General features: G+C 70.1%; 58 protein-coding genes and 4 pseudogenes. 28 read left to right on the top strand and 34 right to left on the bottom strand.

Annotation, left to right across the window (positions count from 1 at the left end):
- The 5 genes and pseudogenes from MKK55_RS26885 to MKK55_RS26905 all read right to left on the bottom strand — a co-directional run.
- Positions 1–139, bottom strand: a pseudogene (locus MKK55_RS26885) (IS5/IS1182 family transposase); the annotation flags it as partial.
- Positions 131–1,543 (bottom strand): annotated as a pseudogene (locus tag MKK55_RS26890) (sodium:solute symporter family transporter); the annotation flags it as partial. The pseudogenes MKK55_RS26890 and MKK55_RS26885, both read right to left, overlap by 9 nt.
- A gap of 12 nt (positions 1,544–1,555) precedes the next feature.
- A complete protein-coding gene (locus MKK55_RS26895) occupies positions 1,556–1,852 on the bottom strand; it encodes a DUF485 domain-containing protein (protein WP_243947495.1) in 297 nt (98 codons plus the stop codon).
- 106 nt (positions 1,853–1,958) lie between these two features.
- Positions 1,959–3,074 carry a carbon-nitrogen hydrolase family protein gene (locus MKK55_RS26900; protein WP_243938673.1) on the bottom strand — a complete coding sequence of 372 codons (1,116 nt, stop codon included), beginning with the start codon at positions 3,072–3,074 and terminating at the stop codon, positions 1,959–1,961.
- Positions 3,075–3,177: 103 nt separating this feature from the next.
- Positions 3,178–4,080, bottom strand: coding sequence for a LysR family transcriptional regulator (locus tag MKK55_RS26905; RefSeq protein ID WP_243938675.1), 903 nt, complete (start codon positions 4,078–4,080; stop codon positions 3,178–3,180).
- Between the two features lie 119 nt (positions 4,081–4,199).
- Between MKK55_RS26905 and MKK55_RS29160 the strand changes: the two are divergent.
- Positions 4,200–4,543 (top strand): annotated as a pseudogene (locus MKK55_RS29160) (zincin-like metallopeptidase domain-containing protein).
- Positions 4,544–5,047: 504 nt separating this feature from the next.
- On the opposite strand, the gene MKK55_RS26915 reads toward MKK55_RS29160, so the two are convergent.
- Positions 5,048–5,656 carry a helix-turn-helix domain-containing protein gene (locus tag MKK55_RS26915; RefSeq protein ID WP_243947489.1) on the bottom strand — a complete coding sequence of 203 codons (609 nt, stop codon included), beginning with the start codon at positions 5,654–5,656 and terminating at the stop codon, positions 5,048–5,050.
- A 258-nt stretch (positions 5,657–5,914) separates the two neighbouring features.
- Between MKK55_RS26915 and MKK55_RS26920 the strand changes: the two genes are divergently transcribed.
- The 15 genes from MKK55_RS26920 to MKK55_RS26990 all read left to right on the top strand — a co-directional run bounded on the left by MKK55_RS26920 (position 5,915) and on the right by MKK55_RS26990 (position 19,169).
- A complete protein-coding gene (locus MKK55_RS26920; RefSeq protein ID WP_243938679.1) occupies positions 5,915–7,243 on the top strand; it encodes an MFS transporter in 1,329 nt (442 codons plus the stop codon).
- 129 nt (positions 7,244–7,372) lie between these two features.
- Entirely contained in the window at positions 7,373–7,756 is a 384-nt protein-coding gene (locus MKK55_RS26925) for a Rid family detoxifying hydrolase (protein ID WP_243938681.1), read from the top strand.
- A gap of 11 nt (positions 7,757–7,767) precedes the next feature.
- Entirely contained in the window at positions 7,768–8,337 is a 570-nt protein-coding gene (locus MKK55_RS26930) for an MOSC domain-containing protein (protein ID WP_409566130.1), read from the top strand.
- 3 nt (positions 8,338–8,340) lie between these two features.
- Positions 8,341–9,288, top strand: a complete 948-nt coding sequence (locus MKK55_RS26935) for a PDR/VanB family oxidoreductase (protein ID WP_243936809.1) — start codon at positions 8,341–8,343, stop codon at positions 9,286–9,288.
- Positions 9,289–9,508: 220 nt separating this feature from the next.
- Positions 9,509–10,273, top strand: a complete 765-nt coding sequence (locus tag MKK55_RS26940; RefSeq protein ID WP_279596382.1) for a GntR family transcriptional regulator — start codon at positions 9,509–9,511, stop codon at positions 10,271–10,273.
- On the top strand, positions 10,270–11,040 hold the full coding sequence (locus MKK55_RS26945; RefSeq protein ID WP_243938686.1) for an ABC transporter ATP-binding protein: 771 nt from the start codon (positions 10,270–10,272) through the stop codon (positions 11,038–11,040). Before MKK55_RS26940 ends, MKK55_RS26945 begins: the two co-directional genes overlap by 4 nt.
- Positions 11,041–11,057: 17 nt before the next feature.
- Positions 11,058–11,867, top strand: coding sequence for an ABC transporter permease (locus MKK55_RS26950; protein WP_243938688.1), 810 nt, complete (start codon positions 11,058–11,060; stop codon positions 11,865–11,867).
- A complete protein-coding gene (locus MKK55_RS26955) occupies positions 11,864–12,928 on the top strand; it encodes an ABC transporter substrate-binding protein (RefSeq protein WP_243938690.1) in 1,065 nt (354 codons plus the stop codon). The genes MKK55_RS26950 and MKK55_RS26955 overlap by 4 nt, the downstream gene beginning before the upstream one ends.
- A gap of 38 nt (positions 12,929–12,966) precedes the next feature.
- Complete coding sequence (locus MKK55_RS26960; RefSeq protein ID WP_243936802.1) at positions 12,967–13,983, top strand: zinc-binding dehydrogenase; 1,017 nt, start codon at positions 12,967–12,969, stop codon at positions 13,981–13,983.
- A 15-nt stretch (positions 13,984–13,998) separates the two neighbouring features.
- Entirely contained in the window at positions 13,999–14,418 is a 420-nt protein-coding gene (locus MKK55_RS26965) for a PaaI family thioesterase (RefSeq protein WP_147726782.1), read from the top strand.
- Between the two features lie 52 nt (positions 14,419–14,470).
- A complete protein-coding gene (locus MKK55_RS26970) occupies positions 14,471–15,277 on the top strand; it encodes a VOC family protein (RefSeq protein ID WP_243938692.1) in 807 nt (268 codons plus the stop codon).
- The gene (locus MKK55_RS26975; RefSeq protein ID WP_147843120.1) at positions 15,277–16,818 is read left to right on the top strand and encodes a class I adenylate-forming enzyme family protein; all 1,542 of its coding nucleotides are present in this window, start codon (positions 15,277–15,279) and stop codon (positions 16,816–16,818) included. Before MKK55_RS26970 ends, MKK55_RS26975 begins: the two co-directional genes overlap by 1 nt.
- Positions 16,815–17,885, top strand: coding sequence for a PLP-dependent cysteine synthase family protein (locus MKK55_RS26980; protein WP_147726778.1), 1,071 nt, complete (start codon positions 16,815–16,817; stop codon positions 17,883–17,885). The genes MKK55_RS26975 and MKK55_RS26980 overlap by 4 nt, the downstream gene beginning before the upstream one ends.
- Positions 17,886–17,988: 103 nt before the next feature.
- Positions 17,989–18,789, top strand: a complete 801-nt coding sequence (locus MKK55_RS26985) for an aldolase (protein WP_147843111.1) — start codon at positions 17,989–17,991, stop codon at positions 18,787–18,789.
- A 95-nt stretch (positions 18,790–18,884) separates the two neighbouring features.
- Complete coding sequence (locus MKK55_RS26990; protein ID WP_279596387.1) at positions 18,885–19,169, top strand: Rieske (2Fe-2S) protein; 285 nt, start codon at positions 18,885–18,887, stop codon at positions 19,167–19,169.
- A 93-nt stretch (positions 19,170–19,262) separates the two neighbouring features.
- On the opposite strand, the gene MKK55_RS26995 is transcribed toward MKK55_RS26990, so the two are convergent.
- Positions 19,263–20,252: a GlxA family transcriptional regulator gene (locus MKK55_RS26995; RefSeq protein WP_243938694.1), complete on the bottom strand. Its 990-nt coding sequence runs from the start codon at positions 20,250–20,252 to the stop codon at positions 19,263–19,265.
- 180 nt (positions 20,253–20,432) lie between these two features.
- On the opposite strand from MKK55_RS26995, the gene solA reads away from it, so the two are divergent.
- The 6 genes and pseudogenes from solA to MKK55_RS27025 form a co-directional block, all read left to right on the top strand.
- Complete coding sequence (solA, locus tag MKK55_RS27000) at positions 20,433–21,602, top strand: N-methyl-L-tryptophan oxidase (protein WP_243936793.1); 1,170 nt, start codon at positions 20,433–20,435, stop codon at positions 21,600–21,602.
- A 65-nt stretch (positions 21,603–21,667) separates the two neighbouring features.
- Positions 21,668–22,501 (top strand): transporter substrate-binding domain-containing protein, encoded by an 834-nt coding sequence (locus tag MKK55_RS27005; RefSeq protein ID WP_243936792.1) that lies wholly within the window; start codon positions 21,668–21,670, stop codon positions 22,499–22,501.
- 37 nt (positions 22,502–22,538) lie between these two features.
- A complete protein-coding gene (locus tag MKK55_RS27010; RefSeq protein ID WP_243938697.1) occupies positions 22,539–23,288 on the top strand; it encodes an amino acid ABC transporter permease in 750 nt (249 codons plus the stop codon).
- A complete protein-coding gene (locus MKK55_RS27015; protein ID WP_243938699.1) occupies positions 23,285–24,154 on the top strand; it encodes an amino acid ABC transporter permease in 870 nt (289 codons plus the stop codon). Before MKK55_RS27010 ends, MKK55_RS27015 begins: the two co-directional genes overlap by 4 nt.
- 18 nt (positions 24,155–24,172) lie before the next feature.
- On the top strand, positions 24,173–24,937 hold the full coding sequence (locus tag MKK55_RS27020) for an amino acid ABC transporter ATP-binding protein (RefSeq protein ID WP_279596383.1): 765 nt from the start codon (positions 24,173–24,175) through the stop codon (positions 24,935–24,937).
- A 129-nt stretch (positions 24,938–25,066) separates the two neighbouring features.
- A pseudogene (locus MKK55_RS27025) lies at positions 25,067–25,381 on the top strand (amidase); the annotation flags it as partial.
- A 66-nt stretch (positions 25,382–25,447) separates the two neighbouring features.
- On the opposite strand, the gene MKK55_RS27030 reads toward MKK55_RS27025, so the two are convergent.
- Genes MKK55_RS27030 through MKK55_RS27075 form a run of 10 tightly spaced genes read right to left on the bottom strand, consistent with a single transcriptional unit; the run spans position 25,448 to position 35,670 of the window.
- On the bottom strand, positions 25,448–26,383 hold the full coding sequence (locus tag MKK55_RS27030) for a choline kinase family protein (RefSeq protein ID WP_147726775.1): 936 nt from the start codon (positions 26,381–26,383) through the stop codon (positions 25,448–25,450).
- A gap of 26 nt (positions 26,384–26,409) precedes the next feature.
- Positions 26,410–27,360 (bottom strand): phosphotransferase family protein, encoded by a 951-nt coding sequence (locus tag MKK55_RS27035; protein ID WP_243938701.1) that lies wholly within the window; start codon positions 27,358–27,360, stop codon positions 26,410–26,412.
- A complete protein-coding gene (locus tag MKK55_RS27040; RefSeq protein WP_147726771.1) occupies positions 27,357–28,640 on the bottom strand; it encodes a Zn-dependent hydrolase in 1,284 nt (427 codons plus the stop codon). Before MKK55_RS27040 ends, MKK55_RS27035 begins: the two co-directional genes overlap by 4 nt.
- Positions 28,615–29,367: a DeoR/GlpR family DNA-binding transcription regulator gene (locus MKK55_RS27045; protein ID WP_147726769.1), complete on the bottom strand. Its 753-nt coding sequence runs from the start codon at positions 29,365–29,367 to the stop codon at positions 28,615–28,617. The genes MKK55_RS27040 and MKK55_RS27045 overlap by 26 nt, the downstream gene beginning before the upstream one ends.
- A 46-nt stretch (positions 29,368–29,413) precedes the next feature.
- Complete coding sequence (locus MKK55_RS27050) at positions 29,414–30,967, bottom strand: amidase (protein WP_243938703.1); 1,554 nt, start codon at positions 30,965–30,967, stop codon at positions 29,414–29,416.
- A gap of 35 nt (positions 30,968–31,002) precedes the next feature.
- On the bottom strand, positions 31,003–31,737 hold the full coding sequence (locus MKK55_RS27055) for an ABC transporter ATP-binding protein (RefSeq protein ID WP_147726766.1): 735 nt from the start codon (positions 31,735–31,737) through the stop codon (positions 31,003–31,005).
- On the bottom strand, positions 31,734–32,471 hold the full coding sequence (locus MKK55_RS27060) for an ATP-binding cassette domain-containing protein (RefSeq protein ID WP_243938705.1): 738 nt from the start codon (positions 32,469–32,471) through the stop codon (positions 31,734–31,736). Before MKK55_RS27060 ends, MKK55_RS27055 begins: the two co-directional genes overlap by 4 nt.
- Positions 32,468–33,544 (bottom strand): branched-chain amino acid ABC transporter permease, encoded by a 1,077-nt coding sequence (locus MKK55_RS27065; protein WP_243938707.1) that lies wholly within the window; start codon positions 33,542–33,544, stop codon positions 32,468–32,470. The genes MKK55_RS27060 and MKK55_RS27065 overlap by 4 nt, the downstream gene beginning before the upstream one ends.
- A 5-nt stretch (positions 33,545–33,549) precedes the next feature.
- Positions 33,550–34,416 (bottom strand): branched-chain amino acid ABC transporter permease, encoded by an 867-nt coding sequence (locus MKK55_RS27070; RefSeq protein ID WP_147728981.1) that lies wholly within the window; start codon positions 34,414–34,416, stop codon positions 33,550–33,552.
- A gap of 6 nt (positions 34,417–34,422) precedes the next feature.
- A complete protein-coding gene (locus MKK55_RS27075) occupies positions 34,423–35,670 on the bottom strand; it encodes an ABC transporter substrate-binding protein (protein WP_147728980.1) in 1,248 nt (415 codons plus the stop codon).
- Between the two features lie 128 nt (positions 35,671–35,798).
- On the opposite strand from MKK55_RS27075, the gene MKK55_RS27080 reads away from it, so the two are divergent.
- The gene (locus MKK55_RS27080) at positions 35,799–36,605 is read left to right on the top strand and encodes an SDR family oxidoreductase (RefSeq protein ID WP_243938709.1); all 807 of its coding nucleotides are present in this window, start codon (positions 35,799–35,801) and stop codon (positions 36,603–36,605) included.
- 9 nt (positions 36,606–36,614) lie between these two features.
- Here the strand turns inward: MKK55_RS27080 and MKK55_RS27085 are convergent, their stop codons facing one another.
- The 4 genes from MKK55_RS27085 to MKK55_RS27100 all read right to left on the bottom strand — a co-directional run bounded on the left by MKK55_RS27085 (position 36,615) and on the right by MKK55_RS27100 (position 41,906).
- Positions 36,615–37,499 (bottom strand): MBL fold metallo-hydrolase, encoded by an 885-nt coding sequence (locus MKK55_RS27085; RefSeq protein WP_243938711.1) that lies wholly within the window; start codon positions 37,497–37,499, stop codon positions 36,615–36,617.
- A 96-nt stretch (positions 37,500–37,595) separates the two neighbouring features.
- Complete coding sequence (locus MKK55_RS27090; protein WP_243938713.1) at positions 37,596–38,201, bottom strand: cyclase dehydrase; 606 nt, start codon at positions 38,199–38,201, stop codon at positions 37,596–37,598.
- Complete coding sequence (locus MKK55_RS27095; RefSeq protein ID WP_243938715.1) at positions 38,198–39,370, bottom strand: zinc-dependent alcohol dehydrogenase; 1,173 nt, start codon at positions 39,368–39,370, stop codon at positions 38,198–38,200. The genes MKK55_RS27090 and MKK55_RS27095 overlap by 4 nt, the downstream gene beginning before the upstream one ends.
- A gap of 439 nt (positions 39,371–39,809) precedes the next feature.
- Entirely contained in the window at positions 39,810–41,906 is a 2,097-nt protein-coding gene (locus MKK55_RS27100) for an OPT family oligopeptide transporter (RefSeq protein WP_243938717.1), read from the bottom strand.
- A 394-nt stretch (positions 41,907–42,300) separates the two neighbouring features.
- On the opposite strand from MKK55_RS27100, the gene MKK55_RS27105 reads away from it, so the two are divergent.
- The 3 genes from MKK55_RS27105 to MKK55_RS27115 are packed head-to-tail and all read left to right on the top strand — an operon-like array spanning position 42,301 to position 44,443.
- Positions 42,301–42,561, top strand: coding sequence for a hypothetical protein (locus tag MKK55_RS27105; RefSeq protein WP_243938719.1), 261 nt, complete (start codon positions 42,301–42,303; stop codon positions 42,559–42,561).
- Entirely contained in the window at positions 42,558–43,508 is a 951-nt protein-coding gene (locus tag MKK55_RS27110; protein ID WP_243938721.1) for a methyltransferase, read from the top strand. Before MKK55_RS27105 ends, MKK55_RS27110 begins: the two co-directional genes overlap by 4 nt.
- The gene (locus tag MKK55_RS27115; RefSeq protein ID WP_243938723.1) at positions 43,505–44,443 is read left to right on the top strand and encodes an L-histidine N(alpha)-methyltransferase; all 939 of its coding nucleotides are present in this window, start codon (positions 43,505–43,507) and stop codon (positions 44,441–44,443) included. The genes MKK55_RS27110 and MKK55_RS27115 overlap by 4 nt, the downstream gene beginning before the upstream one ends.
- Here MKK55_RS27115 and MKK55_RS27120 read toward each other — a convergent pair.
- Positions 44,418–44,693 carry a hypothetical protein gene (locus MKK55_RS27120; RefSeq protein ID WP_147843613.1) on the bottom strand — a complete coding sequence of 92 codons (276 nt, stop codon included), beginning with the start codon at positions 44,691–44,693 and terminating at the stop codon, positions 44,418–44,420. The two genes, MKK55_RS27115 and MKK55_RS27120, sit on opposite strands and share 26 nt — an antisense overlap.
- A 63-nt stretch (positions 44,694–44,756) precedes the next feature.
- Entirely contained in the window at positions 44,757–44,939 is a 183-nt protein-coding gene (locus MKK55_RS27125) for a hypothetical protein (RefSeq protein WP_243938725.1), read from the bottom strand.
- Positions 44,940–45,100: 161 nt separating this feature from the next.
- On the opposite strand from MKK55_RS27125, the gene MKK55_RS27130 reads away from it, so the two are divergent.
- Complete coding sequence (locus tag MKK55_RS27130) at positions 45,101–45,274, top strand: hypothetical protein (protein ID WP_243938727.1); 174 nt, start codon at positions 45,101–45,103, stop codon at positions 45,272–45,274.
- A 374-nt stretch (positions 45,275–45,648) separates the two neighbouring features.
- On the opposite strand, the gene MKK55_RS27135 is transcribed toward MKK55_RS27130, so the two are convergent.
- Positions 45,649–46,143, bottom strand: a complete 495-nt coding sequence (locus MKK55_RS27135; protein WP_243938729.1) for an Hsp20 family protein — start codon at positions 46,141–46,143, stop codon at positions 45,649–45,651.
- Positions 46,144–46,292: 149 nt separating this feature from the next.
- Here MKK55_RS27135 and MKK55_RS27140 point away from each other — a divergent pair, with 149 nt between their 5' ends.
- Positions 46,293–47,297: an alpha/beta fold hydrolase gene (locus tag MKK55_RS27140; protein WP_147860009.1), complete on the top strand. Its 1,005-nt coding sequence runs from the start codon at positions 46,293–46,295 to the stop codon at positions 47,295–47,297.
- A 200-nt stretch (positions 47,298–47,497) separates the two neighbouring features.
- Here MKK55_RS27140 and MKK55_RS27145 read toward each other — a convergent pair whose 3' ends face one another.
- From MKK55_RS27145 to MKK55_RS27190, 10 genes are all read right to left on the bottom strand, one after another.
- Positions 47,498–47,926 (bottom strand): hypothetical protein, encoded by a 429-nt coding sequence (locus MKK55_RS27145; protein ID WP_147729250.1) that lies wholly within the window; start codon positions 47,924–47,926, stop codon positions 47,498–47,500.
- Between the two features lie 205 nt (positions 47,927–48,131).
- A complete protein-coding gene (locus MKK55_RS27150; protein ID WP_187275608.1) occupies positions 48,132–48,392 on the bottom strand; it encodes a hypothetical protein in 261 nt (86 codons plus the stop codon).
- Between the two features lie 111 nt (positions 48,393–48,503).
- Positions 48,504–48,830 (bottom strand): DMT family transporter, encoded by a 327-nt coding sequence (locus MKK55_RS27155; RefSeq protein ID WP_147729248.1) that lies wholly within the window; start codon positions 48,828–48,830, stop codon positions 48,504–48,506.
- Positions 48,827–49,981 (bottom strand): SDR family oxidoreductase, encoded by a 1,155-nt coding sequence (locus tag MKK55_RS27160; protein ID WP_147844242.1) that lies wholly within the window; start codon positions 49,979–49,981, stop codon positions 48,827–48,829. The genes MKK55_RS27155 and MKK55_RS27160 overlap by 4 nt, the downstream gene beginning before the upstream one ends.
- A 181-nt stretch (positions 49,982–50,162) precedes the next feature.
- Positions 50,163–51,062, bottom strand: a complete 900-nt coding sequence (locus MKK55_RS27165) for a MipA/OmpV family protein (RefSeq protein ID WP_187274916.1) — start codon at positions 51,060–51,062, stop codon at positions 50,163–50,165.
- 426 nt (positions 51,063–51,488) lie between these two features.
- Positions 51,489–52,643: an endo-1,4-beta-xylanase gene (locus MKK55_RS27170; RefSeq protein ID WP_243938731.1), complete on the bottom strand. Its 1,155-nt coding sequence runs from the start codon at positions 52,641–52,643 to the stop codon at positions 51,489–51,491.
- Between the two features lie 62 nt (positions 52,644–52,705).
- Positions 52,706–53,026 carry a nitrile hydratase accessory protein gene (locus MKK55_RS27175; protein WP_243938733.1) on the bottom strand — a complete coding sequence of 107 codons (321 nt, stop codon included), beginning with the start codon at positions 53,024–53,026 and terminating at the stop codon, positions 52,706–52,708.
- A complete protein-coding gene (nthB, locus tag MKK55_RS27180; protein WP_243938735.1) occupies positions 53,023–53,688 on the bottom strand; it encodes a nitrile hydratase subunit beta in 666 nt (221 codons plus the stop codon). Before nthB ends, MKK55_RS27175 begins: the two co-directional genes overlap by 4 nt.
- The gene (nthA, locus tag MKK55_RS27185) at positions 53,685–54,326 is read right to left on the bottom strand and encodes a nitrile hydratase subunit alpha (RefSeq protein ID WP_243938737.1); all 642 of its coding nucleotides are present in this window, start codon (positions 54,324–54,326) and stop codon (positions 53,685–53,687) included. Before nthA ends, nthB begins: the two co-directional genes overlap by 4 nt.
- A 17-nt stretch (positions 54,327–54,343) precedes the next feature.
- Positions 54,344–54,529, bottom strand: coding sequence for a hypothetical protein (locus tag MKK55_RS27190; RefSeq protein ID WP_147729728.1), 186 nt, complete (start codon positions 54,527–54,529; stop codon positions 54,344–54,346).
- Positions 54,530–54,859: the final 330 nt, after the last annotated feature.

Genomic DNA, 54,859 nt, shown 5'->3' on the forward strand with positions numbered 1-54,859 from the left:
CCCATCTGCGCGGGCGCACGGCAAAGCCGACCTGATCCTTGGGTTTGCGCACGATGTCGACGGTGATGATCGTTGCGGTCGCGGGCCTGTCGCCGGCATAGCCTGCATCGGCGAAGGCCTTGGCGATGAACGGGAAGGTCCACCACGCGCGCGAGACGTCAAACAAGGTCTTTTCGAGCACGTCCACTTGAACCGTGGGCGACAGCCAGATCATCAGGAGGGAAGAGAATGTCCCGACCAGGATGCTGGCAACAGCTGCAGGGGTCGTGAACCGCTTCCAAGTGATGGACAGAAGCAGCGCGGGGAAGTTCGCTGAGGCCGCGACGGCGAAGGCGAGCCCGGCCATGAACGCGACGTTCTGGCCCTCGAAGACGATGCCCAGGAACACCGCCAGCGCGGCGATGGCCACCGTCGCGATCCGAGCGACCTTGAGTTGCTCGCGCTCGGAGGAATGCCCCTGGCGAACCACGTTGACCCAGAGGTCGTGGCAGACCGTCGCCACCCCGGACAGGGTCAGTCCGGCGACGACGGCGAGCATCGTCGCGAAGGCCACGGCACAGATGAAACCGAAGAAGCCGGGGCCGCCGACCGTCAGGGCCAGGAGAGGCGCGGCCATGTTGCCGCCGCCCCCCGCCTTGGACACGACTTCGGGACCGACAAGGACCATCGCCCCGAAGCCGATCACGAAAACGAGGAGGTGGAACGAACCGATGATGCCGGTGGCATAGAGGATCGACATCCGGGCCTCTTTCACGTCCGGCACTGTGAACGCTCGCATCAGGACGTGGGGCAGTGCGGCGGTTCCGAACATCAGTCCGACGCCCAGCGAGATCGCGTCCCAGCCGCTGCCGGCGACCTTGGTGCCCGGCTGGAGCACGCGGTCGCCGTACTTCTCGGCTGCGGCCGCGAAGAGGTGCAGCGGGTTCATGTCAAAGTGCGCCAGCACCAGAAGCGCCAGGATCAGGCCGCCGATGGACAGCAGCACGGCCTTGATGACCTGCACCCAGGTCGTCGCCAGCATGCCGCCGAACAGCACGTAGACGAGCATCGCCGTCCCAACCACGACGACCGAGGCGTTGTAGGGAAGCCCGAACAGGAGTTTGATCAGCGAGCCCGTCGCGACCATCTGGGCGATCAGGTAGAGCAGGATGACGGTCAGCGTTCCGATGGCCGCGGCCGTCCGCACCGGCCGCTGACGCAGGCGGTAGGCGACCACGTCGGCGAAGGTGAACTTGCCGAGATTGCGCAGGGGCTCGATGATGAGGAACGAGATGATCGGCCAGCCGACCAGAAAGCCGATGGAGTAGATCAGCCCGTCGAAGCCGTTCGAGGTGATGATGCCGGCGATGCCCAGCAGAGCCGCGGCACTCAGGAAGTCGCCGGCCAGCGCCCAGCCGTTCTGCCAGGCCGTGATCTGCCCGTCGGCGGCGAAGAACTGCTCGGTCGTCCGCGTCCGCCTTGCGGCCCAGTAGGTGATGCCGAGCGTCAGCGCCATGAAGACGAAGAAGAAGGTGACGGCGAGTGGATTGTTCACGGCTTGCATCGGACCCGCCCCTCAGTTCGTGATGCGGCGCACGGCCGGGTCATAGAAGCGGTTCGCCCAGACGACGTAGGCGAGGCAGAGCGCGAAGGAGCCGACGATGACGCCGGCCCCGAGCAGGATGCAGAGGGAGAGACCTGGGACGAGGATCGTGCCGAGCGTCGGCTTCGCGAAGGCGAACATCCCCATGAACGCGAAGTACATCACGATCATCACGACGCTCAGCGCCGTGGCGACCCGCGCTCTCCTTCTCGAGAGATCTAGAATTCTGTGATCGTGCTGGGAGATGGGATCGCTATCGCGCGAAAGCATGCTGAATTTCCGTCCGCTGGCGTTTGGTTCGAGAGGAAGAGCTTCTGAACTCAGGTCTTCGGAAATCACGCAGCCTTGCCGTGGGAGCCGGCCGCGTCGAGACGCCTCAATTGCCGTGGCGCCGCAGCGGAGGCGCCGCGGCTTGGTCGCCGCCTTCATGCCCCGACCATGCGAGCACCGGACCGAAGGTGCCCGGGTCGCCGCCTCCGCGGTCGGCACCTTGCGCCGCCGGAGGTGCGGCTGCGGCCTCGAAGCTGATTGGCTCGCGCGGCGTCCGATCGACCTTGACCTGGAAGATGTCGAAACGGTTGTAGTAGCCGACCACGTCGTGGAACTGCTTGGGCTCCACGCAGGCCGCGACGTCGATGTCGGCATAGACGATGGTCTCGGCCCCCTGATGCGGCTCGACGACATGCGATCCCGTCGGGTCCAGGACCATGGAGACCCCCGCAGGCGTCCGCTCGACGATGTCGGCCAGGGCGGCGTCGCCGTCACACAGGACCGATGTCGCAGCCTCGTCGAGGACGGCGGAGCAGACGATATTGAAGACTTTGGCTTCGAAGGCGTGGGCCCCGGCGCGGATCTCGATGGCCCGCTTCAGATCGTAGGCCGCGCTCTCGCCCGGCCGGCGGGTCGGCCACGCCGGCGGGTAGGTCGAGATGTGGACCTGCTCGCCCTGGGCCATCAGGGCGTAGCGGGCCAAGGAGTTCGTGTTCTCGCCGCAGATCAGCATGCCCACCCGTCCGATCTCGGTCTGAGTCACGCGCAAGCCGCGGGCGTCGCCGTTCGCCCAGACGAGCTTCTCGTAGAATGTCGGGACCAGCTTGCGGTGATGGTTGAGGATGGCGCCGTCGCGCCCGATCAACACGTTCGAATTCCAGAGGCAGCCGACGCTGGCCTCGGTGCTCTCGCTGAACCCGAGGGAGACGACGACGCCGTGTCGCCGGGCGGCGGCACGCACCGCGCCGATCTCCACCCCGTCGAGACGGACGGATTGGGCGGCCAGTCGCTTGAAAAGGTCATGGTTGTGGATCGGCGCGCGCAGGGCGACCCAGAGGGGAAAGCCCGGCATGTACCCCTCGGGGAAGACGATGAGGTCCGCACCCGCGCGAGCCGCTTCGCCGATCAGCGCCACGGCCTTCTCGGCCGAGCCGGCGCTGTCGAGGTAGACCGGCGCGACGTGACAGGCGGCGGCCTTTAACTGCGGGTATTCGGCGGGCATTCGTGCGGCTCCAATTCCAGGGATACCGCCGTTTCAACAGAGACCCGCCGTCCGGCGAAGGCCGGAAATACGCAACGCGCGGTGCGGTGATGCCGCCCTATGCTCAAAATTCGTTCAGATAGGCTGCCTCATCGGTGAACAGGTCGGTGAGGAAGCGGGTGACCGCACGAACCCGGCCGACGCATTCGATGTCTTCGTGCACACCGAGGTAGAGGTCGCGGCGCACCACCACCTCGTCCGGAAGCACGGGCACCAGCGCCGGGTTGGTCTTGGCCGAGAACAGCGGCAGCAGGCAGATGCCCGCGCCTGCCGCGACGGCCGTCTGCTGGGCGGCCATGCTGGTGGAGCGGAAGACGACGTTCGAGGGTGTCAGGACTTCCAACAGCCAGTGGACCGGGCTGATGGCGACCAGATCGTCGACGTAGTCGACGAAGTCGTGGTCCTGGAGCTCTGCGCGCGTCGCCGGGCGGCCGCGGCCGCGGCCGAGCAGGTAACGCTCCGATGAGAACAGGGCCAGGCGGAATTCGCCGACTTTCTTGATACGGAGTCGCTGACCTTGTGGCGGCACGAACGACACCGAGATGTCGGCCTCCCGCTTGGTCAGGTTGATGAGGTGCCGCTCGGTTACGAGCTCGACGACGACGTCCGGTACCGCTGCTGCGAGCTCGATGAACTTGGCCGCGAGATAGAACGCGGCGATGCCCTCCATGCTCGCGACACGGACACGTCCGATCGGCTGGGCGATGTCCTGTAGCCCGAGCGCTTCCGGGACCGAGACCATCTTCTGCTCGATGGCCTCGGCGATCACGAACAGCTTGTGGCCGGCCTCGGTCAACGCGAAGCCGTCCGAATTACGGTTGAACAGGCGAGAATCCAGGTTGCGCTCCAACTCGGCGATGCGGCGGCTCACCGTCGTATGGTCGACCTTGAGGCGGCGCGCAGCTGGCATGAGCCGGCCGTGTCGGGCGAGTTCCAGGAAGAAGGTTAAGTCATTCCAATCGAACATGCCGTTCCCTTAGCCGGTCGGAGCGTAGCTCGTTCCCTTAAGCCGCGGAAGGCGCTGGCTCAGGGCCGTGCCCGACCACGTTGGGTCGGGTCGACGCCTTTGTTGCCACCACCGGCGCGGTGATCCACGAGGGCGGTACCCGGGCCTGCTACGTGCCGGTCACTGACACGATCCACCTGCCGCCCCACGCCGCCTTCTTGACGCCCACCGGCTACGCCGGCACTCTGGCCCATGACTCGTGCACTGGACCGGCGCCCCGCACCGCCTCGACCGCGACCTCACCGGTCGGTTCGGCGGCCGCGCCTACGCTGCCGAGGAGCTGGTGGCCGAGCTCGGCGCCGCCTTCGTCCTGGCCGACCTCGGGCTTGCGCGCACGCCCCACCCGGACCACGCAGCCTATCGTGCCTTCTGGGCGCCGCTGCTGCGCGCCGACCATCGGGCGCTGGCCACGGCCGCCGCCTAGGGCTCGCGCGCCGCGGACTACCTCGCCGCGCTGCAGCTGGTCGGTCGGGAGGCACCGGCGATACAGGATGAGGGGAGTACCATGACAGCCCCTTACCAGAGGCCGCACCGCCCCGGACGCGCATGCGCATGACCACCGCGGGCATCGAGCAGGCGCGCGGAGCATGAGCCCGACGCCTCCTTTTCCTGCCGCGTCCTTGATGCGCTCCACCCCGCCCCCACCGGCAAAGACCCGGCCGGCGGCGGCACGACGCCGGTCACGTGCATGGCGAGGCCGGCTCGATGCGTACGTGACCGCGCTCATCGCGCTCGACCGGATGGACGATGCGGCGGCGATAGGGCGTTTCAGGCCTCTGTAAGGTGTGGTTGGCCTGTACAAGTTAGGCGCCTCGGCGGCGCTCGGTTCGAATCCATGAATTCGGGCAGTCACGGCGCCGGCGTCGAAACATTAGGGGCGTAGAACCGATTCAGACGAGCGCCGAAAGTCTAACCGTTCCGGTCAACCCTATCGGACACGGGAAGGATCGATCACCAGAATATACTCGCAGGCTTCGGTTCCAACATTGCTGAACGCGTGTCCGGCATCGGCCTCAAAGTACAGGCTGTCGCCGGCCTCGGCAATGACGGTGCGGGTGCCGATCACCGCGCGGAGGCGGCCCCGGAGGACGTAGATGTATTCCGAGACGCCGCGGCGGTGAGCGGTGAACTCGCCTGTGCCGGCACCGGGCGGAAGCGTGTTGAGCACCAAATCGATGCCCCGCCCCGGCAGGACCGGCGACAGGCAGCGCCGCAGGAAGCCGGATTCCTCGTCCCGCAGGACCGGCTGACGGCGCGCGGGGATGAGCAGCACCTCGAGATCGGTCGCAGGCGCCATCAGGCGCGAGAAGGTGACGCCCAGCGCTTCGGCCAGACGCGAGAGCACCACGGTGGACGGCACCGCCTCGGCGCGCTCGATCTTGGAGATCATTGAGCGGCTGACGCCCGATCGCGCCGCGAGCGCCTCCAGCGACAGGTCGAGTTCCCGGCGGCGGCGGCGGATCTCCTCCGAGACGTGCATTTGAGAACCCGTCTCCGCCGCGATCTGCGCCGGGGCGACCGTCTCCCTCACCGACATGCCGTCTCCTGCTCCCCATCAGCCCGATAACCTCGACGGACCGGACGTACGGACACCTTTTGACCGCTGACTAGATCATCGCCTCGACTTTTGCACTCGACCGCACCCGTAGGAAGCTGCCGCTGTCGAGCGGCGAGATTTGAGGGGCACCGATGTCCGGGGCCGCATGGTTCCGTCGACCGATCGGCGCTGCAACATCTGGCACGTCGCTTGCCTCCACTAGACTGGAAATATCTCCAATACGATGGAGGCTTTGCGATGGCCAGTGCGGCGACAGCGACGGAGGCCAGCCTCGGCCCCGACCGGAGCGACGTGTCCCTCGCGGACCGACGACAGATCGTCTGGTCGAGCGTGATCGGCACCACGGTCGAGTGGTACGACTTCCTGATCTACGGCACAGCGAGCGCGCTGGTGTTCAACAAGCTCTTCTTCCCGAGCGTCGACCCAGTGGTCGGCACGATCGCCGCTTTCGGATCCTACGCGGTGGGCTTCCTCGCCCGCCCCCTCGGCGGGATCGTCTTCGGCCATTTCGGCGACAAGATCGGCCGCAAGGCCATGCTGTCCCTAACGATCATCATCATGGGGCTCGGCACGTTCCTGATCGGCTGCCTGCCAACCTATGCGCAGATCGGACTCTGGGCTCCGATCCTCCTCGTCACGCTTCGCCTCGTCCAGGGCATCGGCATCGGCGGCGAATGGGGCGGCGCGGTCCTGATGGTGGTGGAGAGCGTGCCTACCGAGCGGCGCGGCTTTTTCGGGAGCATCGTCCAGCTCGGCTACCCGCTCGGCGTCATCCTTTCGATCGGGGCGTTCGCGCTGGCGGGCCTCATGCCCGAGGCGGAGTTCCTGGCCTGGGGCTGGCGCCTCCCGTTCCTGGCGAGCGCGTTCTTGGTGTTCGTGGGCCTCTTCATCCGGCTCCGGCTGCACGAGACGCCCTCGTTCAAGCGCGTGAAGCAGCAGGCCGCGTTCGCCAAGATCCCAGTCATGGAAATCCTGACGGAGCATCCTCGAACCTTCTTGAAGGCCGTCGGCCTGAAGGTGTCGGAGATCGCCTACGTCAGCGTCGTCACCGTATTCTCGATCTCGTACGTGACGGGAAAGCTCGGCCTGCCCCGCGGCGTCGTCCTCAACGGAATCCTGATCGCCGCCATTATCGAGCTCTTCACGATCCCGGCGTTCGGATGGCTCTCGGACCGCTTCGGACGGCGACCACTGTTCGTGGCCGCCTGCGTGTTCTCCATCGTCTTCGCTTTCCCGCTGTTCCAGCTCCTCGACACCCGCGACCCGACGATCATCACCCTCACGATCGCGGTCGCCCTGAGCTTCGGCCAAGGCATCATGTTCGGGACGGGGGCCGCCTGGATGTCGGAACTGTTCGACGCCCGGTTGCGCTACAGCGGCGCCTCCCTCGGCTTCCAGGTCGGGGCGGCGCTCAGCGGCGGCTTCACGCCGCTCATCGCGGCGGCCCTGCTAACCTGGGCCTCGGGCGCGACCTGGCCGATCTCAATCTACCTGATCGTGCTGGCCTGCGTGACGCTGCTGGCGGCGCTCTCGGCGCCCGAGACGGCGCGCTGTCAGATTGATTAGACGGATCCACCGCAGCGGATCACCGCGGCGCCGAGGGTTCTCCGGTCCGCCAAGGGCTTCCAAATCGGTGGATTTTATTCCAGGATCATGGATGACGGCTGGCGCCGGAGCCGGCCTCGTGGAGGACGAATGGACAGGACGATCATCAAGACGGACAAGGCTGCGCCCGCGGCCGGTCCCTACGCCCAAGCGACCCGGGTTGGCGATCTCGTCTTCGTCTCCGGCCAGCTTCCGATCGACCGCGAGACGGGTGCGTTCCCCGAGGGCGTCGAAGCTCAGACCCGGTGTTCGCTCGCCAACCTCGCGGCGGTCCTCGAAGCCGGCGGCGCGAGCCTCGCCACGATCGCCAAGACGACCGTGTTCCTGAAGGACATGAACGACTTCGCCGCGATGAACGCGGTCTATGCAGAGCATTTCCCGGGCGACGCCCCGGCCCGCTCCACGATCGAGGTCGCCCGACTGCCGCGCGACGCACTGGTCGAGATCGAGGCGATCGCCCTCGCGACACGGTAGGAGGACGTCGAATGACCAATTTGTCACCCCCGCGCATGGTCGAGGCCTTCGCCCATCCAGCCGGTTCGATCGCCGTCGGCGTGCCCGGCGGCGCGGTCGGCTGGCGGGGCACGCTGCTCGCCATCCACATCGCCTCGGCGGCAAGCTACGAGATGGAGGAACTCGCCGAGGCGCGGTGCGTCGCTGGCCGCGGCATCGAGGGCGACCGCTACTATCTCGGCTCCGGCACCTACTCGCCCAAGCCCGACACCCGTGAGGTGACGCTGATCGAGCAGGAAGCGCTGGACGCGATCAACCGCAATGACCCGCCGCTGCAAGCCGGGCCGCTACAGATCGCGCCCATCGACCACCGTCGGAATCTGACCGTGCGCGGGGTGCCGCTCAATCACCTCGTCGGCCGTCGCTTCCGGGTGGGTGAGGTGATTCTGCGCGGCGGGCGGCTGAACTTCCCGTGCAAGTATCTGGAGGAGTTGCTCGGCCTGCCGGTCTACCTGCCGCTCTACAACCGCTCCGGGCTCAATTGCGGGGTCGAGCGCGGCGGCGTCCTGCGCCCCGGCGATCCCATCGAAATGCTGGACTAGGCCGTGAACGCGCGCCTCGTCATGAAGCTGCAGGTCGCGGCGGCCGTCGCGACTACGCCGGACGTGTTGCACCTCACCCTGGTTCATCCGCGCCGGCCGGAACTCCCGGCCTGGACGGCGGGCGCCCACGTCGACCTGCGTCTCCCCGACGGGCGCGTGCGCCAATACTCGCTGTGCGGCGACCCGGCCGATCGCGGCCGCTACGAGATCGCGGTCAAGCACGAGACGCCGGGGCGCGGCGGCTCGGCCTGGGTGCACGGCAACCTCGCGCCCGGGGCTGTTGCGGACGTCTCGGCGCCGCGCAACAATTTTCCCCTGGCGACGGGCGCACAGCGGCATGTCCTGGTGGCGGGCGGCATCGGCGCGACGCCGCTCCTCGCCATGGCACGCACGCTGTCGGCTCACGGTGCCGATTTTGAGCTCCATCTTTGCGCGCGCTCCATGATTCATGCGCCGCTTCTGGCAGACCTGCGAACTGTCTGCGGGCCGCGCCTGCACGACTGGTTTTCCGAGGAAGGCCGGCGCTTCGATCCGGCGCTCCTGCGCGGCCCCGACGCGAACACCCATGTCTACGCTTGCGGTCCTCGCCGCCTTACTGAGGCCGTGCAGGCGGCGCTCGCCGCAAATGGCTGGCCGCCCGAGCAAGTCCATGTCGAGCACTTCGCCGCCGTCTCAGACGAAAACTTCAAGCCGGAACCATTCGGCGCGCGGATCGCCTCCACCGGCGCTGTACTCCACGTGCCGGCGGACCGTTCGCTCCTCGATGTGCTGCGCGAACACGGTTTCTCCCTACCCTCCTCGTGCGAACTCGGTGTCTGCGGCGCCTGCGAATGCGGCTACCGCGACGGCACGGTGATCCACCGCGATGCGGTGCTCCCGATCGGGAAACGCCAGGATCGGATGACCCCGTGTGTCTCGCGCGCCCGCGTCGGCGTGACTCTGGACCTTTGACGGGCCCGCGATGGATCGACGGGCGTTCGCGTGACGGTCGAGGGGAAAATTCCAAGAATAGGTCACGAAGCAGTCGTAAGCTGCTCACGATATGGGCGGCAAGGGGATATTTTATGCTAAACTACTGCTGCTCATCAATTTTGTTGGCGCCTCCCTGAAAGCCTAGCTACGTTGGCTGGGTCTCGTGGGCTGATCACGAGGCTGCCGTGAGGTGGTGAAGATGCCGCGCAAGTCTCAGGACGGAGCCTTCCCGCGCCAACCGGACGTCCTGACGGTGCCCCCGGCGACCCTGCGCGGGAACCAAGCCTACGACGTTCTGCGCCGCGCGATCGTCTCGTGCCGGATCCTGCCGGGCATGCGCTTCACCGAGGCCGAAGTGATGGAGCGTTACGAACTCGGCAAGGCGAGTTGCCGGATTGCGCTGCAACGGCTGATCCAGGAGGGCTTCGTCGCTTCGATGCCGCGGCAGGGCTACCGGGCGGCCCCCGTCACCGTGAGGGATGTCGACGAGGTTTTCGCGCTCCGCGTTGTCCTGGAGCCGCTGGCCGCGCGGGGGGCAGCCGGCCGCGTAAACCGGGCCCAGCTCGAACGGCTGGAGCGGGCCTGCCGCGACCGTGCCGTGACCGACGTCGGCAACCAGATCGACTTCTTCCTCGAAGCCAACCGCAGCTTCCACATGGCGATCGCGGTCTCGGCCGGTAACCAGCGCCTGTGCCGGACGCTGTCGGGCCTCCTCGACGAGATGACCCGGCTCGTTGCGCTGGGGTTCGGCGTGCAGGGCGTCCGGCCGAACATCGAGAATGACCACAGCCTGATGATCGAATGCCTAGTCGCCGGCGATGCCGACGGAGCAGAAGATGTGGCGCGCCGTCACGTCGAGACGTTCCGCGAGATGACGATGCAAAAGGTCGTCCAGAGCCTTCGTGATACCGCCGCCCTCGTGCCGATCGATGCGGCGCTCCAGAGCGGCGACGGCTCCGCATGAGCGTCGTTTCAATCAGGGGCGTGAACAAATGGTTCGACCGGCGCGAGGGCGAGCCACTCCATGTTCTGCAGAACATCGACATCGAGGTGCCGGCGAGGGCGATCGTCGCGCTGCTCGGAGCCTCAGGATGCGGCAAGAGTACCCTCCTGAACATCATCGCCGGACTGATCCCGCCCGACAGCGGAACCGTGCTTCTCGACGATGTGCCGTCCGCCGAATTCCGGAACTGGCACTCGATGACCTACATGTTCCAGGAGGATCGGCTGCTGCCCTGGCGCACGGCGGCCCAGAACGTCGCGTTCGGGCTCGAGGCTGAGAGCCTTCCCGCGACGGAGCGGCGCCGGCGCGCCTGCGAGACGTTGGCCCTCGTCGGGCTCGCCGGCTTTGAGGACGTCTATCCGCACGAGTTGTCCGGCGGCATGCGCAGCCGCGTCGCCCTCGCGCGCAGCCTCGTAACCGAGCCGGCGATCCTCCTGATGGACGAGCCGTTCTCCAAGCTCGACCCGTCGATCCGGGCGCAGATGCATGCCGAGGTCCTGCGCATCGCGAGCCTGCGGAAGATGACGCTGATCTTCGTCACCCACGACGTCGAGGAGGCGATCGTCCTCGCCGACCACGTCGTCGTCTTGCATCCGCGTCCCGGGCGCGTCGGCGAGGCGCGTGCGATCGATCTGCCCTATCCGCGCAACCCGCTGGCGCCGGACGTCGCCGAGGCGGTGCGCGGCCTGCGCCTCGCCCTCGCAGGCTTGAGTCCCGCGTCATGCTAGAGCGGACGCCCCCACCCTTGCGCACGCCGCCATCCCTCCGCGCGACGCGCCGCGCCGCGACCAGATTGCGTCGCCTGCGCCTCGTCGCGATGCGCTTCGGCCTGATCGCTCTCGGGCTGGCCGCCTGGCAGGCGGCATCACTGCACGCGCCGAGCTTTGTCCTGCCGAGCCCCGCCCGAGTCTGGGGCGCGTGGTGCGCGCTCGTCGCCTCGAAGAGCTTTGCCACCGACCTCGGCATCACCTTCGGCCGCGTCGCATCCGGCTTCGCGCTGGCCGCTTTGGTCGGGCTTCCGCTCGGACTGCTGCTCGGTGCGAGCCGGGCGCTGGGCGCGTTCTTCGAACCGGTCCTGACGGTTGTGAACACGGTTTCCTCGACCATCTGGGCGATCTTCGCGCTGATCTGGTTCGGGCTGTCGAACTGGACCACGATCTTCGTGGTGTTCATGACCGCGATGCCGCTGATCCTGACCAACGTCTGGCAGGGCACGCGGACGGTGAACGCCGACTACCTCGAACTCGCGCGCACCTTCCGCATGCCGCGGTGGAAAGTGCTCTTCAAGGTCTATCTCCCGACGATCCTGCCGTCGTTCTTCTCGGGCGCACGCCTCGCCTTCGGGTTCGGCGCACGCGTCAGCCTGGTGGCCGAGTCCCTCGGGGCCAGCAGCGGCATCGGCTACCGCCTGCGGCAGGCCGCCGACCTCGTCCAGACCGATCAGGTCTTCGCGTGGACGCTCACCCTAGTCACGCTGATGATCGGGCTTGAATCCCTCGTGCTGAAGCCCCTGGAGCGGCGTCTCTTCGCCTGGAAGCGGACCGCGCAGACATGACCATCGCCCTTCGCCACCGCCCCCTCGGTGCCTTCGACCGCGACGACCACGACCTTTGGAGACGTGCCTCGATGACCGTGATGAAACGCGTCGGCCTGGTCGCCGCAGCCCTCGCGAGCCTTGCCGCCGCACCATGCCCCGCACGCGCCGAGACCGTGCGGATCGGCTACTGGAGTTCCGGGGTGAGCCTCGGCTTCGGGGCCGTCCTCGAAGCCGGCAAGTTCATGGAGAAGGAGGGGCTCACCGTCGAGTACCTCAAGTTCCCGGATGTGAACGCGCCGACCAAGGCCATGGCCGCGGGCGCGATCGATTTCGCCATCGCTGCCAGCGCGGGAACGTCCTTCAGCGTCGCCTCCGACGGCCTCCCCTTCAGCATCGTGCTGGCGACCCAGGTGGCCGACCTCGACTTCGTCGTCCCGGAAGCCTCGCCGATCCGGACGATGGCCGACCTGAAGGGCAAGAAGATCGGGACCTCGCCCTCGGGCAGCGCCACCGCGGCGATCACCTCCGCGATCCTGGAGACGAATTACGGCATCAAGCCCTCGGACTACGAAAGCGTGCCGGGCAACGATCCGCGGCTGGCGCAATTCCTGGCGCAGAAGGACATCGACGCGGCCGCCCTGCGCACGGTCACCCTGGCCCTGCTGCCCGATGCCAAGCTGCGCAAGCTCGGCTCCTTCCGCGCCGAGTGGAAGGCGATCACCAAGCAGGACGCGCCGCCCGTCCTCGGCGTCGGGCTGATGCGCAACGACTGGCTCAAGGCCAACCCCGCGGGGGCCGCCAAGGTCGTCGCCGCCATGCGCAAGGCCTACGAGTTCGGCAAGGGTGACAAGGCCGCGGTTGCACAGGCGCTCATGGCGGCGGCCAACCTCGGCGAAGCCGACGCGAAGGCCTACGCCGCCCTCTGGGATCACATCTACACCGTCAGCATGGAGCCGGCCGACGTCGCCTCCCTGAAGAACGAGTTCGCGGTGTTCAAGGCCGTCGGCGTCGTCAAGGGCGACCTGCCCGACGCCGCGCTGGTGACCGGCCCCTACGAGGCGTCGAAGGCGATCCGGTGACCGCCCGCGCCATTCAACGATCAACCGGAGGAGACAGCATGTCCGAGACGATGAAGGCCCTCGTGCTTCGCCAGCATGGCGAGATCAGCGACCTCGCCGTCGTCCACGACCACCCGAAGCCGAAGGCCGGCCCCGGCGAAGTCGTGATCCGGGTCGGCGCCTCGTCGTTCAACTACCACGACGTCTTCACCGTGAAGGGCATGCCCGGCATCAAAGTACCGTTTCCGGTGGTGATCGGCCTGGACATGGCCGGGCAGGTTGTCGAACTCGGCGAGGGCGTCGCGAACTGGAAGGCGGGCGACCGCGTCCTCGTCAACCCGCTCAACAAGGCCAAGGGCCTGATGGGCGAGATGATGGACGGCGGCATGGCTGAATACTGCCGCGTCTCCGCCGACCAACTGATCGCGATGCCCCCGGACGTGAGCTACGCCGACGCGGCGTCCCTGCCGGTGGCCTACGGCACCGCGCACCGGATGCTGATCACCCACAAGACGGTCAAGGCGGGCGACCGGGTCCTGATCCTCGGCGCCAGCGGCGGCGTCGGCACCGGATGCGTGATGCTGGCCAAGCAACTCGGCGCCGAAGTGATCGCCTGCGCCGGCAGCGCCGACAAGATGGCGCGCCTGACCGAACTCGGCGCCGACCACGTCGTCAACTACCGCGAGACCGACTTCTCGAAATGGGCGATCCAGACCTACGGCAAGCCCCAGCGTCGCACCTACGAGGGCGGCGTGGACGTGGTCATCAACTTCACCGGCGGCGACACCTGGGTGCCGTCGCTGAAGTGCCTGAAGCGAGGCGGGACCCTGCTGGTCTGCGGCGCCACCGCCGGCCACGATCCGAAGGAGGATCTCCGCTACGTCTGGAGCTTCGAACTCAAGATCGTCGGGTCCAACAGCTTCTACGACGACGACCTCTCGGCGTTGATGGACATGATCCAGGCCGGCACGCTCAAGCCGGTCGTCGACAAGGTGCTCTCCCTCGAAGAGGCCGCCGAGGGCCTTCGCATGATCCAGGACCGCGAGGTCATGGGCAAGATCGTCGTCGCTCCCTAGGACCGGATCAACAGCATGTCGGACACCTCACTCACCAAGGAACAGGTCGAGGCGCTGCTTCTGCGCGGGCCGTTCCACCAGTGGCTCGGCCTCGGCGTCGTGGCCGTCGGCGAGGGCACGATCGAACTCGCGGCCACGTGGCGTCCGGAATGGGTCGTCAACGCCGAGAAGGGCTACACGCACGGCGGCATCCTTGCGACGCTGGTCGACCTCACGGCCGACTGGGCGCTGGTGTCGAAGACCGGACGCGGCGTGCCGACGGTGGACCTGCGCGTCGACTACCATCGGGCGGCGATGCAGGGGAACCTGCGCTGCCTTGGCAAGGTCGTGAAGTTCGGCGGCCAGATCTCGGTCGCCGAGGCGCAGATCCTCGACGCCGAGGGCCGCCTGCTAGCCAGCGGGCGCGGCGTCTACATGACGGCACCGGCGAAGTGATCGTGCCGACCGGCGCCGGCGAAGGGATCGCGCTTTCTAGGGGGCGGACGGCATGAGCCGCCCCGCGAGCCGATCCGCCTATGACGGACTGGACCATGTCGTCGTCAACGCGATGCGCGACATGGACGCCGCCGCGGAGACCTTCACGGCGCTCGGCTTCCGGCTGACGCCGCGCGGGCATCACTCGCTCGGATCGATCAACCACCTGATGATGACGCGGGGGCCGTATCTCGAGCTGGTCGGTGTGCCGGAAACCGGGCTCCAGCGCCGCGACGTACTCGACTCGCCCTTCGGCCTGAACGGCCTCGTCATCGCCAGCGGCGATGCGGACGCGAGCTTCGCGCGGCTGAGCCGGACCGGGCTGCCTGTCGAGACGCCGGCGACGTTCTCCCGCCCGGTGACCGTCGCCGGGCGGACCGAAGAGGCGCGCTTCCGCACCGTTCGGTTTCCCGCCCACCTCTTCCCGGCGGGCCGGATCTACCATTGCGAGCACCTGACGCCGGACCTCGTCTGGCGACCGGAATGGTTCGCCCACCCCAACGGCTTCAACTGGATCGATCGGGTCGTCGTCACGAGCCGCGATCCCGAGGCGGAGGCCGTCCGCTACGCGGCCGCCTGCAACGCGCTCGCGCAGCCCGATGCCGACGGGTGGTCCATCCGGCTCGGGGACTTCCACCTCCACGTCGTCGCCGGCGGCGCGCCGCGCTTCTTCGAACTGGGGTTGCGCTTCGATACCCTGGAGGAGATCGAGCGCCGGGCCCGTGCCCTGCCGGGGGCCCTGTGGCTTCGCCACGACGCCGCCCGCGCAACCCTGACGCTCGCCGCCCTCGACCTTCTCGTGACCTGCCGGAGTTCATGATGAGCCGCGCCGACGCGATCGACAACCTCGGCGCCCTCGTCGACCGCTCCGGCGATCCGGACCGGCCGGTCTTCATCGGGTTCGACGGCGAGGCGCGCGAGACCGTGATGACCCGCGCCGGCCTCGACGCGATGGCCGACGCGTTCGCCCGCGGTCTCCTGCGCGGGGGACTCGCGCGCGGCGACCGGATCGCGATCCTCGCGGCGAACCGGCCCGAGACTGTCGCCCTCGTCCTTGGAGCCATGCGGGCCGGGATCGTGCCCACACCGGTAAATCACAAGTTTCCCGCGTCGACGGTGGCGTGGGTGATCGCCGATTGCGGCGCCCGCCTCGTCGTCTGCGACGCCGCCCGGCACGCGGCCTTCGCGGGTGCCGTCCCCATCGCCGTCTTCGACCGCGACGGTCCGGATGGGCTGGCATCCTGGCTCGACCCCGGCGCGTTCGAGGCTGTTCGGCCGTGGGCCGACGAGGCGGCGCTCTGCCTCTATACCTCGGGGTCGACGGGGCGGCCCAAGGGGGTGATGTTGGGCCATGCCGCCCACCTCTGGGTGGTGCGCACGCGGATGGCGGAGGCGGACCTCCGCGCTGAGCGCCTGCTCATCGCCGCGCCGCTCTACCACATGAACGCGCTGGCCCTTGCGCTCCTGGTCTGCGCCTCGGGATCGAGCGCGGTGCTGCTCCCGCAATTCGACGCGAAGCGCTACATCGCGGCGGTCGGGCGATACGGCTGCACCTGGCTCACCGCCGTGCCGCCGATGATCGCGATGATGCTGCGCGAGGCGGGCGCCCTGGCCGAAGCCGACCTCTCGGGGGTCCGCACCCTGCGCATGGGCTCTGCGCCGGTGAACGAGACCCTCATGGACCAGACCCGGACGCTGCTTCCGAACGCCCGGATCATCAACGCCTACGGCACGACCGAGGGCGGTCCGATCGTCTTTTCCGGCCATCCCTCGGGCCTTCCCATCCCGGTCGGCTCGGTCGGCCACCCGCATCCCCAGGTGCCCGTCCGCCTGGTCGGGCCGGAGGCGCCGGACCTCGGCGTGCTGCAGTTGAAGAGTCCGGCGATCATGCTCGGCTACCACCACCGCCCGGACACCCCTTCCCCGATCACGTCCGACGGCTACTACGACACCGGCGACGTGTTCCGCCGCGATGCGGACGGATTCTACTTCTTCGTCGGCCGTGCCGACGACATGTTCGTCTCGGGCGGCGAAAACATCTTCCCCGGGGAGGTCGAGACGGTGATCGAGACGCATCCGGACGTGCTCCAGGCCTGCGTCGTGCCGGTGGAGGACGCGATCAAGGGGACGAAGCCCGTCGCCTTCGTGGTGCGCCGCCCGGGCGCGGCCGTCACCGAGGCGGAGGTCAAGAGCCACGTGCTCGCCCACGCCCCAGCCTACCAGCACCCGCGCCGGGTCTGGTTCCTCCAGGGTATGCCCCTCGCCGCGACGGGCAAGATCGACCGCAAGGCGCTCCTCTCGCAGGCCGAGGCGGATCTGCGCAAGGCGGATCTGCGCGGCTCTGATGCGACCGGCTCATGAGCCGTCCGACCGATAGGGACCGACCCTGGGTCTCCCAGGCGATCCGGCGGATCGAGGCCGACATCAACCGCTCGGCGGACACGCACCTGATCCGGCTGCCCCTTCCGCACGCCCCCGGGATCGAGCTCTATCTCAAGGACGAGTCGAGCCATCCCACCGGCAGCCTGAAGCACCGCCTCGCCCGCTCGCTGTTCCTCTACGCCCTGTGCAACGGCTGGATCGGCCCCGAGACGACGATCGTCGAGTCCTCCAGCGGCTCGACGGCCATCTCGGAAGCGTATTTCGCACGTCTGCTCGGGCTGCGCTTCTTCGCGGTAATGCCGCGCTCGACCTCGGCCGAGAAGGTCGCCACGATCGCCTTCCACGGCGGAGAACCACACCTCATCGACGGCGGGAACGTCAGCGACGCTGCCCAATCGCTCGCCGGCGAGATCGGCGGCCATTACATGGACCAGTTCACCTTCGCCGAACGGGCGACGGACTGGCGCGGAAACAACAACATCGCCGAATCGATCTTCGCGCAGATGGCCCTGGAGGACGCCCCGGTCCCGGCCTGGATCGTCTGCGGCGCCGGCACCGGCGGTACGTCCGCGACCCTCGGCCGGTACATCCGCTACCGCACCTACCCGACGCGCCTGTGCGTCGCGGACCCGGACGGCTCGGTGTTTCACCGCCATCACGCCGACCGGACGGTCCAGGGCGTTCCCGCCTGCGGCAGCGTCATCGAGGGCGTCGGCCGGGCGCGGGTCGAGCCGTCCTTCATCCCTGACCTGATCGACCGCATGATCGCGGTGCCCGACGCGGCCAGCATCGCCGCGGCCCGGATGACGAGTGCCCGCCTCGGCCGACCCTGCGGCGGCTCAACGGGCACGAACGTTTGGGCTTGCCTGCATCTCGTCGAGGAGATGCGCGCGCGCGGCGAAACCGGATCGGTCGTCACTTTGCTCTGCGATTCCGGGGAGCGCTATCGCTCGACGCTCTACGACGACGGCTGGCTCGCCGCCCGGGGTATCGATCTGACGGAAGCCGAGACGCGCCTGGCCGCCTTGTTCGGGACCCTGGCATGACGGTGCCGCCTGCCCCGCAGCCTACAGTCGACGCCCCGAAACGCCACGCTGCCGGGTTCCCCCGATCCACCACGCGCCGGCGAACCCGAATGGAGACGACGCAATGGCCCACGCACTGTCTTCTGGCACCAACGGTCCCGTCGCGGGCCACGGGGCGAACCAGCCCGATCTTGACCGCCCCGAGATCCGCGAGGCCAGGGCCGACCTGGCCGCCTGCTTCCGCATGGCGGCCCGTCATGGGCTCGAGGAGGGCATCTGCAACCATTTCTCCGCCCTGGTGCCGGGTTACGACGATCTCTTCCTCGTCAATCCCTACGGCTACGCCTTCTCGGAGATGACCGCGTCCAAGCTCCTGGTCTGCGACCTCCACGGCACCGTCGTCGCGGGCGAGGGGCAGCCCGAGGCGACGGCGTTCTTCATCCACGCCCGGATCCACGCTCGCATCCCGCGGGCGCGCGTCGCCTTCCACACGCATATGCCCTACGCCACCGCCCTCTCGATGACGGAGGGCGAGCCGCTGATCTTCGCCGGCCAGACCGCGCTCAAGTTCTACGGCCGCACCGCGGTCGACCGCCACTACAACGGGCTCGCTCTCGACACCCGAGAGGGCGACCGCATCGCCGACGCCGTGGGCGAGGCCGACATCGTCTTCATGAAGCATCACGGGGTGATGGTCTTGGGACCCACCATCGCCGAGGTCTGGGACGACCTCTACTATCTCGAACGGGCGGCCGAGGTGCAGACCCTGGCCCTCTCCACCGGGCGGCAAGTCCTCCCCGTGGAACCCGCGATCGCCGAAGCTGCGTACCGCCAGATGCGCGCCGGCGATCCCGAATCTGCCCGTCTGCACCTTGCCGCGATCCGAAGGACCCTGGATCGCGAGGAGCCGGCATACCGGGATTGAGGCGACGGACGTAAACGACGGAACGGGCGACCTGATCGCCAATCCGCATGTTCGCGACGCCTACCTCGGTGGCTGACCCGGAACGGCCCGTGCGGATGCACCTCGGTCCTCTCCACCTTAGCGATGAGGCCGCACCGATACCGATCCTGGTGAGAGGGCGACATCTGATCCTCATGCGGGACGGCGAAAGGCTCGTCGCGGCGGAGCGGGCCTGCCCTCACGAAGGCGCCGACTTGTCGCTCGGACGCTGCGCGGCGGGCCGGATCCATTGTCCGAGGCACCTAGCCTCCTTCGACCTCGCATCAGGAGCGGTCTCGCCGGGCTGGTCCTTCCGTGCGCTTCGCCTTTACCGCGTGATCCGAGCGAATGATGGTCTCTGAACCACTATGGACTAGACCCGGGTGAAGCACTTCCTGCGCGGCCTGGAGCAGGTCGCCGTGTCCCGTTCGAACCGCACATGCTTCGCGCGATGCCTAACGCTCTGCGGACGGCGCGCAGCCGAAGCTGGTTCGATAGCTGCGGGAGAAGTGGGCGATACTCGAAAACCCGCAAGCCGTCGCGATTTCGCCGATCCTGAGCGGGCTCTGGCGAAGCAGACGCCGGGCGTGGGCGAGGCGGATCGCCTTGTACTGCGCCGAGAAGCTGAGGCCGCACTTCTCCCGGACCAACCGATCGAGATGGCGCTCGCTGAGTGCGGCGAGACCGGCCATCGCGCGCCGGCTGAGCGGTGCCTCGACGGTCGTCTCCATGGTCTCGAGGACGGTCAGCAGGGCGGGGTGATGGACCGCGTAGCGCTCGGCCGTGGACGCTCGCTGCGGATCGGCCGCGGCGCCGATTGCCGTGTGAAGAAACCAGTCCGAGACGCGCCGCGCGAACGCCTCGCCCATGCGCCCGGCGATCAGGGTATGGATCATGTCCAGGGGGGCGACGCCGCCGCCGCAGGTGAGACGGTCCGGATCGGTGACATAACGTGCGTGCGCGAGGCGCGAAGTCGGGAACGCTTCGACCGTAGCGCCGGCATATTCCCAGTGGACTGTGAAGGGACGATCCGAAAGGAGCCCGGCTGCGGCCATCACGTAAGGGCCGCCGGAGATCCCTCCGATGCGCACGCCGAACCGGGCCAGACGCCGCAGCACGGCGTGGATGACGGGTCGGTCCCACGCGGTCGGTTCTCCGCCGGCGCAGACGAAGACGGTATGGAGACGCCCGTGCTCGCGGGGCAGCCCCTCCGTCGGCACTTCCGCCCCGGAGGAGGATGCGATCCAGCCCTCTCCCGTCTCTCCGAAGTAGCGCAGCCGGTAGAGGTCGCGGCCGGCGAGTTGATTGGCGGCCCGGAACGGTTCGCATGCTGAGGCGAACGACAGAAGCGCGAAGCCGGGAAGCAGAAGGAAGCCGATTTCCTGGGTACGGTCCCCCGACGCCGCGACTCCCAAACCCGCCGTTTTCTGCGCACCCTGTCCCATAGGCACAAAAAACCGTCTCTTGACGACAAGCGCAACGGCGAAGGTCGATCATGCTGGCCACCATTCGCCGTTTTCGCCGAGGGACGCACGCCAAATGCCCGGTTCCGTCGTCCCCACGCTGCATCCGTCTCCGACACGGGCTGCGCGCCGTTGCGGGTTCCCGCAGCAGGAAGCCGCCTGATGGCCGGACGGGTCGACGTCGCCGTGCTGGGCCTCGGCGCGATGGGAAGCGCGGCCCTCTATCAATTGGCGCGAAGGGGCGCCTCCGTGATCGGCCTCGATCGCTTCGCACCGCCCCATACCCTCGGGTCGAGCCACGGCGAGACGCGGATCACCCGCCAGGCCGTCGGCGAGGGGAGCGACTACGTCCCCTTCGTCATCGCCTCCCATCGCATCTGGCGCGAGCTCGAGGCGGAGACCGGGGAGCCCCTCCTGAACGCCTGCGGCGCCCTCGTCATGGCTCCCGGCGACGGCGTCTCTTCTCACCACGGCAAGCCGGATTTCGTCGGCCGCTCGGTAAGTGCGGCACGCAGGTTCGGGATCGCGCACGAGGTGCTCGACGGTGCGGCTGTCGCCCGTCGCTTTCCGCTATTCCTGAACCTCGCCGGCGACGAGAAGGCCTATTACGAGCCCGGCGGCGGCTACGTCTTCCCCGAGCGATGCGTTGCCGTGCAGTTGCGGCGCGCGGGCGAACGGGGCGCCGAGATCCGGACGGGGTGCGAAGTCCTGGCCCTGCGCCAGGACGCGGCCGGCGTGCATGTCAAGACGGCCGACGGCAGCATCCTCGCGGACCGCGCCGTCGTCAGCGCCGGCGCGTGGACCGCTCCGCTCCTCGGCCGCCCGTTCGACAGGCTGCTCACGGTCCGGCGCCAGCTCCTGCACTGGTACGCCGTCGACGATGTCTCGGCCTACGGACCCCGGGCTCCGGTCTTCATCTGGATGTACGGTACCGGTGACACCGACTACCTTTACGGCTTCCCGCCGATGCCAGGCGTCCGTTCGATCAAGGTCGCGACCGAGCAGTATGACACGGCCACCACCGCCGATGCGGTCGAGCGCGCCGTCGATCCGGGTGAGGCGGAAGCGATGTATCGGCTGCGCGTAAAGGGGCGCCTCGCCGGCGCGACTGCGGAGGTCGTCCGATCCGCTGCTTGCGTCTACACCGTGACGCCCGACCGCGGCTTCATCATCGACCGCCACCCGGAGATGGACCGGGTGCTCGTGGTCTCCGCTTGCTCCGGCCACGGGTTCAAGCATTCGGCCGGCATCGGTGAGGCCGTGGCCGAGGAAATGACCGGCGGCGGTAGCCCGATTGATCTCGCGCCCTTCGCGCTCGCGCGATTCCAATGATAGGCCTGACGATGGCTCGTCGATTGCTTGACGCGAAACCACACCGCCTGACCAGGACCGATCCGATGCAACAGACGATCCGCGCCCTCATGACTGCCGGCGCGCTGGCCGCCACCTCGGTCTTCGTGCCCCTCGGCGGAGCCGCCGCCGCCGATGGGATCGAAGCGATCAAGCAGCGCGGGACGCTGATTGTCGGCGTCAAGGCCGACTACAAGCCCTTCGGCTTCCGCGATCCGAGCGGCGCGATCATCGGACTCGAGCCGGACCTGGCCGCCGACGTCGCCAAGCGCCTCGGGGTGAAGCTCGAACTGGTGCCGGTGGTCTCGGCCAATCGGATCGAGTTCCTGCAGCAGGGCAAGGTCGACCTGCTGATCGCCACGCTTTCCGACAAGCCGGAACGCCGCCGCGTGATCCAGGCCATCGACCCGCAATACTACTCGGACTTCGTCAACGTGATGCTGCCCAAGACTGCAGGCATTACGGATTGGGCGCAGCTGAAGGGCAAGCCGCTCTGCGCGACCTCCGGTGCCTGGTACAACAAGGACGTGGCGCGCACTTACGGCGCGGAGATCGTCGCCTTCGACGGCTCCGAGAAGCCGCTCTTCGCGCTCAAGCAGGGCAACTGCCTCGGCTACCTCTACGACCAGAGCATGCTGCAGGGTAAGCTCCTCGACGAAGACTGGAAGGCGGCCTACGCCCTCCCCTTGACGGGCATTCTGGATGCGCCGTGGATGATGGCCGTCGCCCCCGGCAACACCTCGCTCCAGACGATGATGGAGGCGACCACCAAGGACTGGATGAAGTCCGGCCTCATCATCGACGAAGAGAAGAAGTGGGGCATCGAGCCGACCAGCTACTCGAAGGCGATGCACGAGAAGTACAAGAACGCGACCAACTGATGCTCCACCCTCAGCAAGCCCGGCCGCGGCGGCCGCGATGATCGACGCGATTCAGGCCTGGTTCCAGCATCTCTACGAGACCACGGGCCTCAACTTCACGATCTTCTACGACCCCTACGACTGGCATCGCTACGTCGGGGGCCTGCGGACGACGCTCATGCTCGGGGTCACCACGATCCTGGCGAGCCTCGCGATCGGCGCGGTCGGCGCACTCCTCCAGAGCAGCCCGTCCCGCCTGCTGCGCGGGCTCGTCAACGGCTTCGTCGTCCTCTTCCGCAACACGCCGCCGCTGGTGCAAATCTTCTTCTTCTACTTCGGCATCGGCACGCTTCTGCCTGCGGCGCAGACCGCGGACGGGCTGCGTGCGCCCATCCTCGACAACGTGCAGTGGGCGATCGTCTCGCTGTCGCTGTTTGCCGGAGCGTTCAACGTCGAGATCTTCCGCTCCGGCATCGAGGCGGTGCCGAAGACCACCGTCGAGGCCGCCGAGGCCCTCGGCTACACCCGGCTGAAGGCCTACCGTCACGTCGTCCTGCCGCTGGCGCTCCGGGTCTGCCTGCCGGCCCTGAACAACAACCTGATCAACCTCCTCAAGACGACGACCCTGGCATATGCCATCGCGGTCCCGGAGACGCTCTACGCCGTCAAGCAGATCTGGTCCGAGTCACAGAACGTGCTGGAGATGATGCTCGTGCTGCTCGCGACCTACGCCGTCCTCGTCGGCGCGCTCGTATGGATCATGCACCGCTGGGAGCGGGCTCTGCGCATTCCGGGATACGGCCGATGAGCGGCCTACACGAGGACGCCCTGCCCGCGCGCGACGCGGGTCGGCCGGGCGATCTGGCGGTCCTCCTGCCCTTTGCGTTGTCTCGCAACGGCCCGGCGGTCCGGCTGCGCCCGGTCCACGGCTGGCTGCTATGCGGCCTGGCCGCCGTCGTGCTCCCGGCCTGGGCGCAGGGGGGCGGCGCCGTATCTTCTCCGTTGGAGGTGGTCATCCGTTGGGCGCCCCTGCTGCTCACGGGCTTCGCCTTCAACGTCGCGATCTCGCTCATGGCAATGTTGCTCGGGACGGTGGCCGGTACGGGGCTCGGCATCGCCATGCTCGCCGAGGGGCGGATCCTGTCACGCGCCGCCTGGACGGTGACGCAGGTCTTCCGCAACGTGCCGTGGCTGGTGCTGCTGTTCTTCGTCATGTTCCTGGTGCCCTTCCAGGTCACGGTGTTCGGCATGCGCGTGCCGCTGCCGGACTGGATCAAGGCGACGTTCGGGTTCAGCCTGCCGGTGATGGCCAACGTCGCGGAGATCGTCCGCGGGGCGGTGCGCTCCGTGCCGACGACGCAGTGGGAGGCCGCCGAGTCCCTGGCCTTCACCCGCCGGCAGATCCTGTGGCGCATCATCCTGCCGCAATGCGCCAAGCGCATGCTGCCGCCCTGGATGAACGTCTACGCCCTGATCGCGATGGCCACCGTGCAGGCCTCGATCGTCGGCGTCACCGAAATGCTGACGCTCACCGCGCAGGTGCATGCGGCCGAGGGGGGAAGGCCCGAGCTGTTCGCGCCGCTCTACGGCTTCGCCCTGCTCTGCTTCTTCCTCTACTGCTATCCGATCGATCGGCTGACCGCCCGCCTCGAACGCCGCTTCGAAACCCGCTGAACCCGATCTCGAGTGACCATGGCCGGTATCCCGCCTTCGACCTGGACGCCCGATCAGCCGATCGTGCAGGTGATGGACGTCCACAAGGCGTTCGGGACGTTCGAGGTCCTGAAGGGAATCAGCTTCGACGTCCGCAAGGGCGAGGTCGTCTGCATCATCGGCCCGTCGGGTTCGGGCAAGTCGACGCTGATCCGGTGCATTAACGCGCTCGTGCCCGTGACGGCGGGCACGATCCGCGTCGCGGGGATCGAGGTCGCCGATCCGAAGCTCGACAAGCTCGCCCTGCGCCGCAAGGTCGGGATGGTGTTTCAGCAGTACAACCTGTTTCCCCACAAGACCGCGCTGGCCAACGTGATGATGGCCCCCATCCACGTCCTCGGCCAAGACCAGCGCGAGGTCGAAGTCCGGGCCCGCGCGCTGCTGGCCAAGGTCCGGCTCGCCGGCAAGGAGGACGCCTACCCGGGCGAACTTTCGGGCGGTCAGCAGCAGCGAGTGGCGATCGCCCGGTCGCTCGCGATGCGGCCCGACGTGATGCTGTTCGACGAGGTCACCGCCGCGCTCGATCCCGAGACCGTCAAGGAGGTGCTGGTCACCATCCGCGAACTGGCCGAGGAGGGCATGACCTGCCTGCTCGTGACCCACGAGATGAACTTCGCGCGCGATGTCGCGGACCACATCTACTTCACCGACCGTGGCGTGATCGTCGAGCACGGGCCGCCGGCGACGTTCTTCGCGTCCGCCCAGGACGAGCGCACCCGCCGCTTCCTCTCGCAGGTTCTCTGAACCGTAGGGCAATCCGCGCTTGTGCCCTTGCGCCCTTGGCCCAAGCGAGCGCGGTCCCGGTCGACATCCCTCCGAGAGCCTCGGGACGAGGGCTTCGAGGGCGTCTCTGCCTACCCGCCGGGGTACGATGACGGCGAGGTCTGCATCACGGCCTTGGAGACCGGGCTTACCGGCACCTTCCGACTCACCGTCCGCAAGGACCTCGGCTACGAGTGGCCGTTCGCCGAGCTGATGACGATCGGCCTGCACGAGAGCCTCGACGAGGCGATGCGGCAGACGGTGCGCGAGATGGTGCGCCACGTCTGCGCCCGCACCGGGCTGACCCGCAACCAGGCCTACATGCTGTGCTCGCTCGCCGGGAACCTGCGCATCACCCAGACTGTCGACGGCAACAAGGGCGTGCACATGCTGATGCCGAAGAGTGCCTTGCCGGCCAAGGGTTGAGCGGGACCTCCACGGGGCCACTGCGCCGGCGCCCCGCACGGCGCCAGTCCCCGTGCGGGGCGCCGATCACAGACGCTTCAGCCAGCGCAGCCAGTCCGGATGGTGGAACAGGGTGCGGGCGCGCATAAGCTTCCAAGTGCCGTACTTGTAGAAGTCGAAATCGAGCAGCGAGACCGTTTCCTGGATCATCGCCCAGGTCGACCACTTCAGGTCGGCCAGCGCCTTCAGCACCTGGATACGCGTGGCGATCACCGGGTCCCAGCGCCCGAAATAGACTTCAATCATCTCGCGCTCGACGCCGTCCGAGAACGCCATCTCGTCGAACCACAGGGCGAGTTCGTAAGCGCGCTCGTTGTTCGAGGCGTATTCGAAGTCGACCAGCATGACCTGGTCATGCTGGTCGATGAGGAAGTTGCCGGCGAGCGTGTCATTCATGCACGGCACGAGGTCGAGGCCGGACGCCAGAAGCGCCGCCTTCGCCTCGCCGTAGCGCCGCATCAGGAACGGGGCGTCCTCGGGCTGGCGCCCACCGACCTCGGCGACCTGCGCGACGTGTTCGTCGATCATATCGAACACGGTCTTGGTCAGGCTCAAGGGGCCGGAATCGTTGAAGGTCTTCAGCGCCCGCACCGTGTTTCCGCGGACGGCCGGCCGCAGGAAGTCGAGGTTCGAGGTGGCGCGAAAGCCCTCGAGGAAGGCGAAGATCTCGACGCCGGGGTCGGGCAGGAAGTCGACCACCTCGGCGCCGACGCCGCTCGCATGGGCCTTCCGGCTCGCCTCGACGGCCACCGTTCGGGTGATGAACATCTCGGTCCCGCGCCCCGGCACCTTCACGAAGAAGTCCTGCGCGGCGCCGGACGAGACCTGCCAGTTCGCATTGCTGATCCCGCCGGAGACCGGGCGATAGCGAAGTGCGGCGCCTTGCCAGCGCGGTACACGCGCGAGGATCGCCTCGAGATCGCGCTCGGCCGCGCTCAGCCCGTCGCCCAGGGCCTTCCACATCGTCGTCCTCCCCTCGTGGCGTCGTGTTAGAGCCCGCGGAGCCAAGCTTCGAAATCCCGGGCCCCGGTCGTCGTGCGGGCGTGAAACAGCCGCCACTGGCCGTACTTGAAGAACTCGATGCCGCCGCGTGGGGCTGTCACCGCGCGCACGATGCCCCACAGACCCCACATCACGTCGTCGACGGCGCCATAGAGTCGGCAGCGGGCGAACAGGCGCGGGTCGCAGGTGCCGGCATAGGCCTCGATCGCCGCGCGGCGGCCGTCCTCGAAGCGGCAGACCTCGTTGATCAGCGCGCCGACCTCGAACCAGGGATCGGCATCGCCCGCGAGGTCGAAGTCGACGAGGTGGATATCCGCGCCGGCAAGCATGATGTTGGAGGCGACGCCGTCGTTGCGGCAGGGTGCGAGGCCGATGCCGGATGCCTGCATTGCCTCGCCGATGAGACCGCTCGCCGCGATCAGCTCTCCGGTCCCATCTGGAAGCGGCGCGCCGACGGCCTCCGCCTCGCGGGCCAATGCCGCGATCCGGGCGAAGGGGCAGAAGCGATGGCCGAAGGGAGCCTCCCCCTGAAGCCGGCGCAGCGCCGCCAGCACCGAGGCCAACGTGTCCGCATCTTGCAGGTCGCCGACGCGGGCGTAGCGCCAGGGATCGGGGAGCAAGTCCAGGCCGAGGATGCCCTCCCCGACGATCCGCACGGCCGGTCCGAGGCCCAAGGCGCCGGCGCGCTCGGCCGCCCGCACCGCGACCGCGGTGACATCGTCGGCCATGTCGGCGTGGCGAATCTTGAGGAAGACGTCCGCCTCGCCCTCAACGGCGACCAGTACGCAATCCGAGGCCGTCGCACGGTGGCTCGGTGAGGCCACGGGCGCGGCGGCCAGCGCGTAGCGGAGCGGCCGGCCCCGCCATTCGGGGATGCGGGCAAGCGACGCCTCGACGCGATGCTCGAACGGCGTCTCGGGATGTCCGACCGCCTTCATCGCGCATCGCCCCGGATCGCACGCTCGGGCGATCCGCCGGCGCGGCAGAGGCGCTCGGTCGCGCGCAGCATCACGGCAAGACCGGCCTGCATGTCGGAATCCAGGGTCATCTCGGCGGCGTCGTGGGCGATGCCATCGACGCTGGGCACGAAGACGAGGCCGATCGGGCAGGCGCCGAGCAGGCTGAGGGCATCGTGACCGGCCACCGTGTCCATCGGGATCGCCCGGTGCCCGGTCTCTTCGGCGGCGAGGGCCATGAGATCGCGCATCGCTCCGGGGAGCGGGCGGATCGGGCGCTCGACGCGGGCGAGGATCGCGAGGTCGGTGCGGGCGCGCTCGGCCGCCGCGCGGAGCGCCTCGTCCGCGAGCGCACCGGCTTGGTTGAGGATGGCATCGTCGGCGGAACGGATCTCCACCGAGAGTTCGACGCGGGACGGGACGACGTTGGCGGAGTTCGGCGCGACCCGGATGCGGCTGACCGACGTGTGCACGCGGCCCGGCCAACGATCGGCGATGGCGCGTACCTCTGCGATGGCGTAGGCCCCCGCCAGCAGGGCGTCGCGACGCAACGGCATCGGGCACGGCCCGGTATGGGCCTGCGCGCCGGTGAAGACCGCGTCGATCTTAATCGCCCCCCAATTGCGGGCGACGATGCCGATGGTCGCGCCGGCCTCGGTGAGCACCCTGCCCTGCTCAACATGGAGTTCGAGGTAGCAGGCCGGGAGCGGAGGTGCCGGATCGATGCCGCGATGGCCGATCGCCCTCAGGGCTTCGCCCAGCGTCACGCCGTCGTCGTCGCGGATCGCCAGCGCGTCCTCGGGACGGTGATGGCCGACATAGCTGCCGCTGCCGAGCAGGCTCGGCCGGAAGCGGGCACCCTCCTCGTTGGTCCAGTTCGCGACGCAGAGATCGGCATCGGACGTGGCGCCTGCCGCCTCGGCCCGCAGGAGGGTGGCGGCCACCCGCAGGGCGATCGCCACGCCGAGCGCGCCATCGAAACGACCACCCTGGGGTTGGCTGTCGAGGTGCGAGCCCAGCATCACCAGCGGGGCGTCGGGTCGGCCAGCGAGCGCAAACAGCCCGAACTGGTTCCCGACCGCATCGGTGCGCATCGCGCCCCCGAGATCGCGGACGATCGCCGCGAACACGTCGCGCGCCTCACCGTCTTCCGCGCTGCCGCAGAGCCGGTGAACGCCGCCGCCCGCGGTGGCGCCGCACGCCGAGAAGCGGTCGAACAGGTCGTGCAGGCCGGGATCAACCGGCGATAAGATCGATGTCATGACGCGTGAAGCGATCCAGGAAGGCGGCGGGCGGCGCGCGGTCGGTGACCACGCTAAGCGGGTCGGACAGGTCGAAGGTGCAGAGGTTGGCCTGCAGCCCGAACTTGTGGGAATCGGCCAGGATCACCGAGCGCCGGGCCTGTCCCCGCAGCGTCCGCCGCAGCACCGACTCGTGCTCCTCGTAGTCCATCCAACCGCGGTCGAGGTCGCAGGCCGAGATGCCCATGAAGACGATGTCGAAGAAGTAGCGCCGGGCGTAGGCGACCGTCTCGTAACCAACGAGCGCGTTGTCCTTGGGGCGGAGCGTGCCCGGCGTCAGGTTGACCCGCGACGGCCCGCCACCGAGCAGCAGGGCGACGTCGATCGAGTTCGTGGTCAGCGTGAGATTGCGCTGGATCAGCCGCCGCGCCAGCGCCAGCGTCGTCGTGCCGGTGTCGATGAAGATCGACATGCCGTCGTGCACCAGCCCCTCGGCGATCGCGGCGACCCGCGCCTTCTCGCGCGGGTTGGTCTTGCCGCGCTCGATAAGCGGCCGGTCCTGGTCGAGGCGCGGCGCCACGGCGCCGCCGTGGATGCGCCGGAGCAGCCCACGCGTCTCCATCAGCTTGAGGTCGCGCCGGATGGTCTCCTCGGACACCTTCAGGAAGGCGGCCGCCTCCGCGACCCCGACGCGGCCGGTGCCGTGGAGGCGCGACAGGATCTCCTGATGGCGATGGTCCGTCAGCATCCGAGCGCCTCATCTCCGATTCGCCGTCCGATGCGGGGCGAACCCGTCAGCCAGCCGCTTCCAGAGTCGGAGCCAGGCGATGGTGTGTCGCCGCCTCATAGGCGTAGGCATAGCCGAGGAGGTCGGCCTCGCTCCACATCCGCCCGACGAAGATCAGGTTGAACGGCGCGTCCGACGCGTAGAAGCCCGCGGGGACCGTGACGCCGGGGAGCCCGGCGATGTTGATCTCGCAGACGGTGGTCTCGTTGATCGCGCGGCCGCCGTGGAGCGGTGGGAGTTCATCGCGCATCTGCGGGAAGACGAGGCCGTCGAGGCCGTGCTCATCCATGACGCGCTCGAAGATGGCGAGGTAGGCCTCGCGCACGGTGAGAAAACTCGAGAGGTCCGGCGGGGCGGACGGGTCGGCGAGGATGGGCGCGAAGGCGCGGATCGCGTGCAGGTAGTGAAGCACGCCACCCGGCGCGAAGGCGTCCTCTGCCTTCGTCGCCTCGGCGAAAGCGTCGACGTCGCGGAGCGCCGCGCTGGGTCCGAGCCGCGTCAGGTAGAGTTGCAGGTCGTAGGCGACCGATTCCATGCCACGGGCGTCGAAATGGTTGAGCCCCGGTGTCGGCTCGCCGAGGTCGGCGAAGCCCGAGCCGGCGAAGGGGTCGGCGATGAGCGTCGCGCCGCAGGCCGCGATCTCGCCTTGCGCCCGCGCGTAGAGCGCGGTCGCCTCGTCCGAGAGCGGCAGGTCGCGCCAGCCAGGCCCGAACAGGCCGAGGCGCTTGGACCTGAGCGCGTCGGTGGAGAGTTTGCTCGTGTAACCGCCCTTCGGCCGGCGGCCGATGCCGGCCACCGTCTTCGGGTCGGCGGGGGTGTAGCCGGCGAGCACGTCGAGCGTCAGTGCGGCGTCGCGCACGCAGCGGGCGATCGGGCCGACCACATCGCGGGTCGAGCCCGCCAGCGGCACGACACCGGCATTGGGGACCAGCGCGAAAGTCGGCTTGATGCCAACCAGCCCCTGCGCCGAGGCCGGGTTCTGGATCGAGCCGCCGGTCTCCTCGGCGAGCCCCAGCACCGCGAAGCTGGCGCCGACGGCGGTGGCCGTGCCGGCGCTGCTGCCGCCGGGCAGACTGTTCGGGGCAGCCGAGTTCAGGGTCGGACCGGCCCAGCTGTCGTTGGCATGGCTGCCCGTAGCACTCAGCACCGGGACGTTGGTTTTGCCGAGCATGACGCAGCCGGCCGCCCGCATCCGCGCCACGACCGGGGAATCGGTCTCGGGGATCAGATCGACGCCGCCGGCCTTTGCGCTCAGGAAGTGCCAGCCCGCGGTGGTGGGCAAGCCCGCCATGTCCATCGGGTCCTTGATCACCACCGGTATGCCGTCGAGCGGCCCGAGCGTCGTGCCCGCGATGCGGCGGGCATCGCTGGCGCGGGCGTCGGACAGGGCCTCCGGGTTCATAACGATGAGCGCATTGTAATGCGGATTGTGCACCGCGATCCGGTCGAGGAAGGCCTGCGTCAGCACCTCCGACGTGACGCCCCTCGCAAACGCGTCGGCGGCGTCCGCCACGGTCATCTCGACGATCTCGATCTCCGGAATCATCTGTGCCGAATCCATCGTTGCCCTCTTTCGGTGTCGGTTTCGGGCCTCGATCAGGCCATGCCGACGAATTCGTCGATCATCGCTCGGTCGCGGGCGACCTCGGGCGGCACCTCGCGGGTGATCATCCCCTTCTGAAGGATGAGCACCCGGTCGGAGAGGCCTGAGATGAAGGACAGGTTCTGTTCCACCAGCAGCACGGTCAGCCCGCGGGCACGGGTGATGCCCTGGAGCGTCTCGATGATCTCCTCGATGATCGAGGGCTGGATGCCCTCGGTCGGCTCGTCGAGGAGGATGATCTTCGGGCTCGCGCAGAGGCAGCGGGCGAGCGCCAGCAATTGCTGTTCGCCGCCCGAGAGCGCGCCGCCGGGCCGGTCGAGATAGACCTTCAACCGCGGGAACACGTCGAGGATCGCAGCGATGGTGGCGTCCTCGGGCGTGTTCGCCAGCAGGCAGCCCATGCGCAGGTTCTCGCGCACGCTCAAGGCGGGAAAGATTTCCCGCCCCTGCGGGACGTAGCCGATCCCGGCCCGCGCCCGCGCGGTGGGCGAGGCCCTGGTAATCTCGTGCCCGCCGAAGCGAACGCTTCCGGCGGTGGCCGGCAGGTAGCCCATCAGCGTGCGCAGCAGCGTGGTCTTGCCCATGCCGTTGTGGCCGAGGATACCGACCACCTCGCCGTCCGCGACCGACATCGTGATGCCGCCGAGGATCGGGATGCGGCCGTAGCCGGCATGCAGCCCCGCGACGGAGAGGAGCGGAGCCTTCGGGATCGGGTGAGGACCGTTCATGCCGCCTGCTTGCCCAGATAGACGTCGCGAACCCGCTGGTCGGCGAGCACGCGCCCGACCTCGTCCTCCATCAGGATCTTCCCCTGGTTGAACACCGTCACGGTCTTGGCGATCATCCGGATGAACGGCATGTCGTGCTCGACCACGATGACCGCATGCGTCCGGTTGATCTCGCGGATCAGGTCGGCGGTCCGGTGGACCTCCTCGTGGGTCATGCCGGCGGCTGGCTCGTCGAGCAGGATCAGTTCCGGCTCCTGCGCCAGCACGGTGGCGATCTCGACCCATTGCCGCTGGCCGTGGGCAAGCTGGCCCACGAGGCGTCCGGCGATGTCAGTCAGCCGGAGGCGTTCCAGCGTCTCGTCGACGATCCGCCTGGTGCGGGCGAGCGACTTGCGCCGGCAGCCGGCGATGAAGACGTTCTCGTGCACCGACAGGCCGTTGAAGACGTTGGGCACCTGCGTCTTGATGCCGACCCCGAGCCGGGCGATCGCGTGCGGATGCGCGGCGGTGATGTCGGTGTCGCGGAAGCGGATGCGGCCGGCGCTCGGCGTCAGCTGTCCGGTGAGCATCTTGAAGAACGTGCTCTTTCCCGCGCCGTTCGGCCCGATCAGGCAGCGCAGCTCGACCTCGTTGAGGGTGAAGTCGACGGCGTTCACCGCGGTGACGCCGCCGAAACGCATGGTCGCGCCCTCGGCCCGCACCAGCGGGCGATCGGGCTTCGGGCCTCCCGTCATCGGCCGGTCCCTTCGGCAAGCGCCGGCTTGGGGGTCGGCGGCTCGGCGGCCGGCGGCGCGGCGCTCGCGGTGACAAGCCCGGTCGCGCGCTGCACGAAGCGGCGCGCCACCGGCACGAGGCCCTCGGGCACCAGCAGCACGAAGCCGACGAGCACGATCCCAAGGCCGAGATTGGGATCGAGCATCGACTGTCCGCCCGCGGTGATGATCAGCGCCTGGATCAGCACCGCCCCGAGCATCGGACCGATCAGGGTGCCGAGACCCCCGACGAGGACGAAGATGATCACCTGCGCCGACATCGACAGGCCGAACATCGTCGGACTGATGAAGCCGCCCCAGTTGGCGTAAAGGCAGCCGGCGAGCCCCGCGATCCCGGCTGAGATCGTGAAGGCGAGGAGCTTGTAGAGGCGCGGGTCGTACCCGATCAGCTGCGCGCGGGTCTCGTTTTCGCGGATCGCGACGACCACGCGGCCGAAGCGGCTCGCTAGGATGGCGCGCAGCAGCACGTAGACGCCGATCAGCGCGCCCATCGCCACGCCCCACAGGCCCTCGATGTCGAGCGGATCGCCGGGATCTCCGATCGGATTGATCACCGGGACCGCCGGGATACCGTTGAAGCCTCCGAGCTCCGCCTGGCCGATGCGGTACTGGCTGCCCGAGGTGGCGTTGAACAGCTGGAACAGGATCACCGAGACGGTGAGCGTGATGACGCCGACATAAGCGTCGCTGATCCGCCCGAAGAACATGAAGTAGCCGAGGGCGGCCGCAAACAGCATGGGCACCGCGATGGCGATCAGGATCGGCAGCGTGCTGTCGCCGAGATTGATCACCGAGACGGCATAAGCGTAGCCGCCCAGGCCTAAAAACGCCGCCTGCCCGAACGACATGATGCCGCCGTAGCCCCAGACGAAGCCCTGGCTCAGCGCGAACATCGCGAGCGCGGCGAACCCCGTCATCTGTACGAGGCCGAAGCTGTCGGTGAGGTGCGGCGCGCCGACGAGCAGGGCGAGGCCGCAGACCAGAACCGTGAGGAAGCCGGCGGCGCTCGCGAACCGTCCGGAGCGGGAGACCATGGGGTTCATAGGCTGCGCCTCAGGAAGCGGCCAGTGATGCCCTGCGGCAGCACGCGGATCAGCAGGATCGCGGCCAGCAGCAGCACCACGTCGCCGATGACCGGCGTGGTCCGGAAGGCGACGAGTTCGTTGATCGTGCCGAACAGGCCGGAAGCCAGCCCCGTGCCGGTGATGATCGCCGGACCGCCGCCGAGCACGGTGATGAAGGCGCGAGCGATGTAGGCGGCGCCCATCGCCGGCGAGACGCCGGAGATCGGCGCGAGGACGCCGCCGGCGAGCCCGGCGAGGCCTGCGCCGAGCGCGAAGGTCGCCATGTAGATCTGGTCCGGCGAGACGCCGAGTGCGGCGGCCATCTTCGGGTTCTGCATGGTCGCGCGCAGGATCAGCCCGAAGCGGGTCAGCCGAAGCAGCGCCAGCATGCCGCCGAGCGCGGCAAGCGCGACCGCGATGATCACGAGGCTGTAGAGGCTCGCGCCATACCGCCCGATCTCGAAGCTGCCGACCGGCGTCGAGACCCCGCGCACGACGTTGCCGTAGAGCGTGGTCACGAGGCCGATTAGCCCGAGGCTGATGCCCCAGGTGGCGAGCATCGTGTCCATCATCCGCCCGTACAGGAAGCGGATTACGGTGCGCTCGATCACGAGGCCGATCAGGCCGACGACCAGCGGCGGCAGCACGAGCATCGCCACCCAGACGTTGATGCCGGCATCGACCGCCACGACCGCGGTGTAGGCGCCGAGCATCATGAACTCGCCGTGGGCGAGGTTGATGATCCGCATCATCCCGTAGATTACGCCGAGACCGAGCGTGATCAGCGCCAGCGTGGCGATACCGGTCAGAACGTTGAACCCGAGGAGCCCGACGAGATCCATGCCGGGTCAGCCCTTGAGGTCGGGGGTGAACTGCTTGTTGGTCTTGGGGTTCTTCAGGAGGTCGCAGGCGCCGCCTGTGTCCGACGGGAACTGGTCGGGGAAGGTGGCGAGCAGCTCCCAGGCCTTGTCCTTGGGACGCGCGAGGTAGGTGTTGCGGATGGTGTGGTGGGTCGCCCCATCCATCGTCACCTTGCCTGTGGGGCCTTCGTAGGAAATGCCCGATTCCAGCGCAGCGACGACCGCGTCGCGCTCCACCGAGCCGGCCTTCTTCACCCCTTCCGCCCAGAGCATGATGCCGTCGTAGGTGGCGGTGTCGAGCTCGCCGAGATCGGTGAGCTCAGCGCCGAACTTGGCCTGCATCCCCTTCACGAAGTCGATGCTCTTCTGCGCCGGCAGGTTGTTGTACCAGCCGTAGCAGGTGACGATGCCGTTGGTGGTAGAAGTGTCCATGGTGGTCAGCTCGTCGCCGAGACCGAACACGCTGGCGCCCATCGGAATCTTGCCCTTCATGCCGGCGGCGTCCCACTGGCGGTAGAAGCCGGAATGGTTGGCGCCGACCAGCGCCGAGAGCACCAGCTCCGGCTGCGCCTGCTGGATGCGGCTGATGGCGGAGGAGAAGTTCGTCACGTCGAGGGGGAAGAAGTCGGTGCCGGCGACCGAGCCGCCGCCGTCCTTCATGAACTTCGTCATCCAGTTCGCGGTGATGTGGCCGTAATTGTAGTCGGCGGCGACGATGTAGGCTTTCTTACCCCAGTTCTTCAGCGCGTAGTCGACCGTGTGGTTGACCGTCTGGGCCGGGGTCGAGCCGGTGCAGAACACGTTGCGGTCGCAGACGCCGCCCTCGTACTGGGTGTTGTAGAAGTAGAGGGTCTTGGAGCGTCCGAAGATCGGCCGGATCGCCTCCCGCGAGGCCGAGGTGATCCCGCCCTGGATGACGTCGACCTTCTCCTTCAGCGCCAACTGCTGCGCATATTGCGTGTAGAGCTGCATGTTCGACTGGGTGTCGTAGGCGATGATCTTCACGGGGCGCCCAAGCAGACCGCCGGTCTTGTTGATCAGATCGACCGCGTATTCGGTCGTCTCGATCATGCGCCTGCCTTCCAAGCCGAGCGCGCCGGTGCCGTCGAGCAGGCTCCCGAGCTTGATCGGCTCGGCGGCCAAGCCGTTGCGAGCGAAGAACGGCATCGCCACGGTGCCCGCAGCCAACGCACCGATCCGGAGGGCGCCGCGCCGGCTGATGCTGTGGTAGTTCATGATAAGCCGCTCCGTTTCCGCGCCGGCCGCGATCCGGTGCCGGGGACGAGCAGGGCTTGGCAAGACCGATGCCAACAATTCCAACAAATCGCACATGCCTGCGTAAGCCGAGATCCGAGCTGACCCGGGTGCGGGTGCTGACCCGCGATCCCGCCAAGGCCGAATTCCCCGCCGGGGTCGAGGTCGCGACGGGCGACCTCCTCGACATCGACGCGCTGCGCCGGACCTTCGCCGGCGTGCGCACGCTGTTCCTGCTGAATGCGGTGACCGGCGACGAGTTCACCCAGGCGATCGTCACCCTCAACCTCGCGCGCGAGGCCGGCGTCGAGCGGGTCGTCTACCTGTCGGTGTTCGGGGCCGACCGCGCCGTCGAGGTGCCGCACTTCGCGGTGAAGTTCGGGGCCGAGCGCATGCTGCGGCAGATGGGCTTCGGCGCCACGATCCTGCGCCCGACCTACTTCATCGACAACGAGGCGATGATCCGGGACGTGATCGTGGACCACGCGGTCTACCCGATGCCGATCGGCGGCAAGGGCGTCGCCATGGTCGACGCGCGCGACATCGCCGAGATCGCCGCGATCGCGCTGATCCGCCGCGACGCGGCGCCGGGCCCGCTGCCGGTCGAGACCATCAACCTCGTCGGGCCGGACACGCTCACCGGCGCGGGCCTCGCCGCGATCTGGAGCGCGGTGCTCGGCCGCCCGGTCGCCTACGGCGGCGACGATCCGAGCGGGTTCGAGCAGGCCATGGCCGGCACCATGCCGCGGTGGATGGCCTACGAGATGCGCCTGATGGCCGAGCGCTTCGTCGGCGACGGCATGATCCCGGAGGCCGGCGACCGCGAGCGGCTGACCGCGATCCTGGGCCGTCCGCTGCACGCCTACCGCGACGCCGCCGCCGCCCTCGCCGGTCCCGCCGCGCGGGCCGCCGCCTGAGCGGCCGGCTTACGGCGCGCGATAGGCCGATCCGTCGCCGGCGGTCGCCGGGTGGTCGACGTAGCGGCCGTGCCGGGGCACCGCGACGGTCTCGAAGTCCCGCGCTAGGACGTCGAGGCCGCGGCGCATCTCCGCGCCTTCCAGGGCGCGGCCGTGGCCGGTGACGACGCGCTCGGGCTGCAGGGCGGCGAGGCTGCGGACCGAGGCGGCGGCGGCGGGCCAGTCGATCGTCAGGTACATCGGCGGCCCGTGGATCTCGAGCTCCTGGACCGCGACCGCGTAGATCGATTCCTGCGCCGTCGTCACGAAGGCGTCCCCGGCGATCAAGGACCGGTCGCCCGGGCGCCAGAGCGAGACGTGGCCGGGGCTGTGGCCGGGGGTGTGGATCCAGCGCCAGCCCGGCATCGGCGGCACCGTCCCGTCCTCCGGCAGGGTGACGAGGCGGCTGGCCACGTCGACCGGCTTCGTCGGGTAGAACGGCGACAGCAGCGCCAGCGCGCCGCCGCCGACATTCGGATCGGGCCGCGGGTAGGCGGCGCTGCCGTCGAGGTAGGGCCGCTCCAGCGCGTGGGCGTAGACGGGCGCGTCCCATTCCGCGGCCAGATCCTCCAGCACCCCGACATGGTCGAAATGCCCGTGGGTGAGGACGATGGCCGCCGGGCGGGCGCCCGGGCCGAAGCGTGCCTCGGCCGCGCCCTGGATCAGGCCCTTCGTGCCGGGAATGCCGGCATCGACCAGCACCCAGCCGCGATCCCCGGCGCCGGGCGTGCCGACGAAGACGACGTTGACCATCATCAGGCGGCGATAGGCGAGATCGCCGGCGAGCGTCCTTGTGCCGTCCTCGGCGGCCTTGCCCGCCTGCGCCTCCGGGTCGACCGAAACCTGCTGGACCATGGCCGTGCGTCCTTTCGATGGGGGCGAAGACAACCTGCGTGCCGACGCGGATCCGATCGGCCACGCATCTCGCCGACCGTATCATTTGCCGGCAAATCAGATATTTTCCGCCGGCAAGGTTCCTGGCATGCCGCGGGACCCGGAGGCGTCGCCCGACCAGGGCCGCAGGGCCTCGGGAGCCCGGAAATCGTGCGGGACCGCGAAGTCGGCCGCCGCCCCGCGCATGGCCTGCGGCGGACGGGGGAAGCCGCTGCGGCCGCCGTAGTCGAAGGCACCGGGCCGGGAGAGGCGCTTGGCGGCGATCAGCCCCTGGGCACAGACGACGTCGAGCACCGTCACGCCCGCCACCGCCGCCGTCGCGGCAACGCGGTTGGCCCTCTGCCCACGATCGCCCTCGAAGCCCTGGGCCAGGGTCGCGAGGTCGAGGGCGTCGCCGACGACGCGGCCCAGGATCCACGGCGCCGGATCGTGGCTCGTCAGGATGGCGACGCCGGTCGCGACCTCGCGCACGCCGTAGCTGCGCACCAGCGTCTCCCGGCCCTCGAGGCCGAGGGTCCGGCACAGGCCCCGCGCCGCCGCCATCTCCAGCAGCCCGAGGCCGATCGAGAACCAGCCGAGGCCGCGCGCGAGCGCGTGGTGGCCGGTCCGCGCGCCGCGGCCGGGCGCCGGGCGCGTCGGGGGGGAGGGACGCGCGCCGCTCATGGCCGGATCACCACCTTGATGCAGCCGTCCTGCTTGTCGCGGAAGGTGCGGTACATCTCGGGGCCGTCCTCCAAGCCGACCGTGTGGGTGATGACGAAGGACGGGTCGATTTGCCCCTCCTCGATCCGGCGCAGCAGGTCGTCGGTCCAGCGCTTCACGTGCGTCTGCCCGGTGCGGACGGTCAGCCCCTTGTTCATCAACGCGCCGATCGGGAACTTGTCGATCAGGCCGCCATAGACGCCCGGCACCGAGAGGATCCCGGCCGGCCGGCAGACCATGATCATCTGGCGCAGGACGTGGGCGCGGTCGGTCTCCAGCATCATCGCCTGCTTGGCCCGGTCGTAGACCGCGTCGACCGCGCCGAGCGCGTGCGCCTCGAGCCCGACGGCGTCGATGCACTTCTCCGGCCCGCGGCCGTCGGTCATGTCGTTGAGCCGGGCGACGATGTTCGATTCGGCATGGTAGTCGAGCACCTCGGCGCCGCCGGCCCGCGCCATCGCGAGGCGCTCGGGCACCCGGTCCATGGCGATCACGCGCTTGGCCCCGAGCAGAATCGCGGAGCGGATCGCCATCTGCCCGACCGGCCCGCAGCCCCAGATCGCGACCGTGTCCTCCGGCTGGATGTCGCACTGGACCGCGCCCTGCCATCCCGTCGGGAAGATGTCGGACAGGAACAGCAGCCGCTCGTCGGGGATGCCGTCCGGCACCTTGATGTGGGTCGAGTCGGCGAACGGCACACGCAGGTACTCGGCCTGGCCGCCGGCATAGCCGCCGGTCAGGTGGGTGTAGCCGAACAGGCCCGCCGTGGTGTGGCCGAAGGCGGCGTCGCCGAGCGCCTTGTTGCGGTTGGTGCGCTCGCAGACCGAGAAGTTGCCGCGCCGGCATTGCGGGCACTGGCCGCAGGTGATCGTGAACGGGACGACGATCCGGTCGCCCACCTTCAGCGCGGTGTTGTCCTTCCCCACCGCGACCACCTCGCCCATGGTCTCGTGGCCCATGATGTCGCCCGCCTTCATGCCGGGCATGAAGTGGTCGTAGAGGTGCAGGTCGGAGCCGCAGATCGCGCAGCTCGTGACCTTGATGATCGCGTCGCGCCCGTCCTCGATCGTCGGATCGGGAACCGTGTCGCAGCGGATGTCGGTGGTGCCGTGCCAGACGAGGGCCTTCATGGTGCGAAGCTCCCGGCCGCCGCTCGGACGATGCGGCGCATACGGGAGCAACTGCGGTCCCCGGGGTTGGTTCTGTCGGGTTTCGGACCGAACCGGGCGGGCGGCTGGCGAGATACGGGCGGCGGGCCGACGTTTTCGTGCCGGCTCCGGCGACCGAGGCGGATGGGCTTCGGATGTCGCGGCGACCGGGGCGGGTCACGCTTCCTCTCCGGGCTCGGACCTCATCCTGAGGCGCCGCGCGAGCGGCCTCGAAGGAGCCCTCACGGGATCTCGCGCGCTGGAGGGCTCCTTCGAGGCTTCCGCTGCGCGCAAGCACCTCAGGATGCGGATGCGGGTGGGATCGGGGATCGAACGGGGCCGCATGCCCTGCCGGGCAATGGCTGATCGGCCACCGGAAACCTGCTCTCCCAAAACACCGCCCGTACCGGCGCGGCCGTGCCTACGCCGCCGCTTCGTCCGGGTCCGCCCGCGCGGTGAGCCGGTAGAACACGGCGAGGCCGCACCCGAACACGGCCGCGCCGAGCCAGGTCGCGTAAGGGGCGAAACCCGGCCCGACGAGGGCGAGGGACGCGCTGCGCCCGGCCAGGGTGTCGGCGACGGCCAGGATCACGCCGACGAAGCTCTCGCCGACCAGGAATCCGGAGGCGAGGAGGACGCCGCGGCGGCGCGCGGTCTCGGTCGCCGCGCCGGCATCGTCCCCTTGCGCCGCGGCGCGTGCCCGGATCGTCCGCTCGGCGAGCCAGCCGAGGACGCCGCCGACCGCGATCGTCATCTCAACCGAGAGCGGCAGGTACATGCCGATGCCGACGGTGAGCGCGGGGAAGGTGAGGTCGCGCCGCCGCAGCCACGCCTCGACCGCGACCAGCACGGCCCCGAGCCCGGCGCCGATCAGCACCATCGTCCACGGCAGGGTGCCGTGGACGATGCCGCCGGCGATCTGCGAGGTCAGCGCCGCCTGGGGGGCGGGCATGGCGTTGGCCGCCTCCATGCCCTCGCGCGGCAGGGCGCCGACAAAGCCGTAGGCCTCGTAGAGCAGGGACAGCAGCGGCCCGATGACGGCGGCGCCGACCGCGACGCCGATCAGCAGCACCACCTGCTGGCGCCAGGGCGTGGCGTCGACGAGCTGGCCGGTCTTCAGGTCCTGCAAGTTGTCGTTGGCGATCGAGGCCATCGTGACGATGACCGCGGCCACGAGCAGCGCCATCGCGATGACGAAGCGGTCGCCCTCCGGTCCGGCGGAGCGGCCGACCAGCAGCGGCAGCAGCACCGCCGCGGCCATGGCGGTGAGGATGCCGATGCCGGAGATCGGGCTCGAGGACGAGCCGAGGAGGCCGGCCAGATAGCCGCAGGTGGCGGCCATCAGGAAGCCGAACAGCACCGCGAACACGGTCGCGGCCGCGACGAGCCCGTACAGCCCGCCGCCGAGCTCGGCGCCCGATGCGAAGCCGGCGAACAGCCACGCCAGCGGCAGGGTCAGCGCCAGCACCGCGGCGCCGACCCAGGTGATCGGCAGGTCGCGCTCGGCCCGCGGATGGTCCGGGCCGGGCAGGCGCGAGCCGCTGGTCCGGACCGAGGCCAGGGCGGTGGCGATGCTGCCGAGGATCGGGCGGGCGAGCGACCCGACGGTCCAGAGGCCCCCGACCGCGATGATGCCCGCCCCGATCAGGCGGACCTGCCCGGACCACACCGCCTCGGCCATCTCCGACGGCGAGGCGCCCTCCCCCTGCCCGAGCGCGGTCAGCAGCGGCACGGCGATGCCCCAGGCGATCGCGACGCCGGTGAGTAGCGCCAGGCACGCGCCGATCCCGACGAGGTAGCCGACGCCGACGAGCGCCAGGGAGAAGCCGGTGCCGAGGCGGAACACCGCGCTCCCCGCCGCGAGCGTCCCGTGCATCCCCTCGGCCAGCAGCCGGAACCCGGTGGTCGCGAGCCCGATCGCGCCCGCGCCGGCGGCCGCGCCGAGGAGATCGCGCAGGCCCTTCGCGCCGGCCTCGCCCTCGCCGGTGCGCAGCACCTCGGCGGCGGCGACGCCCTCCGGGTAGGGCAGGCCCGCGCGGGTGACGAGCGCGCGCCGCAGCGGGATCGAGAACGCGACGCCGAGCAGGCCGCCGAGGGCGCACACCGCGCTGGTCTGCCAGAACGGGAAGCCGTGCCAATGCCCGATCAGCACCAGGCCGGGCAGGATCAGGATGACGTTGCACAGCGTGCCGGCGGCGGAGGCCTGCGTCTGCACGATGTTGTTCTCGAGGATGCTCGAGCCGCCGAGCAGCCGCAGGCAGCCCATCGAGATCATCGCCGCCGGGATCGAGGACGAGAACGTCATCCCGGTCTTCAGGCCCATGTACACGTTGGCGGCGATGAACACGACCGTGATCGCGGCGCCGAGCGCGATTCCGCGCGGGGTGATCTCCCGCGCACGCGGCGCGCCTTTGCGTGCACGCGGTGCATCCTGGCTTCCACGCGGTGCATCCTGGGCCTTCGTCACCTGGTTCGCCGCGTCCATCGTGCCCCCGGTCCCGGCCGCCCCGCGCGACATCGACGCGTCGTCCCGAGCGAAACCCGAGGGGAAGGGCGTTTTCTCCCGCCGCGACGCTTTGCCGTCGCGGCCCGGCATGGACGGGATCTGCATTCGCTGCGCCGGGCGCGTCCCACGACGATCCTCGCAAGGCTCGCCGCGCGACGGCCGTTCGCGTCGACCTCGGCTAGTCTGTCGATCGATGCAACGGGCCGAACCATAACCTGCGTTAAGCTTGATTTTTGTCGGCCGCGTCGCGGAACAAGGAATTCGAGCCGAGGTTTCCCCGGCAGATCGGCGGGCTCGGGCCCGATGGGCGCTCCGCCCCGCCGCGCTTCGACACACACAGCCGGGCCTCGGACGGTCGCCGCGCGGGACGCGACGCGGCACGCCCGAGCGATCGTGACAGGTGCGCATGGATCTCCCCACGGACGATGCCAGCCCCCCGCTGGCCGAGCGCTTCCGCGCCTTCCTTCAGACCCCATCCTTCCCTCGCGTCGGCGCCGAGCCCGCCCCGACGCGCGGGCCGATCCGGTCCGTCGTCGGCCGCGACCGGGCGCGCCCGGCGCCGTTTCAGGGCCTCCCGGCGATCCCCGGCCAGCCGGGCACGCCGTCGGAGGAGGGCTTCGCGGCGGCCCATGAGCGCGGGCGCCGCGCCGCGGAGCCGTCGCGATGACCGGCCGGCCCGACCCGAACCCCGCCCTGATCGCCCTGGTCGAGCGACTGCGCGCCCTCGGCTACAGCTTCACCACCGTGACGCCCGCCACCCATGCCCGCGTCAACGCCCGCCCGCAGGCGGCGCGGGCCCGCAATCTGCGCGACGTGTTCGGCTGGAGCCGCCCCTTCGCCGAGGACCTGCTGCCGGCCGACCTCTTCGCGGCGATGCACGCGGCCGGCGTGCTGGTGCGGGACGGCGACGCCTGGCGCTCGGCGATCCGGGTGTCGAGCCTCGACGGCGAGCTGTTCGTCCATTCCGCCTATCCGCCGAGCACGACCGACGTGGTGTTCTTCGGCCCCGACACCACCCGCTTCGTCGCGGCCGTGGTCGATCACCTCGCGCACCGTGCCGCGCCGGTCCGCCGCGCGGTCGACATCGGCTGCGGATCGGGCGCGGCCGGCATCGCCATCGCCAAGCGCGCGCCCGACGCCGAGATCGCGCTCGTCGACATCAACGACGCGGCGCTCGCGGCCGCCGCCGCCAACAGCCGGCTCGCGGGCGTCCACGGCACGGTGCCGCGCCGCAGCGACCTCCTCGCGGACGTCGCGGGCGCCTTCGACCTCGTCGTCTCGAACCCGCCCTTCATGCTCGACCGCGCCGGGCGGACCTACCGCGACGGCGGCGGGACCTACGGCGAGGGCCTGTCGCTCGCCGTGGTCGAGGCCGCCCGCACCCGCCTCGCCCCCGGCGGCAGCCTGGTGCTGTTCACCGGCTCGGCGATCGTGGACGGCGCCGACCCGTTCCGGCGGGCCGCGACCGCCGCCTGCGAGGCCGCGGGGCTGGGCTGGACCTATCGCGAGCTCGACCCGGACGCCTACGGCGAGGAGCTCGACGCGCCGGCCTATGCCGAGGCGGAGCGCATCGCCCTCGTCGTGCTCACCGCGACCCGCGGGGCGCCGCGATGACGCGGGCGGACATCGCGGAGCGGGACGCGTTCCGGCGGGACGTGCTCGCCGGCCTGTCCGAGGTGCCGAAGCGCCTGCCGGGCAAGTACCTGTGGGACGAGGCCGGCTCGATCCTGTTCGACCGGATCTGCGACAGCCCCGACTACTATCCGACCCGGCGCGAGATGGCGCTGCTGCCCGCGATCGTGCCGGAGCTCGCCGCCCTCGTCGGAGCGGGCGCGACGATCGTCGAGTACGGCAGCGGCGCGAGCCGCAAGATCCGCACGCTGCTCGACGGCCTCGACCGGCCGCGCCGCTACGTGGCGATCGACATCTCGCGCGCGTACCTCGAGACCTCGGTCGGCACGCTGGCGCGGGACTATCCCGGCATCGCGATGATCCCGGTCGGCGCCGACTACGCCGCGCCGATCCGGCTTCCGGTCGACCTCGGCAGCGGGCCGGTGCTCGGGTTCTTCCCCGGCACCAGCATCGGCAACCTCGCGCCGGCCGAGGCGGAGGCCTTCCTGGCGCGGGCCCGCGACACGCTCGGGCCGAGCCATCTCCTGGTCGGCGCCGACCCGACGCAGGACGCGGACCGGCTGCGGCGGGTCTATGGCGGCTGCGACGGCCTGATGCCGGCCTTGCACCTGAACTACCTGACGCGCCTGAACCGGGAGCTCGGCGCCGGCATCGACCGCGACGCCTTCCGCCACGCGGTCCGCATCCTGCACGATCCGCTGCGGGTCGAGGCCCATCTCGTCGCCCACCGTGCCGACACCTGGCGCTTCGGGACGGACGCGATCCGGTTCGCGACCGGCGAGAGCGTCCGCACCGACATCTCGCACAAGCATGCGCCGGAGGCGTTCCAGGCGATGGCCGCGCGGGCCGGCTGGACGCCGAAGCGCCTCTGGCTCGACCCGGAGGGCCTGTTCAGCCTGCACCTCCTGAGCCGCTGACGCGTGCCGCCCCGCCCTTCGCCGGATCGGGCATGGCAGGATCGAGCATGGCGGGATCGCGGGCGGGCCACGCGCCGGCTTCGCTGTCCGGCCGCGACCGGGCGATCATCGCCCGGACCTGCTCGACCACGGCGCGGGCCGCCGCCCGCTGCAGCCGCGCTTCCTCCCGCGCCGCGCGCGATCGCGCGATCACGTCCTGAGACTCGGCGATCACGGCATCCGCGGAATCGGGTTCGGGCACATCGCGCATGAAGCGGGTCTATTCGACCCGGAAAAATCCGCAACCACCTAGGTTAAGTGCAACCGAATTCCATCAAGACTGTGTCGATTTTACAGCGACGGCTCGAATATAATCGAGAACGCCCCGGCGCTCGCGTGCATCTTCGAGAGCCGCCCAGAACGACAGCAAGTCGGCCGTTTCACCGGTCGGGTTCGATTTGGCATCGAAGAAGTCGTCGACCGGACAGTCGAGAGCCTCGGCGATCTTGGCGGTCATGGCTTCGTTGCTGTGGCCGGCCCCGCCGATATTTGAATTTTGCATACTTTGATGCCCGGTTGACCTATGTTATTGTCCGGCCCGGACCAGCGATCTATCGGGGAACGGGGGCGTGGCATCGATTGCGCGCAACTTTTGCTCAAATCGATGCGAGGGTCAACGTGACGACGGACAAGCTCGACCGCATGGCCGAGGTCTGCCTCGAAGCGCATGCCCTGATCGATGCCGGCGGCACGCCGGCGATGTGGGCGATGATCCGGCTCCTGCTGCTTCAGATCGGCCGGGAGATGGCCCGCCGCCAGGCCGAGCCGCGGGGGAAGCCCCAGGAGCATTGAGGCGGCGCCGCGGGGAAGACGGTCGGATCATCCCGCGCAAGCAGGAAGCCGACATCCCAGCACCCGAGGTCGCGTCGGACGAAGCCGTTCCGGCATCAGGTCGCGTGGGCCGGATGCGCCGTGCCCCCTGCCCCCTTAACTTCCAGCACAGCCGCGCCGAACGACCGGTGCGCGGCGGCGCGGCAGCGCGGCGATCCCGAAGATGCAACGCATCATGGCGCGAAGGGCAACGTCACGGGCGCCTCGCGGCGCCCCTCGCCCGCCGACGCCAAACCGCCGAGATCCGTTCCGCCGGCAGCATCCCCGACGCCGGCCACGACGAAAAACGCCCCGGCCGGCGGCCGGGGCGCTCCCACGCTCTGCGACGGCGCGGTTTACGCCGCCTTCTGGACCTCGGCCGGGACCTCGGTGGCCGCCCCCTCGATCGCCGGCGCGCGGCTCTTGCCGCCGATGGCGATCTCGATGCGGCGCGGCTTCTTCGCCTCCGGGATCTCGCGGACGAGATCGACGTGGAGGAGGCCGTTCTCCAGCGCCGCACCCGTCACCTGGACGTAGTCGGCGAGCTGGAACCGGCGCTCGAAGCCGCGGGCGGCGATGCCCTGGTGCAGCACCTCGGCGCGACGCTCGGGATCGGGCTTGCGCTCGGCCTTCACGGTCAGCGCATTCTCCCGCACCTCGATCGACAGGTCGGCCTCGGTGAAGCCGGCCACGGCCACCGTCACGCGGTAGGCGTTCTCGGCGGTGCGCTCGATGTTGTAGGGCGGGTAGGTCGGGACCGCGTCGGACGCCACGAACTGGTCGAGGGCCGAGAACAGGCGGTCGAAGCCGACGGTGGAACGGTAGAGGGGAGCGAGATCGAACTGACGCATAGGACACATCCTCCGTGGAGCAACATGCAGGTTTGAGTCTATGGTCCGCCGCGTGGGCCGGACCGGGCTCGTACCGCCTGACGGCCGGTACGATCGTGATATTGGAGGGGGGCGAGGTGCGTTCAAGACCCGGCCGGATGACGGGAACGATGCGGCAGGACGCCGCACTTCTGAGCCTGCACGACACGCCCGGGAACCCGGTCCCACCCGGCGCCGTGGTGATGGCGGTCGGCACCGCGGACGACTGCACCCTGCGGGCGGCGCGCTGGGCCGCGACGACGCGGACCTGCAAGGGCACGGTCTGCCTGCTCCAGGGCCGGGCCGAGTTCATCGAGAAGTACTACGAGACCATCCGCGAGCTGCGCGCCCGGGGCTTCGCCGTCGTCGCCTTCGACTGGCGCGGGCAAGGGGCGTCGGACCGGCGGGTCGACGACCCGCACAAGGGCCACGTCGCCGCCTTCGACGATTACCGCCGCGACCTGCTGGCGATCCGCGACGCGGTGCTGGTGCCGTTCATGCCCGATCCGCATGTCTGCCTCGCCCACTCGATGGGCGGCTGCGTCGCGCTGACCGGGGCGCTGGACGGCTGGCTGCCGTTCCGGCGGATCGTCACCGTGGCGCCGATGCTGTCGATCCGGATGGTGCGCTCGCCCGCCTTCGCCTCGGTCGCGACGCGGCTGCTGCAGCGCCTCGGCCTCGGCAGCCGCTACGTGCCCGGCGGCGGCCCGGTCTCGATCGCGACGAAGCCCTACCCCAACAACCGGCTGACCCGGGACCCGGCGCGCTACGCCCGCAACGCGGCCGCCGCGCTCGCGGTCGGCGCGGGCGCCGTCGGCGACCCGACCATCGCCTGGACGGCGGAGGCCTTCCGCGCGGTGGCGCGCCTGCGCGACCCGCGCGTGCCGCCGCGGATCGCGACCCCGACGCTGATCCTCGCCGCCGGCTCCGACCCGGTCTGCGGCACGCCCGCGGCCGAGCGCTTCGCCGCCCGCCTCAAGGCCGGCCACATCCTGGTGCTGCCCGACGCCCGCCACGAGATCCTCTCCGAGCGCGACGCGATCCGCGCCGACTTCTGGGCCGCCTTCGACGCCTTCGTGCCGGGCTCGACCGTGCGGGAGACGAAGACGGAGCGGGAGCGACTGGCGACCGCGTGAGGCTGCGCGCGGGCGGGGCGCCGGTCGCGACGCGAGGCCGGCCGTCGCCGCTTCCCGATGCGGCCGTTCCATGGCCGTCCGACGGCTTCGGGTCGGGGTGGTCGGCGGTCCCGCAGAGTTCGCCATGATCCGCCGTCGAAGGACCGGATCGGGCACATCCGTTCCGGGACACCGCGCCACGACCGGCCTTCGACCGCCCCCTATCGGCGACGGATCTCGAACGTCTCCCAATCGTGTACGACGGTACAGCTCACGGCGAGCGCGTCGTCCGTCGTCGCCGCGCCATCCATGCCGTGCCGCCGAGCGAGGCGCGCGCACTTGTCCAGGGCGCTTCGCGCGACGTTTTCGGGTACGTCGAGGGCGAGGCTGGTCGCGCGCTCGAGCGTTCGGCCGAACTCCCCCATGTCGGTGCCGAAGCCCGCATCCCCCGATACCATCGAGGGCTGCCCGTCTGCGCATTCCAGCGTGTAGTGAAAGGTCCGGCGGCCGCGCTTGATGGTAATGACCGGACCCGTCCGGATCGCGTACGCGTTTCCGACCTCGGTCGCGATGCGTTGAGCTGCGTCGTCACAGGCGTCGGCCAGGGCCGGTGCGGCCGCGATGACGAGCAGGAGGGGCAGGCGTTTCATCGTTGGCCGCCATCGTGAAAGGCCGGGTTGCAGCGGTTTGGCGGCGCAGGATCGCAAACGCCTGGGATCACCAGACGGCGCGGATTGCGCACGTCCCCAGCCTGTCGGCTTGGCTCTGCTTCGTTGGGGGCAGCATGGGCCCGTCGAGCGCCAACCCGACGCCTGTCGCGGAACGCCGACACCGGCCCCTCCGTGCGCCGGCCGCTCAGAAGCGCGCGCCACCGGGGAAGCTGAACACCGGCATCGAGTCTTGCCGCACGTCGCGCACGTCGGGCGCCATGCCGGTGCGCCCGTCCTGCTTCGCCACGTTGCCGGGCGGGGCCTCCATCGGCTTGCGGTCCTGGGCGCCGATCTCGGCGGACCCGGCCGCGTCCCGGGGTTTTCCAGGCGTGTCGTCGGCCCGGGCCAAGGCTCCGAAGGCCAGGAGACCGGCGGCCGCGAGCAGGATGCGGGATCCGACCATCATGCGCGTGAAACCTTCCGACGTTGCAAGCCGGGCTTCCGAATCCCTCGGTACCCCGCTTAGGCAAATCATCTTATCGGTTGCCGTCCGCGCGGTCCAGCGCCGGGCGCGGCCTCAGGCCTCGACCCGCGCGCTCGCCAGGATCGCCACGCCGCAGGCGATGACCGCGATGCCGGCGATCATCGGCAGGGTCACCGGCTCGCCGAACAGCAGCGCGCCGCCGAGCGCGGCGCCGACCATGCCGACGCCGGCCCAGATCGCGTAGACGACGCCGATCGGCAGCATGTCCATGCTCGAGGACATCAGCCACAGGGCCGTGCCGTAGCCGAGCGCGACGATCAGGGTGGGGACCGGCCGGGTCAGGCCGTCGGCCGCCTTCAGCGCCAGGGTCGCGGAGATCTCGGCGCCGATCGCGATCGCCAGCGTCAGGTAGGGGCTCATGCGCTGGCCGCCAGCGCGGTGCCGGCCGCGTCTTCCGGCACCGGGGGCGGCACGGCGAACATCTCGATGTCGTCGGCGAACTGCTCGACGATCGTCGCCGCGTTCGCCAGGCACACCGGCAGGTAGGCCGGCAGCCGCGGCGCCGGCGCGAACCCCTCGGCGAGCAGGCGGTCGTTGGCGAAGGTCACGTCGAGGGCGCAGAACGCGTAGTAGGCGCGCACCGCGCGGAGCATCGCCTGCTTCAGCGGCCCGTCGAGGCCGAACACCTCGGCGAAGCGCCGGCGCAGCACGGTGCGGTCGGCGGCGAGGTCGAACGGCCGGAAGGCGCGCACGCCGTCGCTCGGCTCGGCCGCCTCGAAGGCGGCGATGACCTCGGCCCAGGTGGTGCGGCCGCTCATGCCGGCCGAGAGGTGGTAGAGGTCGTGCCGGAGCGTCGGCTTGGTCAGGAGCCCGACCAGCATCTCGGCGACCCAGTCGGCCGGGACGACGTCGACGTGGCTCTCGGGCGCGCAGGGCAGCATGCGCAGGGCGTCGGCGGCGCGCAGCACCCAGAGGATGCTCGAGCTCGGGCCCGCGCCGAGGCTGGCATGGCCGACGACGATCGAGGGCCGGGCGACGACGATCGGCAGGTCGGGGAACCGCGCCGCCAGCGAGGTCTCGGTCGCGGCCTTGGACACGGTGTAGGCGACGATGTGCCGGGCCTCGGCCGCCGGGTAGTCGGTCTCGGCGACGATCGCCGCGGCGTCGGCGCCGCAGATCATCGCGGTGCCGACGTGCAGGAACCGCCGGAGCTTCGGCATCGCCTGCGCCCGCCGCGCCAGCGCCAGGGTGCCGTCGTGGTTGGTGCGGTAGACCCGCTCGTCGCCCCACCACGAGGTGTCGGCGGCCAGGTGCAGCACGTGGGTGCAGTCGTCGAGGCGCGGATCGCGGTCGAGGTCGGCCCGGGTGAAGTCGCCGGGGACGACCTCGACCTTGCGGGCGAGGCGCTGGGCGGTGAAGGCGTCGGTGAACCGGGCGAGCCGCGCCGCGATCCGCTGGCGGCCCTGCTCGACGCCGGCGCAGCGCACGAGGCAGACCCAGGTGGCGTCGTCGCCCGCCTCGAGCGCCCGGTGCAGCACCGCGCCGCCGATCAGCCCGGTCGCCCCCGTCAACAGAATCCGTGGCACAGTCCGCCTCCCACTCTTTGCGGCGAGACATAGACAGAAACGTTCCGATATAATCCCCGCATCGCGGCGCAGAGGGTGATTAAAGATCGGCCGTGCTCGGCCGGCAACATTCACGAATTCGTGAACGACATCTTGGCGTTGAAGTCCCGTTGCTTGCGCTGCAGCCTCACGGGTCGATCCGGACCGAGTAGATCGCCCCGAACCCGACCGTGACGTCGTTCGGCGTGCCGAGGCGCCGGACGATCGGGCTTCCCGCGGCGGCGGCGACGAGGCGGTCGTAGCGGACCGAGCCGATCGTCTGCCACGCCTCCGACCAGGCGTAGGCCAGGGCCACGATCGCGCCGACGGAGCGGGGCCCGCCCGCGGCGCGGTAGGGCGTCAGCCGCGGGTCGGCGATCGCGGCGACCGGCACGTCGAAGTCGAGCCGCATCGCGGCGGCGTCCCCCAGCACGAGGCGGGGGCCGCCGCTCAGGGTGACGCGGCCGGCGGTACCGACGAGGTCGGCGCCGAGCTTGGCCACGAGGCCGTCATGCGCGCGCAGGCCCTGCGTGACCTCGGCGCGCAGCCGCAGCACGTCCTCCACCGGCCAGACCGCGCCGAACAGGCCGAGCCCGGCCGCGACCGGGCGGCGCGGCAGCCCGGCGAGGCTGCGGTCGTCGTGCGCCGCGCGGCCGCTGCGGACATCGAGAACGGCGCCGGCCTGCACCGCGCGCTCGTCCACCAGGGCGGCGTCGAGGGCGTCGTCGGGCGAGAACCAGTCCGGGCGCTCGTCGGCCTTGCGGAACGAAGCGTAGGGCAGCCCCCACAGCCCGGCCGCCCGCGCGCCCTGGAAGCGCCCGCCGGCGCCGGCGAACCCGCCGACGGACACCACGGTGCCGGGGTCGAACAGCGCCGAAAGGTCGCCGGCGCGGGCCGGCGCCGGATCGAGCGCGGCCGAGGCGAGCACGGCCAAGGCGAGCACGGCCAAGGCGGGCGCGGCCAGGAAGAGCGCGGCCACGGCGGGCGCGCGGACGGCCGCCGCGCGGGTCGCCCGGGCTCGGGCCCCTGTCTCGTCGATCGCGCCCAAGACCCGGCCTCCAGCGGCGCGACCGCCGTGCGCACGCCCCTCGGGCGAGACAGGATGCCTAGCAGATCCGCCGCCCGGGGAACGGTCCCGCCGGCGGATTTCGGGCGATGCCGGCCGCCCCGCCCGTCACGCTTTCGTGTCGAACGCGTCGCCGGAACGGGGGCATGCTTGTCCGATCGGCCGGGCGAGCGACGCCAGGCGGAAGCGGATGCCGGAGCCGTCGCTCGGCGGCATCCGGACGCACGCCGAGGTGCTGCGGAGCCCGATCCCGGCCAAGGGCGGCGAGACCAGGCCGGAGCATTGGCCGGAGCATCGCAAGGGCATGGAAGGCCTCGTCGCGAAGGCGCGGAAGCACGGCATCGAGGAGGCGCCGCGCGACGGCGAGCTGCGCGACGTCAAGATCCTGGCCCCTGGGCCCGAGGGGCGCTACCGCAGCTTCGCCCGCGCCGCCGCATGGTCCGGCGCCTGGGCGAACACCGCCCGCATCGCGTGCCAGAGCGGCTTGCGCCCAAACTGCGCATCGAGCGGCAGCGCGCGCTGGGGCAGGCCGTCGGGGCGCTTGCGGTAGGGGTGGTCGTTGAGCCACGTGTCGGGGTCGTAGAGGTCCCACGACATCACGGTCAGCACCGCGGGCTCGGCCGCCACGACCTCGAGATAGGATCTGGCGAGGTCGGCGACCTTGCGGTCGCGGGTGGCGATGTCGGCCGGGAACGCCCGGTCGTCGATGTCGAACTCGGTGATCTCGATGCCGAGCCCCATCCTGCCGATCTCCGCGAGGAAGCGCCGAAGCTGGCCCTGGTCGATCGGCACCGTGCTGGTGATGTGCGATTGCAGGCCGAAGCGGCGGATCGGCACGCCGCGCGCCAGCATCCCCTCCAGGCGCTTGAGCACGCGGGTGCGGCGCGCCTCCATCCACGGCACGCCCTGCTCGACCGTGTCCTCGTTCCAGCAGCCGGCCGCCGTCGGGTCGACCTCGTGCAGGATGCGGAAGGCGAGGTCGACGTAACCGGGGCCGAGCGCGGTGAGCCACGGGCTCTCGCGCAGGCCCTCCGGGCCGCCGCCGTCCTGCGACAGCACCTCGTTGACCACGTCCCAGGAGGCGATCTGCCCGCGGTAGCGGCCGGCCACGGTCTCGATCCAGCGGCGCAGGAAGTCCTCGGCCTGGGGGGCGGTGGCCCGCGCCAGCAGCGGGCGCACCCAGGGCGGCAGCGCCTCGTGCCAGACCAGCGTATGCCCGCGCATGCGCTGGCCGTTGCCGCGGGCGAAGCGCACCAGGGCGTCGGCTTGCGCGAAATCGGTCTTGCCGGGCTCGGGCCGCACCACCTCCATCTTCATCTCGGTGCCGCAGACCAGCATCCCGGCCTCGCGCGCCACCGCCTGCCGGTAGGCGGGATCGCGCGCGAAGCGGAAGCCGGGCACCTCGGTGCCGTAGGTCAGCCCGGTGCGGGCGGCCGCCGCCTGCAGGCTGTCGGCCGACCACGACGGCCGGCCCGGCGGCCCGAACGGCGCGGGCGCGGCGCGGACGGGCGCGGCCAGGGCGCAGGCGGCGCCGGCGAGGAGGGTGCGGCGGGTGGGGATCATGGCCTCCCCTCGCGGGGCGGGCGCCGGAAGCGCACCACGGTCGCGGTCGTCCTCCTGCGGCGTCATTGCCGGAACAGCGGGTCGTTCTCCAGCACGATCGGCAGGCCGTGCGGGGTCGCCTCCGCGGCGCGGAGGAAGGCGTCGCGGCGGGCGTCGAGGGCGGGGCCGTCGGCGATGCCGCGGGCGGCGAGGATCGTCTCCAGGGCGGCGAGCCAGCGGCCGTAATCGGCCAGCGCCTCCGGGCCGTCGGCCGGGCGGATCGCGGCGCCGAGCGCGTCGGCCCACTCGGCCCCGGTGAACAGCCCCGAATCCTGCAGCGCGACCACCATCGCGAAGACCTGCGCCTCCCAGGGTGCCGAGAACGGGGCGACGGGCTCGCTCACGCGGCCCCGCCCGCGATGTAGCGCTCGAACACCGCGACGGTGACGCGCCCGTTCGGGTCGGCATCCTCGCCCCAGAGCTCGGCGGCCGGGAAGGCCACGGTGTAGAGCCAGTCCGGGTGCTCGCCCTGCCCGTAGGCGTTGGTGTCGGGCAGGACGAAGGCGCCGTGGACCCGCAGCACCGTGCCGCTTTTGGCCCGGACGTAGCGCGGCAGGCGGGTGTGGGTCGGCGGGTGGATGTTGCGCATCGTCACCGCGTCGCCGACCGCGAAGCGCGCCGGCGCGGGCGCGGGCCGGTCGCTCGGGAAGCCGGCGCGGTAGCGCGGCTCCAGGATGTCGGCGGTGAGCACCCGCGCCACCGGCGCCGGATCGGGATCGGCGACGCCGCGGGCGATCTCCTCCGGCCGCGCGAGGCCGTGGGCGGCGAGCTGGCGCTCGAGGGCGTCGAGCCAGATCGCGTAGTAGCTGGCGCGCAGGTAGTCGGCCGGCGGCATCGACTCGCGGGCGGCGCGGCTGCCGTCGAGGGTCCAGGCACCGGTGAAGCCCATCGCCATGGCGAGCGCGAAGACGCGCTTCTCCCAATCGGCGTGGAACACCGGCTCGTTCGGCTCGGGGGCGACCGGGCCGAGGCCGTGCATCCCGCCGAGGTCCTGGCCGCCGTTCATGCCGGGACGCCCGGCAGGCCGGTGCCGATCATCGCGTCGCGGGTGACAAGGCCGGCGAGCCGGCGCTCGTCGAAGGCCTCGGTGCCGGCGGGCCGCATCGGCAGCACCATGTAGCGCAGCTCGGCGGTCGAATCCCACACGGTGATCCGCGTCGTCTCGGGCAGGCGCACCCCGAACTCGGCGAGCACGCCGCGCGGGTCGATCACGGCGCGGGCGCGATAGGGCGGCGCCTTGTACCAGACCGGCGGCAGGCCGAGCACCGGCCAGGGGTAGCAGGAGCACAGGGTGCAGACGACGAGGTTGTGCGCGTCCGGCGTGTTCTCGACCACCACCATGTGCTCGCCGCCGCGCCCGCCGATCCCGAGCTCGGCGATCGCCGGCGTGGCGTCGGCCAGCAGCCGCGCGCGATAGGCCGGATCGACCCAGGCGCGGGCCACCACCTGCGCCCCGAGATGGGGCCCGACCCGGGTCTCGTAGCGCTCGACCAGCGCGTCGAGCGCCGCCGGCTCGACGTAGCCCTTCTGCACCAGGATCGATTCCAGCGCTCGCACCCGCGCCTCGACGGGGGACAGCGCGCCGTGGTCGTGCCCGTGCTGGTGCCCGTGGTCGTGATCCGGGTCGTTGTGACGATGGGCCATCCGCGCCGCCGCCCGCCTCAGGCCAGGTCGAGCGAGCGCTCGAAGGCGGCCGCGTTCGAGGCGTGCCCCTTCGGGTCGGTCACGACGATGTCCTTGAAGCCGCGCCGGGCCAGCTCCCAGGTCTTCTCCAGGGCCTGGTCGGCGGTCCCGCACGCGAACGTCGCGGGGCGCCCCGCATGGTCGTTCGCCTTCACAGTGTACACGGCACGTCCTCCCGATCGCTCGAATCGACCATACCCGGATGTGGCGTCGGCCGCGAGGATCGGGAAGGGGTTCGGTGAATCGGGTGCAGCGCGGCGCGGATTTGGCCCGCCGCGGAACGCGGCGGGCGGCAGCCGGACCCTCGGGCGGGGTGGACGGTCCGCGTCCGAACTTTGCGGAACCTCGGACGGTCCGCTGACCGGTAGCCCGGCACGTCAGGCCGGGTTGGGCGGAAAGCAGCCATCGCGATGACCTTGCTATGCGTTCGGGGAGAAGCACTGTGATACATCCCCTTTCGAACTCCCGGGCGTGGTCGGCCGCTTTGATCCTTG

The sequence above is a fragment of the Methylobacterium sp. J-059 genome (assembly GCF_022829485.1).
Lineage (GTDB): Bacteria > Pseudomonadota > Alphaproteobacteria > Rhizobiales > Beijerinckiaceae > Methylobacterium.

Coding starts and splice junctions, on each gene's coding strand:
- MKK55_RS27135 (WP_243938729.1), bottom strand. CDS start 46,143: ATGCGTCAGTTCGATCTCGCTCCCCTCTACCGTTCCACCGTCGGCTTC.
- MKK55_RS27005 (WP_243936792.1), top strand. CDS start 21,668: ATGCAACAGACGATCCGCGCCCTCATGACTGCCGGCGCGCTGGCCGCC.
- MKK55_RS26945 (WP_243938686.1), top strand. CDS start 10,270: ATGAGCGTCGTTTCAATCAGGGGCGTGAACAAATGGTTCGACCGGCGC.
- MKK55_RS27155 (WP_147729248.1), bottom strand. CDS start 48,830: ATGAGCCCCTACCTGACGCTGGCGATCGCGATCGGCGCCGAGATCTCC.
- MKK55_RS27055 (WP_147726766.1), bottom strand. CDS start 31,737: ATGAACGGTCCTCACCCGATCCCGAAGGCTCCGCTCCTCTCCGTCGCG.
- MKK55_RS27065 (WP_243938707.1), bottom strand. CDS start 33,544: ATGGTCTCCCGCTCCGGACGGTTCGCGAGCGCCGCCGGCTTCCTCACG.
- MKK55_RS27030 (WP_147726775.1), bottom strand. CDS start 26,383: ATGTGGAAGGCCCTGGGCGACGGGCTGAGCGCGGCCGAGCGCGATCTC.
- MKK55_RS27040 (WP_147726771.1), bottom strand. CDS start 28,640: ATGACATCGATCTTATCGCCGGTTGATCCCGGCCTGCACGACCTGTTC.
- MKK55_RS27120 (WP_147843613.1), bottom strand. CDS start 44,693: ATGCGCGATGTGCCCGAACCCGATTCCGCGGATGCCGTGATCGCCGAG.
- MKK55_RS27090 (WP_243938713.1), bottom strand. CDS start 38,201: ATGAGCGGCGCGCGTCCCTCCCCCCCGACGCGCCCGGCGCCCGGCCGC.
- MKK55_RS27050 (WP_243938703.1), bottom strand. CDS start 30,967: ATGGATTCGGCACAGATGATTCCGGAGATCGAGATCGTCGAGATGACC.
- MKK55_RS27170 (WP_243938731.1), bottom strand. CDS start 52,643: ATGATCCCCACCCGCCGCACCCTCCTCGCCGGCGCCGCCTGCGCCCTG.
- MKK55_RS26920 (WP_243938679.1), top strand. CDS start 5,915: ATGGCCAGTGCGGCGACAGCGACGGAGGCCAGCCTCGGCCCCGACCGG.
- MKK55_RS26985 (WP_147843111.1), top strand. CDS start 17,989: ATGGCCCACGCACTGTCTTCTGGCACCAACGGTCCCGTCGCGGGCCAC.
- MKK55_RS26990 (WP_279596387.1), top strand. CDS start 18,885: ATGCACCTCGGTCCTCTCCACCTTAGCGATGAGGCCGCACCGATACCG.
- MKK55_RS27095 (WP_243938715.1), bottom strand. CDS start 39,370: ATGAAGGCCCTCGTCTGGCACGGCACCACCGACATCCGCTGCGACACG.
- MKK55_RS27125 (WP_243938725.1), bottom strand. CDS start 44,939: ATGACCGCCAAGATCGCCGAGGCTCTCGACTGTCCGGTCGACGACTTC.
- MKK55_RS27105 (WP_243938719.1), top strand. CDS start 42,301: ATGGATCTCCCCACGGACGATGCCAGCCCCCCGCTGGCCGAGCGCTTC.
- MKK55_RS26965 (WP_147726782.1), top strand. CDS start 13,999: ATGTCGGACACCTCACTCACCAAGGAACAGGTCGAGGCGCTGCTTCTG.
- MKK55_RS27140 (WP_147860009.1), top strand. CDS start 46,293: ATGCGGCAGGACGCCGCACTTCTGAGCCTGCACGACACGCCCGGGAAC.
- nthB (WP_243938735.1), bottom strand. CDS start 53,688: ATGAACGGCGGCCAGGACCTCGGCGGGATGCACGGCCTCGGCCCGGTC.
- MKK55_RS26975 (WP_147843120.1), top strand. CDS start 15,277: ATGAGCCGCGCCGACGCGATCGACAACCTCGGCGCCCTCGTCGACCGC.
- MKK55_RS26980 (WP_147726778.1), top strand. CDS start 16,815: ATGAGCCGTCCGACCGATAGGGACCGACCCTGGGTCTCCCAGGCGATC.
- solA (WP_243936793.1), top strand. CDS start 20,433: ATGGCCGGACGGGTCGACGTCGCCGTGCTGGGCCTCGGCGCGATGGGA.
- MKK55_RS27100 (WP_243938717.1), bottom strand. CDS start 41,906: ATGTCGCGCGGGGCGGCCGGGACCGGGGGCACGATGGACGCGGCGAAC.
- MKK55_RS26925 (WP_243938681.1), top strand. CDS start 7,373: ATGGACAGGACGATCATCAAGACGGACAAGGCTGCGCCCGCGGCCGGT.
- MKK55_RS26905 (WP_243938675.1), bottom strand. CDS start 4,080: ATGTTCGATTGGAATGACTTAACCTTCTTCCTGGAACTCGCCCGACAC.
- MKK55_RS26900 (WP_243938673.1), bottom strand. CDS start 3,074: ATGCCCGCCGAATACCCGCAGTTAAAGGCCGCCGCCTGTCACGTCGCG.
- MKK55_RS27035 (WP_243938701.1), bottom strand. CDS start 27,360: ATGAAGGCGGTCGGACATCCCGAGACGCCGTTCGAGCATCGCGTCGAG.
- MKK55_RS26960 (WP_243936802.1), top strand. CDS start 12,967: ATGTCCGAGACGATGAAGGCCCTCGTGCTTCGCCAGCATGGCGAGATC.
- MKK55_RS27145 (WP_147729250.1), bottom strand. CDS start 47,926: ATGAAACGCCTGCCCCTCCTGCTCGTCATCGCGGCCGCACCGGCCCTG.
- MKK55_RS26895 (WP_243947495.1), bottom strand. CDS start 1,852: ATGCTTTCGCGCGATAGCGATCCCATCTCCCAGCACGATCACAGAATT.
- MKK55_RS26995 (WP_243938694.1), bottom strand. CDS start 20,252: ATGGGACAGGGTGCGCAGAAAACGGCGGGTTTGGGAGTCGCGGCGTCG.
- MKK55_RS27110 (WP_243938721.1), top strand. CDS start 42,558: ATGACCGGCCGGCCCGACCCGAACCCCGCCCTGATCGCCCTGGTCGAG.
- MKK55_RS27015 (WP_243938699.1), top strand. CDS start 23,285: ATGAGCGGCCTACACGAGGACGCCCTGCCCGCGCGCGACGCGGGTCGG.
- MKK55_RS26970 (WP_243938692.1), top strand. CDS start 14,471: ATGAGCCGCCCCGCGAGCCGATCCGCCTATGACGGACTGGACCATGTC.
- MKK55_RS26955 (WP_243938690.1), top strand. CDS start 11,864: ATGACCATCGCCCTTCGCCACCGCCCCCTCGGTGCCTTCGACCGCGAC.
- MKK55_RS26940 (WP_279596382.1), top strand. CDS start 9,509: ATGCCGCGCAAGTCTCAGGACGGAGCCTTCCCGCGCCAACCGGACGTC.
- MKK55_RS27020 (WP_279596383.1), top strand. CDS start 24,173: ATGGCCGGTATCCCGCCTTCGACCTGGACGCCCGATCAGCCGATCGTG.
- MKK55_RS27060 (WP_243938705.1), bottom strand. CDS start 32,471: ATGACGGGAGGCCCGAAGCCCGATCGCCCGCTGGTGCGGGCCGAGGGC.
- nthA (WP_243938737.1), bottom strand. CDS start 54,326: ATGGCCCATCGTCACAACGACCCGGATCACGACCACGGGCACCAGCAC.
- MKK55_RS27045 (WP_147726769.1), bottom strand. CDS start 29,367: ATGCTGACGGACCATCGCCATCAGGAGATCCTGTCGCGCCTCCACGGC.
- MKK55_RS27150 (WP_187275608.1), bottom strand. CDS start 48,392: ATGATGGTCGGATCCCGCATCCTGCTCGCGGCCGCCGGTCTCCTGGCC.
- MKK55_RS27085 (WP_243938711.1), bottom strand. CDS start 37,499: ATGGTCCAGCAGGTTTCGGTCGACCCGGAGGCGCAGGCGGGCAAGGCC.
- MKK55_RS27115 (WP_243938723.1), top strand. CDS start 43,505: ATGACGCGGGCGGACATCGCGGAGCGGGACGCGTTCCGGCGGGACGTG.
- MKK55_RS27010 (WP_243938697.1), top strand. CDS start 22,539: ATGATCGACGCGATTCAGGCCTGGTTCCAGCATCTCTACGAGACCACG.
- MKK55_RS26930 (WP_409566130.1), top strand. CDS start 7,768: ATGACCAATTTGTCACCCCCGCGCATGGTCGAGGCCTTCGCCCATCCA.
- MKK55_RS27070 (WP_147728981.1), bottom strand. CDS start 34,416: ATGGATCTCGTCGGGCTCCTCGGGTTCAACGTTCTGACCGGTATCGCC.
- MKK55_RS27075 (WP_147728980.1), bottom strand. CDS start 35,670: ATGAACTACCACAGCATCAGCCGGCGCGGCGCCCTCCGGATCGGTGCG.
- MKK55_RS26915 (WP_243947489.1), bottom strand. CDS start 5,656: ATGTCGGTGAGGGAGACGGTCGCCCCGGCGCAGATCGCGGCGGAGACG.